This is a genomic window from Lacticaseibacillus boliensis (genome assembly GCF_054784775.1).
The window spans coordinates 1-56,658 of sequence record NZ_BAAIHN010000018.1 but is presented as its reverse complement, the minus strand read 5'-3'; the positions used below and the strand labels follow the sequence as shown (position 1 = coordinate 56,658).

The 56,658-nt window shown below is 55.8% G+C and carries 57 protein-coding genes (1 of these 57 only partly in view); 33 read left to right on the top strand and 24 right to left on the bottom strand.

Features of this window, described 5'->3' with window-relative positions; genetic code table 11:
- Window positions 1–652, top strand: the 3' portion of a protein-coding gene (locus ACYVRB_RS08750; protein ID WP_461214825.1) for a DUF6287 domain-containing protein. Its footprint begins 110 nt before the window's first position; only the last 652 of its 762 coding nucleotides appear in the window; its start codon lies beyond the left edge, outside the window; the stop codon is at window positions 650–652.
- Between the two features lies 1 nt (window position 653).
- Here the strand turns inward: ACYVRB_RS08750 and ACYVRB_RS08745 are convergent, their stop codons facing one another.
- The 3 genes from ACYVRB_RS08745 to ACYVRB_RS08735 all read right to left on the bottom strand — a co-directional run bounded on the left by ACYVRB_RS08745 (window position 654) and on the right by ACYVRB_RS08735 (window position 3,240).
- Window positions 654–1,136, bottom strand: a complete 483-nt coding sequence (locus ACYVRB_RS08745; RefSeq protein ID WP_461214823.1) for a peptide-methionine (S)-S-oxide reductase — start codon at window positions 1,134–1,136, stop codon at window positions 654–656.
- A 14-nt stretch (window positions 1,137–1,150) separates the two neighbouring features.
- Window positions 1,151–1,699 carry a biotin transporter BioY gene (locus ACYVRB_RS08740; protein WP_461214822.1) on the bottom strand — a complete coding sequence of 183 codons (549 nt, stop codon included), beginning with the start codon at window positions 1,697–1,699 and terminating at the stop codon, window positions 1,151–1,153.
- Window positions 1,700–1,845: 146 nt separating this feature from the next.
- A complete protein-coding gene (locus ACYVRB_RS08735; protein WP_461214820.1) occupies window positions 1,846–3,240 on the bottom strand; it encodes an FAD-binding oxidoreductase in 1,395 nt (464 codons plus the stop codon).
- Between the two features lie 151 nt (window positions 3,241–3,391).
- On the opposite strand from ACYVRB_RS08735, the gene ACYVRB_RS08730 reads away from it, so the two are divergent.
- Complete coding sequence (locus tag ACYVRB_RS08730; protein ID WP_461214818.1) at window positions 3,392–5,563, top strand: Tex family protein; 2,172 nt, start codon at window positions 3,392–3,394, stop codon at window positions 5,561–5,563.
- A 127-nt stretch (window positions 5,564–5,690) separates the two neighbouring features.
- Here ACYVRB_RS08730 and ACYVRB_RS08725 read toward each other — a convergent pair whose 3' ends face one another.
- The 4 genes from ACYVRB_RS08725 to ACYVRB_RS08710 are packed head-to-tail and all read right to left on the bottom strand — an operon-like array spanning window position 5,691 to window position 8,653.
- Window positions 5,691–6,260 (bottom strand): hypothetical protein, encoded by a 570-nt coding sequence (locus ACYVRB_RS08725; RefSeq protein WP_461214817.1) that lies wholly within the window; start codon window positions 6,258–6,260, stop codon window positions 5,691–5,693.
- Complete coding sequence (locus tag ACYVRB_RS08720; protein WP_461214815.1) at window positions 6,247–7,005, bottom strand: hypothetical protein; 759 nt, start codon at window positions 7,003–7,005, stop codon at window positions 6,247–6,249. The genes ACYVRB_RS08725 and ACYVRB_RS08720 overlap by 14 nt, the downstream gene beginning before the upstream one ends.
- A 3-nt stretch (window positions 7,006–7,008) precedes the next feature.
- A complete protein-coding gene (locus tag ACYVRB_RS08715) occupies window positions 7,009–7,767 on the bottom strand; it encodes a hypothetical protein (protein ID WP_461214814.1) in 759 nt (252 codons plus the stop codon).
- Between the two features lie 13 nt (window positions 7,768–7,780).
- A complete protein-coding gene (locus ACYVRB_RS08710; RefSeq protein ID WP_461214812.1) occupies window positions 7,781–8,653 on the bottom strand; it encodes a hypothetical protein in 873 nt (290 codons plus the stop codon).
- 1,090 nt (window positions 8,654–9,743) lie between these two features.
- Between ACYVRB_RS08710 and ACYVRB_RS08705 the strand changes: the two genes are divergently transcribed.
- From ACYVRB_RS08705 to ACYVRB_RS08680, 6 genes are all read left to right on the top strand, one after another.
- Entirely contained in the window at window positions 9,744–10,955 is a 1,212-nt protein-coding gene (locus ACYVRB_RS08705; protein ID WP_461214811.1) for an RNA-guided endonuclease InsQ/TnpB family protein, read from the top strand.
- 257 nt (window positions 10,956–11,212) lie between these two features.
- Window positions 11,213–12,184, top strand: coding sequence for an amidohydrolase family protein (locus ACYVRB_RS08700; protein WP_461214810.1), 972 nt, complete (start codon window positions 11,213–11,215; stop codon window positions 12,182–12,184).
- 13 nt (window positions 12,185–12,197) lie between these two features.
- Window positions 12,198–12,848, top strand: coding sequence for an NAD(P)-dependent oxidoreductase (locus ACYVRB_RS08695; RefSeq protein ID WP_461214809.1), 651 nt, complete (start codon window positions 12,198–12,200; stop codon window positions 12,846–12,848).
- Complete coding sequence (locus ACYVRB_RS08690) at window positions 12,845–13,276, top strand: MarR family winged helix-turn-helix transcriptional regulator (protein WP_461214807.1); 432 nt, start codon at window positions 12,845–12,847, stop codon at window positions 13,274–13,276. The genes ACYVRB_RS08695 and ACYVRB_RS08690 overlap by 4 nt, the downstream gene beginning before the upstream one ends.
- Window positions 13,277–13,290: 14 nt before the next feature.
- Complete coding sequence (locus tag ACYVRB_RS08685; RefSeq protein ID WP_461214806.1) at window positions 13,291–13,887, top strand: hypothetical protein; 597 nt, start codon at window positions 13,291–13,293, stop codon at window positions 13,885–13,887.
- Between the two features lie 13 nt (window positions 13,888–13,900).
- Window positions 13,901–14,302, top strand: coding sequence for a hypothetical protein (locus tag ACYVRB_RS08680; protein ID WP_461214804.1), 402 nt, complete (start codon window positions 13,901–13,903; stop codon window positions 14,300–14,302).
- A 213-nt stretch (window positions 14,303–14,515) separates the two neighbouring features.
- Here the strand turns inward: ACYVRB_RS08680 and ACYVRB_RS08675 are convergent, their stop codons facing one another.
- The 3 genes from ACYVRB_RS08675 to ACYVRB_RS08665 form a co-directional block, all read right to left on the bottom strand.
- Window positions 14,516–15,394, bottom strand: coding sequence for a hypothetical protein (locus ACYVRB_RS08675; protein ID WP_461214803.1), 879 nt, complete (start codon window positions 15,392–15,394; stop codon window positions 14,516–14,518).
- 348 nt (window positions 15,395–15,742) lie between these two features.
- Window positions 15,743–16,843 carry a DUF6287 domain-containing protein gene (locus ACYVRB_RS08670; RefSeq protein ID WP_461214801.1) on the bottom strand — a complete coding sequence of 367 codons (1,101 nt, stop codon included), beginning with the start codon at window positions 16,841–16,843 and terminating at the stop codon, window positions 15,743–15,745.
- Between the two features lie 134 nt (window positions 16,844–16,977).
- Entirely contained in the window at window positions 16,978–17,178 is a 201-nt protein-coding gene (locus ACYVRB_RS08665; protein ID WP_461214800.1) for a hypothetical protein, read from the bottom strand.
- A gap of 164 nt (window positions 17,179–17,342) precedes the next feature.
- On the opposite strand from ACYVRB_RS08665, the gene ACYVRB_RS08660 reads away from it, so the two are divergent.
- The 3 genes from ACYVRB_RS08660 (at window position 17,343) to ACYVRB_RS08650 (ending at window position 18,490) form a co-directional block, all read left to right on the top strand.
- Entirely contained in the window at window positions 17,343–17,720 is a 378-nt protein-coding gene (locus tag ACYVRB_RS08660) for a hypothetical protein (protein ID WP_461214798.1), read from the top strand.
- A 342-nt stretch (window positions 17,721–18,062) separates the two neighbouring features.
- Window positions 18,063–18,191, top strand: coding sequence for a putative holin-like toxin (locus ACYVRB_RS08655; protein WP_461214796.1), 129 nt, complete (start codon window positions 18,063–18,065; stop codon window positions 18,189–18,191).
- Between the two features lie 134 nt (window positions 18,192–18,325).
- Window positions 18,326–18,490, top strand: coding sequence for a putative holin-like toxin (locus ACYVRB_RS08650; RefSeq protein ID WP_461214794.1), 165 nt, complete (start codon window positions 18,326–18,328; stop codon window positions 18,488–18,490).
- Between the two features lie 364 nt (window positions 18,491–18,854).
- Here ACYVRB_RS08650 and aldA read toward each other — a convergent pair whose 3' ends face one another.
- Window positions 18,855–20,324, bottom strand: a complete 1,470-nt coding sequence (aldA, locus tag ACYVRB_RS08645; protein ID WP_461214793.1) for an aldehyde dehydrogenase — start codon at window positions 20,322–20,324, stop codon at window positions 18,855–18,857.
- Between the two features lie 313 nt (window positions 20,325–20,637).
- Between aldA and ACYVRB_RS08640 the strand changes: the two genes are divergently transcribed.
- Window positions 20,638–21,798, top strand: coding sequence for a MalY/PatB family protein (locus ACYVRB_RS08640; protein ID WP_461214791.1), 1,161 nt, complete (start codon window positions 20,638–20,640; stop codon window positions 21,796–21,798).
- A gap of 141 nt (window positions 21,799–21,939) precedes the next feature.
- Here ACYVRB_RS08640 and ACYVRB_RS08635 read toward each other — a convergent pair whose 3' ends face one another.
- The 4 genes from ACYVRB_RS08635 to ACYVRB_RS08620 all read right to left on the bottom strand — a co-directional run bounded on the left by ACYVRB_RS08635 (window position 21,940) and on the right by ACYVRB_RS08620 (window position 25,832).
- Window positions 21,940–22,275: a DUF1648 domain-containing protein gene (locus ACYVRB_RS08635; protein ID WP_461214789.1), complete on the bottom strand. Its 336-nt coding sequence runs from the start codon at window positions 22,273–22,275 to the stop codon at window positions 21,940–21,942.
- 134 nt (window positions 22,276–22,409) lie between these two features.
- Window positions 22,410–24,167 carry an LPXTG cell wall anchor domain-containing protein gene (locus tag ACYVRB_RS08630; RefSeq protein ID WP_461214787.1) on the bottom strand — a complete coding sequence of 586 codons (1,758 nt, stop codon included), beginning with the start codon at window positions 24,165–24,167 and terminating at the stop codon, window positions 22,410–22,412.
- Entirely contained in the window at window positions 24,164–25,123 is a 960-nt protein-coding gene (locus ACYVRB_RS08625) for a WxL protein host-binding domain-containing protein (protein ID WP_461214785.1), read from the bottom strand. Before ACYVRB_RS08625 ends, ACYVRB_RS08630 begins: the two co-directional genes overlap by 4 nt.
- A 94-nt stretch (window positions 25,124–25,217) precedes the next feature.
- On the bottom strand, window positions 25,218–25,832 hold the full coding sequence (locus ACYVRB_RS08620) for a WxL domain-containing protein (RefSeq protein WP_461214783.1): 615 nt from the start codon (window positions 25,830–25,832) through the stop codon (window positions 25,218–25,220).
- Between the two features lie 247 nt (window positions 25,833–26,079).
- On the opposite strand from ACYVRB_RS08620, the gene ACYVRB_RS08615 reads away from it, so the two are divergent.
- Together ACYVRB_RS08615 and ACYVRB_RS08610 are read left to right on the top strand one after the other, a co-directional pair.
- Entirely contained in the window at window positions 26,080–27,012 is a 933-nt protein-coding gene (locus ACYVRB_RS08615) for an NAD(P)-dependent oxidoreductase (RefSeq protein ID WP_461214782.1), read from the top strand.
- 62 nt (window positions 27,013–27,074) lie between these two features.
- Window positions 27,075–27,302: a hypothetical protein gene (locus ACYVRB_RS08610; RefSeq protein ID WP_461214780.1), complete on the top strand. Its 228-nt coding sequence runs from the start codon at window positions 27,075–27,077 to the stop codon at window positions 27,300–27,302.
- Between the two features lie 73 nt (window positions 27,303–27,375).
- Here the strand turns inward: ACYVRB_RS08610 and ACYVRB_RS08605 are convergent, their stop codons facing one another.
- Together ACYVRB_RS08605 and ACYVRB_RS08600 are read right to left on the bottom strand one after the other, a co-directional pair.
- Entirely contained in the window at window positions 27,376–28,101 is a 726-nt protein-coding gene (locus tag ACYVRB_RS08605) for a hypothetical protein (protein ID WP_461214779.1), read from the bottom strand.
- Between the two features lie 178 nt (window positions 28,102–28,279).
- Window positions 28,280–29,293, bottom strand: a complete 1,014-nt coding sequence (locus ACYVRB_RS08600) for a lipoate--protein ligase (protein WP_461214777.1) — start codon at window positions 29,291–29,293, stop codon at window positions 28,280–28,282.
- Between the two features lie 158 nt (window positions 29,294–29,451).
- Between ACYVRB_RS08600 and ACYVRB_RS08595 the strand changes: the two genes are divergently transcribed.
- The gene (locus tag ACYVRB_RS08595) at window positions 29,452–31,344 is read left to right on the top strand and encodes a M13 family metallopeptidase (protein WP_461214775.1); all 1,893 of its coding nucleotides are present in this window, start codon (window positions 29,452–29,454) and stop codon (window positions 31,342–31,344) included.
- A gap of 1,186 nt (window positions 31,345–32,530) precedes the next feature.
- Here the strand turns inward: ACYVRB_RS08595 and nrdH are convergent.
- On the bottom strand, window positions 32,531–32,764 hold the full coding sequence (nrdH, locus tag ACYVRB_RS08590; RefSeq protein ID WP_461214774.1) for a glutaredoxin-like protein NrdH: 234 nt from the start codon (window positions 32,762–32,764) through the stop codon (window positions 32,531–32,533).
- A 155-nt stretch (window positions 32,765–32,919) separates the two neighbouring features.
- Window positions 32,920–34,371 carry a cardiolipin synthase gene (cls, locus tag ACYVRB_RS08585; protein WP_461214772.1) on the bottom strand — a complete coding sequence of 484 codons (1,452 nt, stop codon included), beginning with the start codon at window positions 34,369–34,371 and terminating at the stop codon, window positions 32,920–32,922.
- A 110-nt stretch (window positions 34,372–34,481) separates the two neighbouring features.
- Here cls and ACYVRB_RS08580 point away from each other — a divergent pair, with 110 nt between their 5' ends.
- On the top strand, window positions 34,482–35,084 hold the full coding sequence (locus ACYVRB_RS08580; protein ID WP_461214771.1) for a nitroreductase family protein: 603 nt from the start codon (window positions 34,482–34,484) through the stop codon (window positions 35,082–35,084).
- A 610-nt stretch (window positions 35,085–35,694) separates the two neighbouring features.
- On the opposite strand, the gene ACYVRB_RS08575 is transcribed toward ACYVRB_RS08580, so the two are convergent.
- On the bottom strand, window positions 35,695–36,096 hold the full coding sequence (locus tag ACYVRB_RS08575) for a ribonuclease HI family protein (RefSeq protein WP_461214769.1): 402 nt from the start codon (window positions 36,094–36,096) through the stop codon (window positions 35,695–35,697).
- 31 nt (window positions 36,097–36,127) lie between these two features.
- On the opposite strand from ACYVRB_RS08575, the gene ACYVRB_RS08570 reads away from it, so the two are divergent.
- The 14 genes from ACYVRB_RS08570 to ACYVRB_RS08505 all read left to right on the top strand — a co-directional run bounded on the left by ACYVRB_RS08570 (window position 36,128) and on the right by ACYVRB_RS08505 (window position 51,259).
- The gene (locus ACYVRB_RS08570; RefSeq protein WP_461214768.1) at window positions 36,128–36,547 is read left to right on the top strand and encodes a hypothetical protein; all 420 of its coding nucleotides are present in this window, start codon (window positions 36,128–36,130) and stop codon (window positions 36,545–36,547) included.
- 42 nt (window positions 36,548–36,589) lie between these two features.
- Window positions 36,590–38,263 carry a formate--tetrahydrofolate ligase gene (locus ACYVRB_RS08565; protein ID WP_461214766.1) on the top strand — a complete coding sequence of 558 codons (1,674 nt, stop codon included), beginning with the start codon at window positions 36,590–36,592 and terminating at the stop codon, window positions 38,261–38,263.
- Complete coding sequence (locus ACYVRB_RS08560) at window positions 38,263–38,874, top strand: uracil-DNA glycosylase (RefSeq protein ID WP_461214765.1); 612 nt, start codon at window positions 38,263–38,265, stop codon at window positions 38,872–38,874. The genes ACYVRB_RS08565 and ACYVRB_RS08560 overlap by 1 nt, the downstream gene beginning before the upstream one ends.
- Window positions 38,875–38,876: 2 nt before the next feature.
- The gene (lspA, locus tag ACYVRB_RS08555) at window positions 38,877–39,332 is read left to right on the top strand and encodes a signal peptidase II (protein ID WP_461214764.1); all 456 of its coding nucleotides are present in this window, start codon (window positions 38,877–38,879) and stop codon (window positions 39,330–39,332) included.
- A complete protein-coding gene (locus tag ACYVRB_RS08550; RefSeq protein WP_461214762.1) occupies window positions 39,329–40,246 on the top strand; it encodes an RluA family pseudouridine synthase in 918 nt (305 codons plus the stop codon). Before lspA ends, ACYVRB_RS08550 begins: the two co-directional genes overlap by 4 nt.
- A gap of 177 nt (window positions 40,247–40,423) precedes the next feature.
- The gene (gene pyrR / locus ACYVRB_RS08545) at window positions 40,424–40,966 is read left to right on the top strand and encodes a bifunctional pyr operon transcriptional regulator/uracil phosphoribosyltransferase PyrR (RefSeq protein ID WP_461214760.1); all 543 of its coding nucleotides are present in this window, start codon (window positions 40,424–40,426) and stop codon (window positions 40,964–40,966) included.
- Between the two features lies 1 nt (window position 40,967).
- Window positions 40,968–42,254, top strand: a complete 1,287-nt coding sequence (locus tag ACYVRB_RS08540) for a solute carrier family 23 protein (RefSeq protein ID WP_461214758.1) — start codon at window positions 40,968–40,970, stop codon at window positions 42,252–42,254.
- A gap of 2 nt (window positions 42,255–42,256) precedes the next feature.
- Window positions 42,257–43,195 (top strand): aspartate carbamoyltransferase catalytic subunit, encoded by a 939-nt coding sequence (locus ACYVRB_RS08535; RefSeq protein WP_461214756.1) that lies wholly within the window; start codon window positions 42,257–42,259, stop codon window positions 43,193–43,195.
- Window positions 43,185–44,447 carry a dihydroorotase gene (locus ACYVRB_RS08530; protein ID WP_461214830.1) on the top strand — a complete coding sequence of 421 codons (1,263 nt, stop codon included), beginning with the start codon at window positions 43,185–43,187 and terminating at the stop codon, window positions 44,445–44,447. The genes ACYVRB_RS08535 and ACYVRB_RS08530 overlap by 11 nt, the downstream gene beginning before the upstream one ends.
- A 22-nt stretch (window positions 44,448–44,469) precedes the next feature.
- Complete coding sequence (locus tag ACYVRB_RS08525; RefSeq protein ID WP_461214754.1) at window positions 44,470–45,564, top strand: carbamoyl phosphate synthase small subunit; 1,095 nt, start codon at window positions 44,470–44,472, stop codon at window positions 45,562–45,564.
- Window positions 45,557–48,736: a carbamoyl-phosphate synthase large subunit gene (carB, locus tag ACYVRB_RS08520; RefSeq protein ID WP_461214753.1), complete on the top strand. Its 3,180-nt coding sequence runs from the start codon at window positions 45,557–45,559 to the stop codon at window positions 48,734–48,736. The genes ACYVRB_RS08525 and carB overlap by 8 nt, the downstream gene beginning before the upstream one ends.
- A gap of 430 nt (window positions 48,737–49,166) precedes the next feature.
- Window positions 49,167–49,886 carry an orotidine-5'-phosphate decarboxylase gene (gene pyrF / locus ACYVRB_RS08515; protein ID WP_461214751.1) on the top strand — a complete coding sequence of 240 codons (720 nt, stop codon included), beginning with the start codon at window positions 49,167–49,169 and terminating at the stop codon, window positions 49,884–49,886.
- Window positions 49,879–50,511 carry an orotate phosphoribosyltransferase gene (gene pyrE / locus ACYVRB_RS08510; protein ID WP_461214749.1) on the top strand — a complete coding sequence of 211 codons (633 nt, stop codon included), beginning with the start codon at window positions 49,879–49,881 and terminating at the stop codon, window positions 50,509–50,511. The genes pyrF and pyrE overlap by 8 nt, the downstream gene beginning before the upstream one ends.
- 94 nt (window positions 50,512–50,605) lie before the next feature.
- Window positions 50,606–51,259, top strand: a complete 654-nt coding sequence (locus tag ACYVRB_RS08505) for a B3/B4 domain-containing protein (RefSeq protein WP_461214747.1) — start codon at window positions 50,606–50,608, stop codon at window positions 51,257–51,259.
- Between the two features lie 16 nt (window positions 51,260–51,275).
- Here ACYVRB_RS08505 and ACYVRB_RS08500 read toward each other — a convergent pair whose 3' ends face one another.
- Window positions 51,276–52,334 (bottom strand): amidohydrolase family protein, encoded by a 1,059-nt coding sequence (locus ACYVRB_RS08500; protein WP_461214746.1) that lies wholly within the window; start codon window positions 52,332–52,334, stop codon window positions 51,276–51,278.
- A 158-nt stretch (window positions 52,335–52,492) separates the two neighbouring features.
- Here ACYVRB_RS08500 and ACYVRB_RS08495 point away from each other — a divergent pair, with 158 nt between their 5' ends.
- Window positions 52,493–53,071 (top strand): TetR/AcrR family transcriptional regulator C-terminal domain-containing protein, encoded by a 579-nt coding sequence (locus ACYVRB_RS08495; protein WP_461214745.1) that lies wholly within the window; start codon window positions 52,493–52,495, stop codon window positions 53,069–53,071.
- Window positions 53,072–53,158: 87 nt separating this feature from the next.
- On the top strand, window positions 53,159–53,482 hold the full coding sequence (locus ACYVRB_RS08490) for a Rossmann-fold NAD(P)-binding domain-containing protein (RefSeq protein ID WP_461214743.1): 324 nt from the start codon (window positions 53,159–53,161) through the stop codon (window positions 53,480–53,482).
- 218 nt (window positions 53,483–53,700) lie between these two features.
- On the opposite strand, the gene ACYVRB_RS08485 is transcribed toward ACYVRB_RS08490, so the two are convergent.
- The 3 genes from ACYVRB_RS08485 to ACYVRB_RS08475 form a co-directional block, all read right to left on the bottom strand.
- The gene (locus ACYVRB_RS08485) at window positions 53,701–54,396 is read right to left on the bottom strand and encodes an NmrA family NAD(P)-binding protein (RefSeq protein ID WP_461214742.1); all 696 of its coding nucleotides are present in this window, start codon (window positions 54,394–54,396) and stop codon (window positions 53,701–53,703) included.
- Window positions 54,397–54,582: 186 nt separating this feature from the next.
- The gene (locus tag ACYVRB_RS08480; RefSeq protein ID WP_461214741.1) at window positions 54,583–55,332 is read right to left on the bottom strand and encodes an SDR family NAD(P)-dependent oxidoreductase; all 750 of its coding nucleotides are present in this window, start codon (window positions 55,330–55,332) and stop codon (window positions 54,583–54,585) included.
- 58 nt (window positions 55,333–55,390) lie between these two features.
- Window positions 55,391–56,212, bottom strand: a complete 822-nt coding sequence (locus ACYVRB_RS08475; protein WP_461214740.1) for an SDR family oxidoreductase — start codon at window positions 56,210–56,212, stop codon at window positions 55,391–55,393.
- Between the two features lie 106 nt (window positions 56,213–56,318).
- Here ACYVRB_RS08475 and ACYVRB_RS08470 point away from each other — a divergent pair.
- A partial coding sequence (locus tag ACYVRB_RS08470; RefSeq protein WP_461214738.1) for a helix-turn-helix domain-containing protein occupies window positions 56,319–56,658 on the top strand: 340 nt, incomplete at its 3' end.

The window sequence follows — 56,658 nt, the reverse complement described above, 5'->3', positions numbered from 1 at the left end:
GTCATCGCATTCGTCGCACAAAACCAAGCCGTTGTTGCCGGTCGATAAGTCATCGAAGCGCGAATCTTCATCAGCGAAATCGAACCAATCGTCGAGTCGCGCATCTGCTTCGCAAGCGTCGTCGACCCAATCGTCGCAACCGGCAACGCGTGCCGCGACGGTTAAGCAAACGACTAACACGAGTACGAGTCGTTCAGCAGCATCCAGCTCAGCGCCTGCCCAATCGGCGACCATGCAGTTCAGCGCGATCCAAGCCGGCGATTACAGCAGCTTGGTCGGAAACTGGCGAGAAGTTGCGGAAGCCGCCAACTACCAAGATGGCAACGGCGTTCGCTATGGCGATATCAAAACCCCGGGGCCGCTGACCGTCACTGCAAATTCGATCAGTACTGTTGACATGACGATGAAAGCAGGCATCATCACCTCGAACGGCCAAACTGGGAAGATGACATTTCAGCAACGAAGCGGCGGCTTAACCGCGGATGGAAATGTCGGGGCGATCGCGTGGACGATCTGGTTTTATCCGAAAGGGACGTCTGTGGCAACCATTGTGGATGATCCTAAGTACGCGGCTAATCTTGATGCCAGCCGCGAGCATGTGGTTGCGCGTGAGAGCAACAATGACTTTGTCCAGGTGTTTGAGCGACAATAAATTACCGCCGATACTTATGTAGCTGTGCCTGCGGAATATGGCAGTAATCATCTGGAAACCGATCCAGGTGATCCTGATGTTCCGGGGCACTTTTGACATAGTTGGCCAGCGGTAGCACCTCGACCACGACTCGGTCGCGGTCGCTTCTCGCGTCGATGAAGGCTTGCGCGGCTTGTAGGTGCGTGGCGGCGAGACTGTAGACGCCTGTGCGATATTTCCGGCCCACATCGATGCCTTGTTGGTTGACGCTATAAGGGTCGATGGCTTCAAAAAAATATTCCATCAGCCGGGCGACCGAGACGTCAGCGGGGTCGAATGTGGTTTTGACACATTCCGCGTAGCCGTCGTAGGCACCAGCGAGTGTGTTCGTGGCGCCGTTTGCGCGGCCGGCTTCGGTGGCGACAACGCCGGGCAGCGTCTTGATGTAGGCTTGCACACCCCACAAGCACCCGCCGGCAAAGTAGATCGTTTCTAGTTCACGCATAATAGATGCCTCGCTCATTCAAACAACGGCGCTAGTTGCCGGTGGCTTTCCAACTGCCGCGCCAAGACCACGGCCAACACCGCCTTGATCATGTCTCCAGGCAAGAAGGCGATCTGTGCCGCCAGCGCCGCGCCGACAGAGAGGTGGCTTTGCACGACCAAGCCCATGGCGCCGCAGAAGTCGATTAGGCAGACACCGGCGATCAAGGCCACCAGTAGCTCCTGCCACCAGTGAGCACGCGCATGGCAGAGCCGCAACGAAAGCGCCATCGCCGCCGGGGCCAGGACGTACCCGGCCAGATACCCGCAGGTGGGCCCGACGAATACCGAGAGCCCGCCGCGGCCGCCTGCCAAGAACGGTAGCCCTAACGCCACCAAGGCCAGAAAGATCAAGACGGCCAACGTGCCGCGCTTGGCGCCGAACAAGAGGCCGGCCAAGAAGATCCCTAACGCCTGAAGCGTCAAGGGGACCGGAATGAAGCCTAGCGGAATCGCCGGGAAGAAGCCTAAGACGATCATGATCGCCACCATCAAGGCGACCTGGGTCAAGTGTTTTGTGTGCATGAGTCTGCCTCCATCTGAGTGAATTGATAAGGCGAGTATAGAGCTGGTAACCCGTGATGTCAATCATGGGTTACAAACAGCTTCGCGCAAAAAAATAGGCCCGTTGGTGGGAGATAACCTCACCAGCGGGCCTAGTTTTGTCATGTTTAGTTGATCTTGCGCTTCGGGTTCAATAGGTTCATCGGGTCAAACAGCGCCTTGATCTGGTGTTGAAGGACGTCGACGTCTTCGCCGAGCTCGGCGTTGTTCCACTGGTTCTTCAGCATCCCCACGGCGTGTTCGCCGGAGATGGTGCCGCCAAGTTCCAGCGTCTTTTTGAACATCAACGACAGCGCCTGGCTGACCTTGGCCGGGACGCCTTCTTCGTCAAGCGGCCAGACGATGGACGGGTGGACGTTGCCGTCGCCGGCGTGGCCGGCGGTGTAGATCTTCAAGTCGAGGTCTTGGCCGACTTGTTTGATGTAGTCCATCATCGGCGCCAGCTGTGACAGCGGCATCGCCATGTCTTCCATGATGTGATTCTGGCCGGTGAAGATCGCCGGTAACATGTCGCGGCGGAGTTTTTCCAGCTTGGCTTGTTCCTCGGGCTTTTCGGTGACGGTGATGTCTGAGGCACCGTGTTTGGTCAACAAGTCGTTGAGCACGTCCATGGCTTGTTTGGTGCCGTTGTCGATCTTGAAGATCAACATCGCGCCGGATTCCTTGCTGTAGTCGGTGCCGTCGTACTTATCGATGGCTTCGATGGTCGGATGGTCCAGCGCTTCCAGCATTGTTGGGTAGACGCCGGAAATCCGGATCTCGGCGACAGCTTGCGCTAAGGCGGTCATGTTATCGAAAAAGGCCATGCCCATGACTGGCGTGCCCAGCGGGATCGGCATCAGCTTGACGGTGACTTCGGTGATGATGCCAAGCGTCCCTTCTGACCCGACAAACAGTTGGGTGAGGTCATACCCGAAGGCCTGCTTGAGCGTGCGGCCGCCGACTTTGATTTCGCGGCCGTCTGCTAAGACCACCTTGAGCCCGAGCACGTTGTCTTTGGTCGCGCCGTATTTGACGGTACTCATCCCGCCGGCGTTGGTCGCGACGTTGCCGCCGATGCCGGAAATCGGCTTGGAGCCAGGATCTGGGGCGTAGAACATGCCTTGTTTCCGCGCTTCCTTGTCGAGGTCGCCGTTGATGACGCCGGGTTCGACCACGGCCAGCGAGTCGGCCTTGCTGATCTCTTTGATCTGGTTCATGCCGGCGGTGGATAGAATGAAGCTGCCGGCGATGCCATCGGCGCCGATCACGGTGCTGGTGAACCGATTCTGGCTGACGACGGGGATGTGATACTTGCGGGCGATCTTGAGGACGCCTTGAATGTCGGCGGTGCTGTGGGCGTCAATGAACGCCAGCGCCAGGCCAGAATCGTCATCGGTCAAGCGCGGCGAGAAGGATTGCTTTTTCAGGGTCTCCGGGTCGGTCAAAACGCGACCATCTGGCACGTTGGCTTTGAGGTCGGCAAAAATCTCGTCATTGGAAAATGCAGAAAAAACTGTCATGGGAAGACTTCCTTTCGGTAACTGTTTACAGAATTACCCTACCACTATCAAGACGCCAGGGGTTAGCGTTTTTGTCGGTCCCTTTATTAGGCCGAACCGCCAACTCGTGGTAAGGTTAACTTAACTATCATAGAATTGCGAGGATTGACCATTGATCGAAGCACATACTGTTCAACTCATGCAACGCGACTTAAGCGCGATCTCCAACCACCAGATCACTACCGTCTTAAACCTGATGGACGACGGCAACACGGTGCCGTTCATCGCCCGCTACCGTAAGGAAATGACCGGCAGCCTGGATGAGGTGCAGATTCAAGACATCGAGCAGGCCTACAAGCGCGTCACCGCCTTGCAAGACCGCCAAGACGCGGTGATCAAAAGCATCGACGAACTGGGCAAGCTGACGCCAAAGCTCCGCCAACATATCAAAGCCGCCACTAAGTTACAAGACGTCGAAGACCTGTATCTGCCATATAAGCAGAAGCGCCAAACCAAGGCCCAAGTGGCGCGTAGCCGAGGGTTAGAGCCGCTGGCCAAGTGGCTGTTGACCTTCCCGAGCGGCAGCCTGCAGGCGATGGCCAAAAAGTACGTGAATCCGGCCAAGGAATTGCGGACCACGCAAGACGTGCTGGACGGGGCCCACGAGATCCTCGCGGAGACTTTCAGTGAAGTTGCGACCATTCGCAACTGGGTGCGCGGCTATACCCAGCGCACCGGCAAGATCGTCGCAACGGTGAAGCCCAAAGGCAAGGAAATGGATGAAAAGGGCGTCTACCAGCAGTATTACGACTTCCAAGAGGCCATCAATAAGCTGACAGCCACGCGGACGCTGGCACTCAACCGCGGGGAAAAAGAAAAAATCTTGACGGTGAAGGTCAAAGTCGATCTGGATCCTGTGATGACCTTCCTCCACTTCCGCCTGATCGGCAAACACCCAGAGACCGCGGCCACGGCGTTCATCGAAGACGCCTATCAAGACGCGTACAAGCGCTTCGTTGGCCCGGCCATCGAACGCGAGGTCCGCAACGCTTTGACGGAAGACGCGGCGGCCAAGTCGATCAAGGTCTTCGGGCAAAACCTCTACAACTTGTTGATGCAGGCGCCGATCAAAGGCAAGGTGGTCTTGGGCTTTGACCCGGCCTACCGCACTGGCTGCAAGCTGGCAGTGGTGGATGCCAACGGCAAGTTCCTGGACAAAGCCGTGATCTACCCGCACAAACCGGCGTCAGAAGCCAAGCGCAATGCGGCGGCCGGTGAGCTGACGGCGATCCTGGAGAAATACCACGTCGAAATGATCGCGATCGGCAACGGCACAGCGAGTCGTGAATCGGAACAGTTCGTGGCGGAGACCTTGCGTCAGCTGGACCGGGATGTTTTTTACGTCATCGTCAACGAAGCCGGCGCTTCTGTGTATTCTGCCAGCCAGGCCGCGCGCGATGAGTTCCCGGACCTGCACGTCGAACAGCGCAGCGCCATCAGCATCGCCCGGCGCCTGCAAGATCCCTTGGCCGAGCTGGTCAAGATCGATCCTGAGGCAGTCGGCGTTGGTCAGTACCAACACGACCTGCCGGCCAAAGACCTCGCCGGCGAAGTCGACGCGGTGGTCGAACGCGCCGTCAACCGCGTGGGCGTCAACCTCAACACCGCCAGCGTGCCGCTGTTGACGCGGATCTCTGGCTTGTCTAAGACGATCGCCACCAACATCGTGGCTTACCGCGACGAACACGGCGCCTACCATAGCCGCGCGGAATTGAAAAAAGTCCCACGCCTCGGCCCCAAGGCGTTCGAGCAGTCTGTCGGCTTCTTGCGCATCCCAGACGGCAAGAACGCGCTGGACAACACCGATATCCATCCGGAAAGCTATCCGGTCGCCAGAAAAGTGCTCGCCGCCGCTCACGTGTCCCAAGCGGCGATCGGCACCGACGCCGCCAAAGATAAGCTGTTGCGCGTCGACTTGCGGCCGCTGCTCGACACCGGCGTCGGTGAACAGACGTTGCAAGACATCGTCGCCAGCCTGCAAAATCCAGGCCGCGATCTGCGCGACAACATGCAAGCGCCGCTGTTGCGCAAAGACGTGTTGACGATGGCAGACCTCGTGCCGGGGATGAAGCTTGAAGGCACCGTGCGCAACGTCGTGGACTTCGGGGCGTTTGTCGATATCGGCGTCAAACACGACGGGCTCGTGCATGTGTCGAAGATGGCCGCCAAATATGTCCGCGATCCCAAGAAAGTCGTGGCAGTCGGCGACATCGTGACGGTGTGGATCGATTCGGTGGACTTGAAGCGCGAACGGATCCAGCTGGCGATGGTGGCACCGAAGTGATGATTTAGACGGTTTGGGTCCGTTGATCTCAAAAGCTGAGACTGGCGGGCTTTTTGCGTTATTGTCCAAATGGGGTTGGCGAACTCTGCGGATCCAGTCGCTTGTAGCGACGAAAACAGCCAGATGCTCACGGCATCTGGCTGTTTTGATAGCTTTGCACATGTCTGGGGACGACGATCAGCGCCTTGGTTGCGACCTGCGCCAGCGCCGTGTCTAGCGTCCCCAACGTTGCTTGTAGCTGGGCTTGAAAGTGCGCAAAGGGTACAGACGGGGTGCGCTCGGCGAACAACAATGCCTGTTGGCTGGCCAGCCACGCGTCACCGGGCATCGCGCCCAACACGAAGCGGCGGGTCAAGTCGTTGAAGGTGGCTTGTTTGCTTGGCGGCAGGTGGTGCAGGCTCCAGGCGTTGGCAAGTGTCACGAGGGCAAACATGGTGGCGGCCTGTTGCCGGACGAAAACGTCGCGGGCTTGGGTTGAGGCGAGATACCCGGTTGTGGTCGTCCCGGTGACAGCGAAGTCGTCACCGATGTTGCCGCCGAGGCGGGCGAGGTCTGGCAAGGCCACGAAGGCGGGCAGCGGATTCTCTCGGACGTCAAACCAACCGCCGCCCACCGGTTGGGATGGTTTCCCGGTAGCTGTGAGTTGGACACAGGTCGTGACATCCAGCCAATGCAGGCGCAGATCAATCATCGGCATCACACTTTCTCGTGGCGCGGAACAGATCGCGATAGCGCCACCAGTCCGCCACAAACTGTTCGCGGGCCGGGGCGACTTTGCGCAGCGAGTGCCTGAACAGGTTCAGGAATCTCGCGGCGTTCACTTGGGCTTCGAGCGGCGCGTCCGCTTCTGTGGCGTGAATGGCGGTGGCCTTGGTGAAAACGACCGCGGGTTGTAAGGCCGCGTCGATGATCGCATCTAGGCGCGTGACATTTTCTTGCAACCTGGCTTGCATGATCGCAAGCTTGCGTCGCATCTGGACGTTGGTCGGTGCCAGGGCTTGCTGGTTTTGCATCCAGGTGTTTGCATTGATCTCGCCGCGCCTGAATGCCGCTGTCTGTTCCGCAAAGCGTTCTTGTTGCCAGCGCTTGTACTTACGCCGGCCCCAATTCTCGGCAATGCGGGTCATCGACTTGACCTCCCGGGCGATCAGTTTGCGCGTCTGGATCAAGCGGTAGTGCGGCATCAAGTGTAGTGGGGTGACGTTGCCAATGATGACGAGGAAGTCGTCTGGCTGCCAGTCGTAGTCGACCAGATCTTTGAAGTCGATGAACGCGTATTCGAAGGCGTCGACGATGAAGTCGCTGTGGTTGTCGGCGATGACGAAGCTGGTGAGCGCGACCAGGGCCCCGTCGCGTTGCGTCGCTGTGTCGACGCGGTCGCGCACCAAGACGTATGCGTCAACGTCGATGATTTTTCCGATCACTTGGGCTTTGATCACCATGGCTTAATCCTTCTGTTTTGCTTGTTGTTGATGGTAGGCTTTAGCTTCTTCGCGATACTTGTGCCATTCTTGCTTATAGTTTTCGCGCATGGGGACGCCTGCGATCAAGACTTCGCGATAGATCGGGACGTCATTGGGGTCGGTGATTTTGCTGGCAGGGGTCGTGGTCTGATAGGCGCTGCTGACGACCTTGCTGAAGATCAGCGTGTATTCTGCGGCCTGGGCGACACTAGAGACGAGGTCTTGTTCCAGCGGCTGGATCTTAGTCTGAAATTTGAGAAACTTCTGGGAAGGCTCGCGGTCGCCGAATAACAAAAGTTGCAGGCTAGCACGCCAACTGGACAGGTAAAGTTCACCTTTGACCAGCCTGTCGGTGAGCTCATCATAAGCGATCAATTGATTACCTTTGAGGTTGTGTTTGCCCCAGGTGTTGATGACACTTGCCAGTTTCAAGGTGGCGTTTTTGATCAGTTTGCGATGTTGGTCGAGATTATCGCGGCTGGTGACGTAATCGCCTTCGATGGTGCCGGTAAACGTGATCTCGTCGCCGAGCTTGAGGCCTTGGTTCACCAGTTCGCCGAAATCGACGATGGCATGCTGAAAATCGATGTTTTCCAGGTAACTGAGTTCTCCTATGGGGAAAAAGTCGATGACTTCAAAAAGTCCGGCGTCGATGCTTGAGGTCACCTTGCCGGTATTGCCGACGGTGACGTACGTGTCGACGTCGATCCAACGGCCGGTCATTCTTGCTTGAATTTCCATGTTCTCAATCCTTTCATGTCGGCAAGACGCCGAGCGGGTCATAGGTGTGCAGATCTTCAGGCCGCCAGTAAGGTTTGTTCAGACGCTCAAATTCTGCCTGCAAAGACGCTTCGTATAACGGCAGGTGCGCATCGGTGAGCACACGCTGGGTCGTCAAAAATTGTTGATACAACTGGTATTGATAAGCTGGATCGCCTGCTTTTTTAGGATCGTTGTCCGGCAGGTTGAGGGGTTTGAGCACTTTATATTTTTCTAGAATGTACATACTATTGCCCACTCTGCGAGCGTGGGTGATCATAAAGGCTTGTTGGGTAAGCTTGGCGAGTTGGCGCTCACTGTCACGGGCGATCTGCCAGCATTGGGCGATGATCTTAGCAAAAGCGGCCTGTTGTGATTCACCACTGTTGGAGAGAAGTGGGGATAAACGACGAATCAACCGGTCAACTGTGATGTCGTTACGACGATAGCTTAATAATAGGCGGCGGATCTTGCTCGCGCTGGCTTTCCAAATGGTAGGGACTAATCGGGCGAAGCCTTTGGTGATCAGGAAGCTGATCCGGTCGTGCGTATCGCGTTGTAGTTGACGAACACGGCGATCGTCTGTACTGTGGCGCAGAAGGTGCACTGAGATGACCTCAGCATCCAACCCAATACGATCAGCATAGCCAGTAAAGTTCACCGAATGTTTGATGAAGTCTTCATCAAATTCAGCGAAAATTGTCATCGGTTGCCAAGGTAATTGCACGCGGTGTTTCACTTTCCCTGCTGTAAAATAATCTGAGACGCCAATCAGAATCGTGCGGTGACTTTCCAACTCGTCATTGGGCATGATGAAGATCGTTCTCATTGCGCCGACAGTGATTCCGTTAAAGTGAACTGCTACCATTGGCTTCACCTCCTTATTTCATAGTATGGAAGCGGTTGTGAAAATTCGCAACTTTTACGCTTTTCATTTTGGAAGGCAAAATATTTGCCACCGCTTACAACCCATGAGATAATGGCATCAGGAGTTGGGAAAAGGCATGTGTTAGCCGGCTCCCCGCATGTCTTTTGTTTCCCCAGCACACCAGTGAGACCGTCCACAGTTTCCTGATCCTAGGAGGCTGGATCTCCAATATCAGATGATACCGGTATACTTGACGGCTGGATACAAGGCTACAGCCAATTTCGGTATGAATGGATGCACAACCACTTGGTGACAAGTGAAGCTGTCTAAGCGTCGTAATCCGAAACGCGTTGCAAAGCAAATGTAGGATTTAGAGGGGTCAAAGGTCAAGACCGGCGGCGTCGCGGCGCATTCAGGTACACAGAGCTTTCCAGCGTGCACTTTGCGCGTAGCGTAACGCGTACTTTTGTTGTGGTGGCAATGCCACCGCGACAAAAGTGCCGTTAGGCCTAGCGCATTGCGCTGGAAAGCTCGACTAGGAAACAGAGCGAAGGGACGCGCATTTAGCGGGTCGGGTAGCCTAGCCATCACCATTGGGGCGGGTTTTGCCCCGAGGGTGATGGCGTAGCTAGCCGCACCCGCGTTGCGTCCCGTAGCTCGACTATCTCAGAGCAAAGGAGGCTCGCCCACTGACAGTTGCAGACAGCCACGGTCGATTTTGACAGGACACCTGTCAAAATTGACTACACCAGGATGCTTCTTTAAGTGCGCGTTTCCTCCGAAACTCACCTAGGCAAAAATTTGAACTCAAAACAGCTTATTTGAGTTACCCATAAAAACCAGCCACGATACGGATCCCGTACCGTGGCTTTGGTGCGTCTAAAAACATTTTTGGTTAACAACGTCGCCAACTTGGCGTATCATAAAAGCCCATCTGCTTGAGATCAAGGCATTCATTGATAGTGTTTTAGCAGAAAACCCCTGATTTTAATTAGGGGAGGAATGCCGTCCTGTACCTGTTTCTCCCTTGTTAGTTTGGTGTCTTTACACAGGAACGTATGTTTGATATAATTTCTGTGGAGGGATAGCCATGAAACAAGCCGCCACCCTAAAGTTGCGCATGACACTCACTGCAGAGGATGCGCTGTTGTTACAAGAAACGATGAACCAGTTTGCGTTGGGCTGCCAACTAGTGTCGCAGTACGTCTTCGACCACGAATTTGTCCTTGATCAATATGCCCTGCATGAGGCACTGTATCGTCAATTGCGCGCAAAGCTTGGGTTAAAAGCTCAGATGGCACAGTCTGCTATCCGGCACGTTGTTGGCAACTACAAGACAGTACAAACCCAGATGAAAGATGAACCGTATGCTTTCCGGGATCGTTATACAGGCCAGTGGACGCGATGCCCACGAGACCTTACTTGGTTGCGACAGCCGTTACAGTATCGTAAACCACAATTAAAGTTAGTGCGCAACCGAGACTGGTCGTGGTTGAAAGACGGTCGCTTGTCGCTCAATACCTTAACCAAACGCGTGCGTGTCACTCCGCATGTGCAAGGATTTGAACAATATTTAACCGCTGACTGGCAACTTGGTGCAGCGACTGTGGTTCGCACTGGCGGCCATTATTTCTTGCATATTTCGGCCATCAAGGAACTCCCTGATATTGACCGCCAGCAGTTTCAAGACATAGTTGGCATCGATCGTGGCTTACGCTTTGTGCTGGTCACCCATGATTCTGCTGGGAAAAGCAACTTTGTTTCTGGCAAGGCAATTGCGAACAAGCGGGCCAAGTACGACCGCCTTCGCCAACAACTGCAACGCAAGCACACAAAATCTGCTAAACGGCGCCTAGGCCGACTTTCGGGACGAGAGAACCGCTGGATGAGCGATGTCAATCATTGCTTGTCAAAGACACTCGTCTCAAAGGCATCACCTAAGACGTTATTTGTTGTCGAAGACCTTACAGGCGTCCGTCAACAATCCAGACGCCAAGCACAAGCGCGACGAGAACTCCATTCTTGGGCCTTCTTCGAACTGGAACAAGATATTCACTACAAGGCGGTCTTAGCAGGCCACGAAGTTATTACGGTTTCGGCTCGATATACCAGTCAGCGGTGCGCAAAGTGTGGACGAATTGATAAGACCCAGCGTGATCGCCAGCACCATGAATATCGCTGTGCCGCGTGTGGCTACCATAGTAACGACGACCGGATTGCGGCAATGAACTTAGTGACTCTGGGTCAGCAGTACGTGGCTGGTAACAACCATCCACGCTTTACAAAAGAAGTTGTCAGGTAAACCTGATAATTGACGGGCATTGTCAACTGCCCGACGATGCGGTCGCAATAAAGTGGGAGCCTGGAAGGTGTTAGACCACTGTGTCAATGACACGCGAGCTGCAAGCCACTGAATTTATTCGGTGGTAGTTGACCGCTTTCAAGCAAAATCTGAACGTGCGCTTCGACGCGTAAAAAAGAAATTTCAACATAACTATGCACTCGCATAGTTATTTGTGCTATACTCATTTTTGCAATCAAGCACACGGAGGAAAACACATGAAATTAATTACCGTCGAAGAACATTACGACACAGATGCTAACATCAGCCAATTCAACCAATATTCAAAAGTGAAGAACAACAACCCGCGCCAAGACCAGCTGCGCCCGGATCTCGTCGACTTCAGCCGCAAGGTCGCCTACATGGACGCCAACGGCATCGACATGCAGGTGATCTCAGACGCCGGCAACTCCGCGCAGGTCTTGCCAGACCAATACGCCGTTGACGGCGCGCGTGCACAAAACGAGACCCTGGCCGAAAACATCAGCCAGTATCCCGACCGCTTCGCCGGCTTGGCAACCTTGCCGGCCAACGTGCCGGACAAGGCCGCCGAAGAACTCGACAGAGCGGTCACCAAGCTCGGCATGAAAGGCGCCATCATCAGCGGCACCGTCGACGGGCAGTTCCTCGATGACCCGAAGTTTGAGGCGATTTTTGCCCAAGCCGACAAGCTGCACACGACCCTGTATCTGCACCCGGGCATCATCTCTGATGAACAAAAGCAGATGCTTTACGCCAGCAAGGCCTATTCCGATTTCACCGCGACCATGATGGCCGGGGCGATGTGGGGCTGGCACATGGAAGCCGGCATCCAGGTGATGCGTCTGATCACCGCCGGCTTGTTGGAAAAATATCCGCATGTCAAGCTGGCGACCGGCCATTGGGGCGAGTTCGTGCCGATGTTTTTGGAACGGCTCGACGGCTTCGGCCCGTTTGTTTCGAAGCTGCCGCTGAAGTTTTCGGATTACTACAAGCGCCAGGTCTACCTGTCACCATCTGGCATGTTCACTGCGCCGCAGATGCAGCTGGCGTTGACCGAAGTGGGGGCCGATCACATCATGTGGTCTGAAGACTTCCCTTATGTGCAAGCCGGCAAAACGACTCGGCAGTTCCTCGAACAAGCCGACCTGACAGCCACGCAACGCGAAGCGATCGCCCACAAGACGGCCGAAACTGTCTTTGGGCTATAAAAAGGAGAATACAATGCAAATTGGAATCATCGGCGCCACCGGCCATATCGGCCAAGGCATCACCAAAGCGGCTTTGGCAGAAGGGCATGACGTCACGGCGTTTGTCCGCAACGCCTTGAAGGCCAGAGATCTGTTCGGGCCGGCTGTGGCCATCGTCGAAAAAGACGCGCTGGCTTTGACCCGAGCCGATCTGGCAGGCCTCGACGTCGTGATCGATGCGTTTGCGTCGATCGCCACCCCGACCGCGCACCTGGATCTGGCCACCAAGCTGATCGGCTTTTTCCGCGGCGACACGCGCACCCGCTTGATCTTCATCATCGGGGCCTCGAGCTTGCACACCCCAGACGGCAACACCTTGTTGGCGGACTTGCAGAAGCAATACGCCGATCAGCCGTGGCTGGCAGGGATGGTGCAACAAAATCACGAGCTCGCGTTCCTGCAATGGGTCGACGACGTGCAATGGACAGCGGTCACGCCGTCTTCAGAATTCACCGACGGTCCCAAGACCGCCTATAAGCTGGGCGGCAGTGAGTTGATGACCGGCGCAAACGGCAAGTCAGAGGTGTCGGTGGCGAATTTTGCCGCGGCCATCATGGCAGAGATCAAGGATCCGCAACACATCCGCCAGCAGTTTGCCGTCGTCGACGCCGAGGTGGCGCGATGATCGCAGACAAGCACGACAACACGATCACCAAGCAACTCCACACCGCCGCCAACATCACCATGCGCGCCTTGGAACAACGGCTGAAGCCACTGGGCGTCAACGGCAGCCAGTTCTTCTTCATCTTGAAGCTGCACGACGATCCTGGCATCACCCAAGACCAGCTCGTGCGCATGGACAGCCTCCATCAAAGCAACGTCAACCGCGAAATCGCGCAGCTGGCCAAGTTGGGGCTGGTCGACAAGCAAAAGTCACCCACCGACGGGCGCAAGTATATCTTGCGGCTGACGGCCGCCGGCGAGACGCTGTATCCGCAGGTCAAAGCCGCGCTGGATGCCCAAGAAGCCGCGCTGCATCAGGCGCTGGCCGGGCGGGTGCCGGAAGCCGATTTTTTGGCGGCGCTACGGGCGATCTCGCAACTCGAACAATAGAAAGCAGGGCGAACATGCCAGCATTGTCCATTAACGACAAAACGTATCCAGACTTGGTGATCCCGGAAGGTTATCAAGTCGTCTATGACCGGTTGGTGCCGCGCGAAAACAAGCAGGTGCACCTGCGCCGCTATCAGCCGGCCAGCCTGCCGGAAGAAGCGTTGAACCGCGAACACGTGACGGTGCTTTACGACGACAACGGCTTCTTGTATTCGTACAACGCGTTGACGCAATCGCTGAGCGGTGCGCTGCCGACGGAAAAACAAGCCTTTGCCATCGCGGAAAAACTGTGGCAGGCCATCGCGCCAGATTACCGCACCCAGCTCACGCAGCTGCGGTTGTTGGCCGGCCAACAGCGACACTATGTTGACGACGCAGGCCGCACCGTCACCATCCCCATCGTCTGGGCGAAGTATGCCAACGTCGTCCACGAAGGCAGTTACGAGTGGATCGGCTTGGGGCCGCAGGGGCGACTGGTCGAATTCGAATGTGACAACTATTGGGATTACGACGCAGGTCGGCAAAAAACCGAGATGTGGTACGGCGACGACTGGATCCGCGCCCGGCGCGGTTTAGCTCCGCAGTTGCCATCCCCGTGGCCGCTGGCGTAACAGGAGGCGCAACATGTTTGATTACAAGGTGTACACGCAGATCCCAGGTGCGTTGAGCTTGGCGGAAGCCGAGGCCATTTATCAGCGCCTGGCGCCAGAAACCCACCGAGACGACGAAGACTTTATGCTGTTGTGGTCAGACCTGTTGGCCGCCGCCAGCAACTATGTCGCCACCCGCAACCGCTGGGTGGTGATGACGGCGGCAGAACGCCAAGCCGCAGACGCCAGCCGCTCCAAGCAACACAACAATTTCATGGCGTGCCTGCAACCGCTCGGGCGCCTGGTCGCACCGGCCGACGATCAGGATTGGCTGATCGCAGCGCTGGGCGATCGCCAACAAGACCCGACCAAGCGCAAGCGCTGGGGCGATTTTGCCGGGTACTTGTTGCTGTTTGGCACGTTGGCAGGGCGCTGAACTAAGTGAAATAAAGAGATGAAGCGCACATCCGCAAAACGATGGGCGCTTTTTTGCCCAAACGAGGATGAATCACACTGACGCGTTTCCAAGTATAAAATCAAAACACACAAGCGCCTATGCATCCCGATTTCTTGAACCGGTTGCATAGGCGCTTGTTTGTCTGGACTAGAATCATCTTAAGTTCAGATCCTGTCCATATGTATGATTGATTTAGTCATCATCTGAGTCAGTGATGTTTTTTCCGTTGGGCTTGTCTAGCGTGAAGTTAACACCGTGTTTATATTCACCGTTCTTGTCTTTTGCTGTCCATTTATTAAGTTGTTTTGTGTTGATACCCGTCACAAGATAATTGACACTTGAACCCTTACCGTGAGAATAGGGAGTTTGCGAAAATAACCCAATGTAACTCTTATTGTAGATCACGTTGTCCAAGCCTGCGGTACCGGTGAAAACCCCCTCAAACGCAAATCCCGTTTGAAGTAACGAAGAGTCGTGCATCTGTTTCTTCATTGAAGCAGTGGCACTGTCGAGATATGATATCTGATTAAAGGTGATGTCTTCTTTACTAACCTTATTCCCAGTTTTATCCATAGTTACGATTGCCTTGATTTTTCGCGGCTTTGGCGCGTGATATGTTGCTGAAGCCCAGGCTTGCTTTTGAATCTTCTCATCGGTATCGTTCTCATCAATGGAGGCTCCCGTTACTTCCTTTTTAAACTTATTGAAGCTTTTACGTTCGTCAGTCTTGGCTTCTTTGATAATCTGTTTGTCACTCATTTTACTGAGTTCACCAAAGTCTTTTGACACAGCATCATATGTAGTCGCTTTACCGTTTTCCGTTACGATGATGTCATCCGGAACGTCAGTGCGGCTTAGGCTTGCCAAGCCCTCGTCCAAATCTTTATGCAGTACAAACCAAACTTTGGGCTTGCCCTGAGTTGCATCTTTGATGAATGCAATATGTTTTGCTTCATACCAATTACTTGATTGTGCGCCGGTAGATGTGCTTGAAGATCCGCCACATGCGGCGAGAAACAGCATCACGAACGAAACGGAACCAAGTGCAATGAGCCCCTTAAATCTTTTCATAAAAACCCCTCCAAAATGAATTCTGTACACAAAAGCGGGTACTGGATAATTATTAATAAAAATATAAAATATCCATTAATGAGTGTACTGCGCAATAATTGATGAATCAATAAGAAAATGTTCTGGAGAAAATACAGGCTTAGTTAGCGATGGACAGTGTCTGATGCCGGTATTTTTTCGTGTAGACATCAATCGATACTAGTCGCAGTGTAAATTATTCCAAATTACGCCATCGTGCAAAAGATAAAAAGATTGCGATAGTTTGAAGGATCCTGGCGGGAAACAAAACATTACATCGCCCAAAAAGGTTCACCTAGACTTTTGCCTAGATGAACCTTCTTTGTTTGCTCAGTTTTCGCGATAGTAAGCCTCAGACGCGTAGCCTGATTGGCCGGCACTGGTGATCAAGCGGTCCTTGTTGCTGTCAGAATCATCGGCTTCAGACGCTTTGACGCCTTTAGGCAAGATCGCTAGCGGCGCCATTGGCGAACCTGGACCGGAGATGAAGTAGCCATAACCGCCCACTGGGGTCCCGGATTGGGTCAGGTGCGAACCGGCCGTGATGACCATCGGCTGGCCGTTGCTGTCATGGCCGCTGACCACGACGCCGACATTGGGATCAAAATTGCTGCCGGCTGGGGCCGTTACTTTCTGTCCAGTGACGACCCAGGTATCGCCGGTGGTCGGATTTTTCCAGGTGCCGACCAGGCTGGCAAAATTATTGGCTGTCAGTTGACTGATATTCAGAGAGGACGCGGTCGTGGCCGGCTTCTGAGGTGCAGAAGCACTGCTACTCGAGGCGACACGGCTACTGGAAGCCTGGCTGCTGGAAACCGCGCTGCTGCTTGCGGCCGTGTGACTGTTGTTGGTCGTGGCGGTTTTGGCGACGGGCATGTTTTGGCCGTAGACGATGGTGACGTTGTTGTTGCTGGTCCACAATGCCACCATGTTATGTTGATTCTTCCCAGACTCACCGGTAATCGCCTGGAATTCGTCTGTCGTGTTCTTGGGATAAAACGTCACCGCCCAGTTGATTGCCACTTGGTCCGCGTCTGCCAGCGTCGCAACCAACGTGCCTTGCGTCTGTTTGAAGGCCAGTGGGTGCTGGTGGCCGTCTGTGGTCAGCTTGTTTCCCGCCAACTGCACCTCACCGATGGTCAGCGCCTGTTTGGTCGCGGTCATCTGCGATTGCACTTCAGGAGAGAACCCGGAATTCTTGCTCTTGCTACCGACCGCCGCCCACTTGCCGGCGATGCTGGTATAATCCCCGTGCCCGATGGCGGCAAAATCCATTGTTGTTGTTGGCTTCTTGGCTTTCTTCGGTTTCGCCGACGTGGCTTGGCTCGACTTGACCGAAGATGACGACTTGGCCGGTGCCTGTTGTTGGCCACACGCGGCTAACAACCCGATTGTCAATGCGATTGTTGCGATACCCATAATTTTTTTCATATCCTACCTCCCTCAACTCGTTAAATTGGTACCGCTTAACCATAGCCAAAGCCGCACCTGATTGTCAACGGTGCATGACTTGATCGTTAAAAAAATAGACGTCTCTTGCTGGGAGGCGTCCGTTTTCGTGTGCGTCACGACTCGGCTGGCTTGCGCTTGGTCGCCAGCTCGATCAAGGCAAAGCCGATGACCAAAGCCGCCACCGGGAAGATCAGGTTGGTCCCGTGTTTGAAGGCGGAGACGATGGTCGCGCCGCCGACGGTACAAAACACCACGCCGATCAGCGCGGTGACGATGCTGACAAGTTTCAATTTTTGCTGATGGGGTTCGTTCATGGTGAGCGCCTCCTTCGTGGTGAAAACGATTCGACAGCTATACCCTAACACATCAATAGAAAAAGCGCTTGCAGAGATCGCGACTTCCGGTTAAAGTAATACTAAAGTGGGGACGTGGCGAGGGGATCGCCAGAGTGGTCAGCAGGATCTTGGAGGAGGCTAAGATGAAAAAACCATTGATCGCCATCTTCGGCGTCAGCGGGGTCGTGATTTGTGTCTTGGCGGTGAGCGACTTTGTCACCAGTCCAGATAACTGGGCCAAGCGAGTCGCGATGCTCGCAGGCTTATTGATTTTCGGACTCTTGTACACCGGCCTTGCCATTGCGATGTCCCGCGGTAAAATGCAACGCCGGATCAATGCTGGCACCAAGCTTGGGTTCGGTTTGGCAACGGCGGCGCTGATCGTGGGCGTCGCGATGATTGGTTGGGTGATGGCGATGCAAGCGATCACGTTGCATGGTATCGCGATCGCATGGACGGTGCTGGCGTATTTGCTTTGTAGCTGGCTTGATGCGCTCGACAATTATCGCCTGGCAGCGTGAGTCAAACTGAATCGACAAAAAACGGCGACCGCTTTGGCCGCCGTTGGTCGTATCTGGCAAACGTGCTGACAAGTTTATTAATAACAGCGCGTTGATCTATCTTGCTGACGAATTGGCTTGAGATCCGTCTGGCAAACGTAATGCAGTGGTTCTTTATTTGCGACGTGTCAGGGAATCCCACCCACGCCAACATTTCAGCCAAATGTTGTTGACTAATGACACTGGTGCCAACTTGTATGGTAAAATAACGAAGCAGAAAGTTGATGACGGTTGGCAAATCCAATCACATTGTGAGGTGGTCGCCTATGGGTGATTCACAAACTCTAAGTGAAAGGGGGTGCCTTGTTGATTCCCGTTGCGGATGCAATCATGATGATGATCGCGTTTGGTAGCTTAATTGTTGCCTTGCTCGAACTAGTGGTTGTTATCGTGAAAGCAATGATTGAAGACGACAAAAAGAACCGTCGATAACTTCTTGGCTGAAGCGACGGTTCTCTGGTCCAATAAATGCCAGCCGTCTTAAACGGTCTGCATCGGGCGTGGTGGTCACACACCGCGCCTTTTCTGTATCTATTATATCATGATGATCAGTTACGTTCAAAGTCATGTTGATTCCCGGTGCTTCCGTTCGACTGCGTCTCGCTCCGAAGAAAAAACATGCTGATGCAATCATGTTAGTGATTGCGTTTGGTAGCTTAATTGTTACCATACTCGGACTAGTGATCGAGATCATCATGCTAACAGAAGACAGCAAAAAAGATCGTCGATAAACTCTTGGCGAGGGTTTCCGAGACGACCTTTAGTTGAAGAAATAATCTGCCAGCCGCCTTAAACGGCCTGCAGGAGCGGTGTGTTAGCGCACACCGCTCTTTATGTGCTCATTATATCATGGTTGCCAATAGCGTTCAAAGGGGATAACTGTCTGGACTGGACGGTAATATTTCTTCCTATTATATGGGAGCCTGATTGTTATCTTACTTGGACGAGTGGTCGAGATCATCATGCTAACAGAAAACAACAGAAAAGATCGTCGGTAACCTTCTTGGCGGAGTGACATCAATGATACCATCCCCACCAATCCCGCGCCAACTAAAACCCCCTGGATCGCCGAATCCAGGGGGTTCACGTACTAATTTAGTCTAACGTTTCCGGATGCCGTTGCAGATAAACCGCGTGGGTGTTGAGGAATTCTTCGATGCCGTGGCGGCCGTCTGCGCCGCCGACGCCGGATTCCTTCCAGCCGGCATGGAAGCCTTGGATCGCTTCGAAGTTGAAGCGATTGATATAGGTCTCACCGGCTTCGATGGTGTTGGCGGCATAGGCCGCGGCTTCCAGGTCGCGGGTGTAGATCGAGCTGGTCAAGCCATAGCGGGTGTCGTTGGCCATCGCCACCGCTTCTTTGAGCGTCTTGTAAGTGACGATCGGCAACACCGGGCCGAAGATCTCGTTTTGGACGATCTCCCAGTCTTGTTGGACGTGGGTGATGACCGTCGGCTGATAGAAAAAGCCGTGCGGGGTGTCGACCGGATGGCCGCCGGTGGTGACAACGCCGCCTTGGGCCACGGCGCGCTGCACCATGCCGTCGACTTTTTCCAGTGCCGCACGATTGATCAGCGGCCCCATCTCAGCACTCGGGTCGCTCGGATCTCCCACTTTGACCGCGGCGAGTTTCTCGGTCAGCTTCGCCACGAATTCATCGGCGACGTCTTCTTGGACGTAGACGCGCTCGGCGTTGTTGCAGACCTGGCCGTTGTTGTCGATCCGCGAATCGACAATGGCCTGCACCGCCATGTCGAGGTCTGCGTCTTTGGCGACGATTGCCGGCGCCTTGCCGCCGAGTTCCAGGGAGACCTTGGCCACGTGGTTGGCGGCGGTGGCCATGACCTTCTTGCCGGAGTTCACCGAGCCGGTGAGGCTGATGATGCCCACAGCCGGGTTGGCGGACAAGGCGGAGCCGATCGAGCTGCCACTGCCAGGGATCACGCTGACGACGCCGGCGGGGATGCCGACTGCATCGACCAGCTTCGCGAATTCCAAGGCGATCATCGGCGTCTCAGAGCTTGGCTTCAACACGATGGCGTTGCCGGTGACCAAAGCCGGCGCGAGCTTGCGCACGATCAAAAACAGCGGGAAGTTCCACGCGAGGATGCCGACCGCAACGCCGATCGGCTGCTTGGCGATCATGATATTTTCCGCAGGGTTGTCGGATTGGACGACTTCGCCTTCATACATGCGCCCGGCTGCGGCCATGTAATCGAGGTAATCCGCGGAAAAAGTGACTTCGGTTTCTGCCAGGCCGTGGATCTTGCCTTGCTCGCGGATCAGCAGGTCGATGAAGGTGTCGGCGTGGGCGCGCAGCTCGCGGGCCAGTTCCGCGAGGTATTTGCCGCGCGTCGGGGCCGGCAGTTCGCGCCAGGATTTCTGGGCTTCAACTGCCGCTTCAACCGCTGCGTCGGCTTCGGCGACAGTCGCCAGCGGGAAGGTGCCCAGCGGTTCTTCCGTCGCCGGGTTGATCACGGTTTCGGTGTCACCGGAAGCGGAATCGACGAACTTGCCGGCGAGATACATCTGATAATGTTTGAGTGCGGTCGTTGTGTCTGCCATCGGAAAAGTTACCTCCTTAAAATTCACATGCACCAAAAGAAAACGCTTACTCATTGATTTCACTCAGTATACAGCGGTTACTTTTTGTTTGCAAACGTTAGGCTTGTGCGTATTCTTTTCACAAGACAGACGCGCCGAGGATTTCTTGCGGCGGTGACGACGTGGAGGGATTCCACATTTTGTGATGCAGAAATGTTTTGAAAAAGTTTTTCGCCAAGTGATAGCGCTCACAGAACAGTTGAACCGGGTAAAATCTGTGATGAAGTTACGGTATAATGGTCGTGGCAAGCTAGGTAATTAAGGAGGTTTATTCATGATAGATTTTGATCGAGCGAAGAACCGTATCGGCACATACGCGGTGAAGTGGGACCAGCGCCAAGAAGTGTTTGGCGATCCCGACGTGTTGCCGATGTGGGTGGCTGATACGGATTTCGACGCGCCAGAGCCGGTGCAAGACGCGTTGATCGCGCGGGTGAAGCAGGCGCCGTTGGGCTACACGTTCATTCCCGATGAATTCAACACGGCGATCAGCAACTGGTACAAGACGCGCCATGGCGTGACGATCGCGGCAGACAACATCACGCCGGCGGCTTCGGTGATGACCAGCGTCGACCTGTTGATCCAGGCGCTGACGGCCAAAAACGATTCGGTGTTGATGTTTGATCCGGTGTACTTCCCGTTCTTCAACACCGTCAGCCAGCTTCAGCGCAAGCCGTTGATGTTCCCGTTGGCCAAGGACCATGCTGGGTTGCACATCGACTTCGACCACCTCGAAGCGTTCGTGAAAACTAACCGCCCGAAGCTGATGTTGCTGTGTAACCCGCACAACCCAGGCGGGCGCGTGTGGGATCACGACACGCTCGTCCACATCGGCGCCTTGATGGCCAAATACAATGTCCCGATCATCAGCGATGAGATCCATGGCGATATCATTTTTCCAGGCCAGCACTTCACCGCCATGCTCGCCGCGTGCCCGGAGTACCGGCGCCACATCTACACGTTGGCGGCGCCGACCAAGACGTTCAACATCGCCGGGCTCAAGTGCAGCTATCTGATCAGCTGCAACCCGAAGACGACCGCCGCCTTCAAGCAGCTGGAACAGCGCGGCAACTACGCGGAGATCAACACCTTGGCGATCACCGCTTTGATTGCGGCCTATTCGCAATGCGGCGATTACGTCGACGCGCTGAACGCCTACTTATACAAAAACTATCAGGCCTTGTGCGCGGGTCTGGATCCGGCCTATGACGTGATGGCCTCAGAAGGGACATACCTGGCCTTCATCAAGATCCCAGACGGCTTCAGCGAAGACGCGTTCTTCCAGGCCGCTGTTGCTAACGGCATCGGCATCCAGAAGGGCTCGCAGTTCGGCGAAAACGGCCGCGGCTACTTCCGGCTGAACTTCGGGACGCAACGCAAGAATATCGACTTGGCGATCGAACGGTTGAATCGGATCGTGGGCGCTAACGCCTGAGGGGAGAATGCCATAAAAGCATTACGCTACAGTCAGTGGCCGCCGCTAATCGCTGAGCTGGTATTGATGGGACTTCTCGGGTTCGAACAATTTGTATAACAAAAACGGGCGTGTGACAGTTGCCACATGCCCTTGTTTTTGTCACAGCCAGCCGATCTGAGACAACTGTAATAGGAAGAACACGATCGCGCTGATGCCGGCGAGCCCGAGGTTCCACCATTCGTCGACGGTGATAACAGGGATGGCCGTGATGCCTTGGCGATTGCGGAGGCGCTTGGCGCGGCGGTCGAGCACCGCGGCGATCAGTGCCAGCAGGAGCGGTTGCAACAGCAACCCGAAGCGCCCGCCCCAGCTATCCACGTGGCCGCCGCTACCAAAATGCATCGCCACTTGGCTTGGCGCCAACACGATCAAGCCGATCGTCACCACCACAAAAACACAGACGATACCCCACAACCAGATGCGATATTTTTTCATGCTCGCCACCTCCATCACGATGACTTTGTGTGATTGAAATCTCGACCAAATCATAGGCGCGTGGTGCGCAGAATGCAACTGAATTTTTCAGTATGACAAAACCCGCAAACATCAGGTGTCTGCGGGTTTTTGCGTCATAATCCTTTAGCCGCTACGGTCGACGCCAGAGTCCAATTGATCGTTGCCTGATAGTTTTGCTGATCGGCGTCTCCGGTCGGCGTCAACGTGAACTGCGGCGTCTGGCTGTATGCCGCAGTTGCGCCTGAGGCAATCGTCGCCGTGGGTTGCGTCGTCGATAGTACCGGTCCGCGTTGGCCGATCTGCAGCGAGAACGGAAACGCCTTTGAGTCCAGGGTGGCCGATAGCGCCCAGCCCGGCTCAGTTCGGGTGTCGCTGACTTTTAGTGGTGTCGACGTTAATGGCTTGGCCACCCGGTCATACACGTCCAGAGGCTTCAGTTGCCAGTTCAAGTTTGCCGGTACACTGGTCAAACTGAGTTCGCCATGAGGCTTGGAAACAGAGAAGCCGGCGAGATTAGACACAAGGGTGACCGGTTTGCCGTTGGGCGCTCCGGAAACGGTGAGCTGCAACAGCCGAGGGCGTTTGGCGGCGGTATTTTGGCTCAGCTGTTGAAACAGACTACTGTTACGTGGCGCCTGGAAGGCGACGGCTTCGTCTGCCAAGTTGTCAGTGTCACCGGTGGCGCCTTTGACATCACCAAATGCGTCGAGGGCTTGAATATCGTCATAGTTAGGGACTAACTGGCCTTGACTGTTGGCCTTGGTGCTGATCAGTGTCCACCGGTAATGCCAGTGTGTCGCCGGCAATTGCTTGCTGAGTTCCGTCAGACCATGGGCGGTGTAACACAGGCCGGTTTGGCTGACGACGTCGCCGTTGACATCGATGGCCGCCAGACCACCGACAGTAAGCGATTGTGTTGCGTGGGCTTGGCCTGCGGTGGCCGCCAAGGTCGCCGGCAGGCCGTCGCGGTTAGGATCCCAGTTGATCGCATCGCTGGCTTTGGCAGTGAAGGTCAACGGGTTGCCGCTGAGCTGTGGGGCCGTGAGATTATCGCTAGGTTGCCAGGCAATCAAATCGGTAGCGTCTGTCGGTGTGGTGGTCGCTGACGCCGTGAACGGTAGGCTACCTTCCTTGGTGCCAAACACCACGTTAGGCGCGGTGATGGTCAGGCCGGTGGCAGCTTGTTCTGCGCGGATCCATGCCAGTTTGGAGGCAGTAGGGGCGTTCGTGTTGCCAGTCGTGGTGTATTGAATGGCGTGCACTGCCGGTTTTTGTGGCGTGTAAGCAAAAGGCAACAAGGCGTCGTATTCGAACGGCCCCATGGTTTTGGCTTGGGTCTGCTGAGCGACTTTGGTGGCCTGAAAGCGTCCTTGTGCCGTTGGCGTCAGGCGCCAGATCCGCAGCCAAAACGTCAGCGGCTTTCCTAGGTCTGTCAAAATGCTGCGGTGATAGTGGGCATCCAACGTGATAGGTTGGCCGACGCTGGCCGTCACTGTCTTGTCTTGCAGGGTCTGGTCGCTAAAGCCGCTTTGGGTCAAGGATGCGGCCGGCGTCGGCGTGGCAGGGGGTTCATTCCAGTCGATCTTGGCAGGGTCTGGCGTTGGTGGCAAAACCGCGGCGTGCGCGGCCGTTGCTGTCAGTTCCCACATGCCGCCAATTATCAGTAAGACGGCCAGCCAGCGTCGCAACCGGCGTTTGGCCAACACGAACACCGCCAGCAATACCAGCACCCCTAAGATGCCGAGCCAAAGATCCAGGTGATCAGCGGTTTGCGGCAGTTGTGCTTGGGTGGTCGGAAGCAGGTTGCCCGGGGCGACCGGACCGACGCTGCCGACCACTTGCAAAGTTGCGTGCGAAACATTACCGGTCATGATTGCTTCCTCCTTTTGAACAATAAGACGATTACGGCGGCCGCCAAGGCGATCACCGCAGCGATCAAGGCATATACCCACCACGGCAAGACCGCTTGCACCGTCGGCCTGGTGCCTGGGACGGCGCGGGCTTGCGTGCCGGTGATAGTTAGTGGCTGGTGCAAGTCATAATGTTGCGTGCCAGAGTTCAGGCGCACACGCAAAGTATAGGTCCCAGGATGAAGCTTGTGCGTGCCCACAGGCAGGCGTAGCGGCATGATCGCCCCCGGTGCCATCTGCGCGTCTTGTAATTTGGCGGCCAAGACAGTCTTTCCGGCGGCGTTTTCCAGCGTCGTGTGCATGCTGATCTTCCCAAAAAGCCGGGCGGTGTGGCTGGCGAGGTTAGCGGAGATAGTTGCTTTGGCTGCTTCTAGCTTGGCGTGATCAAGTGTCAGATAAGGACGCGTCGCTAATGCTTTGGTGACGGTGAGATGTACCGGAGTGGCCAAGGTGAAGCGGTTTTGGATGCTACTTTGGCGCTTGGCCGCAAACTCAGGCTGATCGGTGACGTTAATGGCCCCCAGCTTTTCACCAGATTTCGCGGCAGGTGGCACCGCCAACGTCAGTGCCACTTGTTTGGTGCCATGCGCTGCCACGGTGACGTGCATGGACTTGCTCGTCCAGGCAGTGAGCGTCGGTTTGCCGGCCTTGGTCAAGTTAGCTTTGGCGGTGTACAATAGCTGACCGTTGCTGTCTGTGCTCGCCGGCACCATTTGCACCGTGAAGTTGCGAGCTTTGGCGGCGGTGTTGTTAATGGTGATGGGTAAGGCTTTGGTTGCACCTGGGGCGAGGGTGAATTGAAAATAGCCGCTCGGCTGATTGGCCGCCACCGAAAATTCGGCACCGGCGGCGTTGACCGGGGTCGCTGGCAGTAAGAAGCCGGCGACCAAGCCGAGCAACAACAAGAATCGTGACAAAGTGCGCCTCCTTTACAAGCAAGTGTGCCATAACCTAAAATCGGTGCAGCTGACCCTGAAACTGGGTCGCACTGCACCGACGCGTTGGGTGACATTAAAGGGCTTTGGTTTGAATCCCAGGCGTTAACGTCCAGAACAGGTCTGCTGTGTATGCGGCATTTTTGACGACCGCGGCGTTGGGAGTGGCAGATTGTTGGAGTTTTGCGGTGATCGCGGTTGCCGGCAGCTCCAGCGTCCCACGGCCGGTGTCATGCGACATCACGGTCGTGTCCTTGCCGGTTTCGAGCTGGCCGTTCAAGATCATGCCAGCCGGTGCATCGGTGGTGGAACCCAAGGTCAGCGTGGCAGCGTTGAGTTGATCTTTGTCATTGCTGCTGAAGGCGCTAAGTTTCGTGCTGAGGTGCCAGCCTTCTTTGATGTCTTGGCTACGTCCATCGACAACCTTCAGCGAGTCGGTGATTGTGGCCGAGTCTTTATGAAAGCCATTGTAAATTTCAAGCGCCTTCACTTTCCCAAAATTAAAATTCGGTGCAGAACGGATGGTCAGTTCACCAGCGCTGTCGTCGTCGACAATCTGAACCTGGGCTTGAGTTTTTGAAGCTGTGTTCGTTTGGTCCGGAGTCACCTGGTCTGTGGTTGCAGCGGCGACTGGGGTAGTTGCAATGGCAAGGCCTGCGAGGACCCCGCTGAAGAGAATGAGTTGTTTCATAGTTGATAGCCTCCTATAAGTATGTATTAATATATCTTAATACTGCCAAAGCTTATCAAATACCTTTTGTATATTCAATATAAAACGCAAAAAACAATATATAAGCACGATTATCTAATAATAGATAATAAATTGAGTTATAAAAGCAGTTGCTGTCATTAGGTTCCTTGCTTGCCGTCTTGCTGGCGTTTGCCGCGTAAAATCAGTATGATAGAGGCAAAATTTATTGATGATTTAGGAGGCAAAAATGCGTATTTTAACGTTATACGCCTTACCCAAGGCACAGCGCCGCCAGCTGTTGGCGGCCGATCCCAGTTTTGAATTTGTTTCACGCGATGACTACCGTCCGGAGATGGCGCCGACGATCGATGTCATCCTGGGCTGGAACCGCGACGCAGCGGCGATCATTGCCCGTCCAAACAAGGTAGGCTTCGTGCAGGCGATGTCGGCCGGTGTCGATTATCTGCCGCTGCAAGCATTCGTCGACCAAGGCATCGAGTTGGCGAACACCTCTGGGATCCACGCCGAGCCGATCGCGGAATATGTTATCGGCGGGGTCTTGAGTTTTTATCGCGGCTTGTTTCCGGTTGCCACGACCTGGGACACCCGCGAACGGTTCCACCAGATGGGCACGCTAAGAGATCGCCACGCCGTGATCTTTGGCACCGGCCACATCGGTTCGCGCATTGCCACGCACCTGCGGCAGTTTGGCGTCAACGTGTTGGGCATCAGCCGCCATGGCAACCCCGATCCCGCGTTTGATCAGGTGGCGACGGCCGCCGCAGGTCAAGCCGCGATCGCCGGCGCCGATATCATCGTCAACGCGATGCCGCTGACGGCTGCTACCCAGGCGTATTTCGACGCGGACTTTTTTGCGAAGCTGACCGCCAAGCCCTTGTTCATCAACATCGGCCGCGGGGCGACGGTCGATCAAGACGCGCTGATTACGGCGCTGACGACCACGTTGCGTGGGGCGGTGCTCGACGTGTTTGCCCAAGAGCCGCTACCAGAAAACAGTCCGCTGTGGCAATTGCCCAACGCCTTGATCACGCCACATGTGGCCGGACAAACCGAGCACTTGCGCGAGCAGGTCGGGGAGATTTTTGCCCAGAACCTGCAGGCCTATGCCGCGACAGGCAAGCCGGCAATTCATCGCGTGGATTTGGCCGCCGGGTACTGACAGCGGCCAAATCATGGTATACTATTCATGTAATCGGTTGCATCAAAAAGGGAGGAAATGCCATGAGTCAACGCACCACGGAGATCATCAGCCTGCTAGAAGATGCCTTATTAACCAAGCGTCCCGTTAAAGTGAAGACGTTCGATCACCAAAGACTGCACGGGGTCATCGACGCCATCACGCCGGGCCAGGTTAAACCATACCAAGAACGGAGCACCGTCACGATTACCACCACCAAAGGCGCCAAGCGCGTGCCAGAATACGCCATCGTCCAGATCGCTTGGGCGTAACTTAACGCAAACCAGATAACAAAAGGCCGTGAGCCCCGGAATTTCCGGAAGTTCACGACCTTTTTTGGCGCGGTTAGCGCGTGTAGGTGAATGTCTTGCGTTCCCATTGCGATGTTGGCTGGTAGCTGCCGCCGGTTACGGACTGCACGCGGACTTGATTATTTGGCAATGGGGTGAGGGTCAGATTGAGGCGGGCGCCGCCTGACGTTGCGAAAAGGTCGATCTCAAGATTATTGCCTTTTTGGACGGGACCACCGTACAGATCGACTGGACGCTCGCCGTTGCCGTCAAGCGGGCCAGGCATATAAATGACCACAGAGTTGGCGTCACCATCGGCTTCTTGTTGCTCCTTGGCGTTTGCGTGATCCATTTGCCCGCCTCTGAAGTCGTTGGCATGGGCGTTGTAGATGGCAATGGCATCCGTAGTCGTCACCGGCTTGACCGCCGCCGCGCGACTCGATGCCGCGGCACTGGCGGCCGTAGCACTGGCGCTTGCCGCGGTCTTGGCACTGGCCATTGCGGCGCTGGAACTGGCTGCAGCTTTTGAGTTGGCTAGCGCCTTGGCGCTAGCTGCGGCTTGAGAACTGGCCGCGGCTTTGGAACTTGCGATCGCCTTAGCGCTGGCGACTGATTTGGAATTTGCTTTGCGCTTGGCGGTGTCCTTTTTCGACGTCTGCTTGGCGCTGGTCGTCGCCTTGCTACTGCTGTCTTTGGCGCTGCTGGCGTTGTTCCCGCACGCGGCCAGGGTGATGGCGGCGACTGCCACCGTCAGCCAGGTAAGGCCTTTTTTGATCATCATGTTTCTCCTCCAAAAGAAATATGTTTATCCAAAATAATGATTACTCTAGATGATCATAAGTATAGTTGTGGAAGGGTGTGGAAACAAGTTGTGCGCGTGCCAATTTTGGCCACAAAAAAACGGCTGAGCACTGCCCAGTCGTTGCGTTTGTCCCTATTATAGTTTCAGCAAATTCGAATCAGCTGACCAACAAGTCGATGATGTCTTCTTGCGGAATGCCGGTGAAGTATTGATTGAGATCGAAGTCTGCCAAGGCCGCTTCGATGTGTTGCCGATCGAACACGATCCCGGTCAAGGCCGCCGCGATATCCTGGACGTCTTTTGGCCCGAAGAAGTCGCCGTAGAACTTCACGCTGGTGAGCTTGCCGGCGTCGGTGGTCAGCCGCGCGTCGATGGTGCCCATGTCAAAATGCTTGCGGCGCTTGGTTGTGTAGGCCGGGGACTTGCCAAAGTTCCAGTCCCAGTTGGAGAAGACGTCGGCGTTGATCTTGTCGATGGCGACCTGGTCTTCTGAGGTGATATGGTATTCGCGGTCTTTGATGGTGTCAACGGTATCGACCCCGAACAGCCGCATCAACAAGATGTCGCGGAATTCCGGCACCGTCAGCGACTGGAACTTAGGATCCAGATATGGGCGCAGGTTGGTGACCCGGCTGCGGACGCTTTGGATGCCTTTGGAGGCGATCTTGTCGGCCGGTACGTTCAAAACCTTAGGCACTTCAGACATGTCGACATCGAGCATCAGCGTGCCGTGGCAGAAAGTCTTGCCGTTACGGGAATACATGGCAGAGCCCGAGAACTTGCGGCCGTCGACCAGAATGTCGTTGCGGCCGGAGACCTCTGCAGTAGTGGCGCCCATGCTGTGCAAGGCGTCGACAATCGGTTGGGTGAAGGACTTGAAGTCCCCGAATTCTTCGGAATCAGAATCCACCACAAACGAGAAGCACAGGTTGCCCAGGTCGTGGTACACCGCGCCGCCGCCGGAAGTCCGACGGGTGACGGTGACGTCGTGTTGCTGGATGTAATCGAGGTTGAGTTCTTCTTGGGCGTTTTGATTGCGGCCGATGATCACGCTGGGCTTTTCATAATAGAAAAGCAGCAGGGGTTCATCGAACTGCTTGTTGTTCATCAAATATTGCTCCGTGGCAAGGTTTTCACGGATATCGTGTTTAGGCATGATAACGTAATACATTGATTGTTCACTCCTATCTTTGACTTTACTGTCTTATTGTAAGCGTTGTGCCCGCTTTTGAAAACCCTTGCGTACAAAGTAATGTTTTCACAAGTGCAAAGACCAAGTCACTGCGCTATAATTGCTGTCATATACAAGCCGAAAGGGGCAATGGTGCAATGACAAGATACCAAGATGATCTGTACGAAGCCGTGAATGGTGAGTGGGCGAAGACGGCCGTCATTCCAGACGACAAGCCAACCACAGGAGGGTTTGCGGACCTGGCAGACGACGTCGAAAAAAAGCTGATGGCAGACTTTGACGCGGTCGCCAGCGGCACCAAAAAGGCACCGGACAGCTATTTCCAAGAAGCAGTCCGGCTGTATCAGCTCGCCGGCGACTTCAACGCCCGCGACGCAGCCGGCATCACCCCGGTGCTCGACCGTTTGCAGGAATTGCAGGCCGTCAGCGACCTCGCCGACTTCAACAAGCAGTCCGCAACGCTTGACGGGGACCTTTTCCCGCTGCCATTCAGCGCCAGTGTCGAGCCCGACATGAAAGACACGGCGCACAACGCCTTCACGATCTCAGGCCCGGGCACGATCTTGCCGGACACCACGTATTATGGCGACGACAACGCCCAAGGTAAGCAGCTGATCGCGTTGTGGGAAGACATGGCCAAGAAGGTCTTGGCCCAAACTGACCTGACGCCGGCCCAACAAGCCGACTTTTTGGCCGACACCATCGCCTTTGACGCGGATATCGCCACGCGCGTCAAGAGTTCAGAAGAATGGGCGGACTATCCTAAAGCCTATAACCCGAAGCCGTTTGCAGAAGTCGCCAAAAAGTTTGGTGCCTTCAACTTCACCCAATACGCCGACGCGGTGTTGCCAGTCCATCCCGATCAGGTCATCGTCGCCGATCCGCGGTTCTTAGATGAGTTCACGGACCTGTTCAACGCCGACAGCTTCACCAAGTACCTGCACTGGGCGTACGTCACGGAGCTGTTGTCCAACACCAGCTACCTGTCCGACGACCTGCGCGTGCTCGGCGGCACCTTCAACCGCGCGCTGTCCGGCTTGCCGGCCGCACCTAGCCACGCCAAGCACGCCTATCGCCTGGCCAACCAGATGTTCTCCGAGCCGATCGGGATCTACTACGGACGCACGTATTTTGGCGAAGCGGCCAAGGCCGACGTCACCAACCTGGTCGAAAAAATGATTACAACGTACAAAAAGCGCCTGGCCAACTCCAGCTGGCTGTCGCAGCCGACCAAAGACAAGGCGATCGTCAAGCTCAACACCATGGTGCTCAAGATGGGCTACCCGGACCGCGCCAATAAGGTGTACGACCTGTTGCACGTGCCCGCAGACGCTGACCTGTTGACGGCTGTGCTCGCCATTGCCAAGACCCGCCACGCCTATCGCCTGGCGCAGTTGAGCGAACCCGTCGATCGCACCGAATGGGCGATGCCGGGTCACTTGGTCAACGCGTGCTACGACCCGTCGCGCAACGATATCACGTTCCCGGCCGCCATTTTGCAGGCCCCGTTTTACGCGTTGTCACAAAGCGACAGCGAAAACCTCGGCGGCATCGGCGCCGTGATCGCCCACGAAGTCTCGCACGGCTTCGACAACAACGGCGCGCAGTTCGATGAATTCGGGAACCTGGCCGACTGGTGGCAAAAGGCCGACTACGACCACTTCAAGACCTTGACGCAGGCAATGATCGACCAGTTCGACGGCTTAGAGACCGAAGCCGGCAAGGTCAACGGCAAGCTGGTCGTGTCCGAAAACATCGCCGACGCCGGCGGCCTGGCCGCGGCGCTGGCCACGGCCAAAGGCCTTGACGATTGCGATCTGCACGCCTTCTTCATCAACTGGGCCCAGATCTGGCGGATGAAGGCACGCAAGGAATACATGCAGCTATTGCTGTCCATCGATGTCCACGCGCCAGCCAAGCTCCGCGCCAACGTCCAGGTTCAAAACCTCGATGAGTGGTACACCACGTTCGACGTTCAACCCGGCGACGCGATGTATCTCGCTCCAGACAAACGCATCACGATCTGGTAATTTAACCGCAACACAAAAAGAGGACAAACCCGCGTGGTTTGTCCTTTTTGGCGTGGTCGTGATTATGGGGTGGGGTTCTGGTTCGGGGTCGGGTGCGGGCGAAAGTGACTCCAGCAGGTTCAATCTGTCGTGGAGAGGGTGCTCGGCGGAGCTAACTTCGTCTGCGACGAAGTGGATCTCCACCTGCGCTTGGCTGTAGGCGACAAGTCGCCAACAGCCATCTCACCACGTCAGATTGACCTGCTTCCGTCACTTTCGCCCGCACCCTGGGTCCTGCGTATCTGGATAGTTTGGTGTAATCATAGATAAAGTTTCTCAGCAATCGGAATTCTGGGGTTCGGATTTCATGTGGCAATACACAGTAATTATTGTGAGCCTGTTATTTTAAACATGCAGTATCGTAGGTTGTACATTGATGGAATGTTATCTGATGTTGTCTCAATTGAGGATGGGGAAGCAGAACTACTTCGCATACTTCCAATCAGATGAATCCACATCGATAGCGTTTCAAGGACAAGTTTATTTGCCGATATGTCTGTTCCGTTAACTCAAAAATTGCCGCTTTAGTTGTGTAGACCGCAAATATGAGGACGGGGTGTGCGGAGACGGGCGATGGCTCAGGACAAGGACAAAACCGTGTGGTCTATCCTTGTTTGGCGTGGTTATGATTATAGGGGCTGTCCTCCGGGAGGAAGTAGGCTAGCTTTGCTACGCCGGCAATGCAACTCTGCAAAAATTGTGGCAATTCGTTGTCACAGATAAGAGTGTTGAGTCATGAACTCGGATTCTACTTCGACAACAGGATTGCTTGGTGGTGGTCGTTTTGCTATGTCTCGGAAATACGCTTTGGGTGATTAGGATGCAAACTCGAGGAAGGGGTAAGGCTTTGATTTAGCAGAAGCGGTGGTTTTCAAGTGACGAAAATATGGTCGGTCTAAACTATCCGAATATGTAGAATCTAGGGTGTGGGGGAAAGTGACGGAAGCCGGCAATCTGATGACGTGGTGAGATGGCTGTTGGCGACTTGTCGCCTACAGCCAGGCGCAGGGGGAGATCCACTTCGTCGAAGACGAAGTTAGCTTCACCGAGCACCCTCTCCACGACAGATTGATCCGGCTGGAGTCGTTTTCCCCCACACCCGGCCGTTCCAATACCCCCAATTTTGGATGAAAAAAAGCCGACCAGATTAGCTGGCCAGCTGCTTGAGTGCGTCTGGGCGGAAGCCGGAGAAGGCTTCGATGCCATCGGCTTCGAGGACGGGAACGGCTTGGAAGCCTTTGTCCTTGAGGTAGTCGATATATTCAGGTTCGCTGTTGATGTTGTGTTCGGTAAACGTGATGCCGTGTGTCTGCAGGTAATGCTTGGTCATGCGGCACTGTGGGCAGCCGTTCTTTGTAAATAATGTGACGTCGGTGTTCATATTAATCGCCTCTCTGTTAACTGATAAATATAGTATACCCGATATGGTGGGTGCCGTCAAACAAAAACACCATATCTAGCGACGACCGATTTTGGCCGCTAGATATGGTGCACTCATCATTATACACACACAAGGCTGCAATGCAACTTACTTTTTTACAGGATCGGGGACAACAGGCGCGAAAAGCGCTGCTTGAAATGCAACCAGTGGCTTTGTTCTGCGATCAACTCCGGCGTCAAAAGGTAGCAGTCGTCCAAGTCGCGCTGGAAGGCGGCCGCGAGTCTGGCGGCGACGGCCTGGTCGTAGATGAATGCGTTGACCTCGAAGTTCAGCTTGAAACTGCGGATATCCATGTTGGCGCTGCCGACGCTGGCGACGTTGCCGTCGATCACCATGGTCTTGGCGTGCAGGAAGCCTTTTTGATAATGGTAGACCTTTACCCCGACGCGCGTCAGCGCCGCAGCGTAATATTGCGACGCTCGGAAAATGAACGGGTGGTCGGGCATGTTCGGGATCATGACGCGCACGTCGATGCCGGCCAAGGCGGCGGCGACCAGCGCGTCATACACGGTGTCGTCTGGGATCAGATAAGGCGTCTGCAGCCACACAGAGCGGGTGGCGCCGGTGATCATCCGCACATAGCCGGCCTTGATCTGCTGGCCGATGCTGTCGGGACCGGAGGCGACGATTTGGATGGCGTTGCCAGGTTGGCCTTGCATCGCCGTCAGCGGGGCGTTGGGGTAAGGCAGCTGGCGGCCACGCCGCACGGTCGCGTTCCAGTCCATCGTGAACTGGATCTTCAAGGCCATGACAGTGTCACCGACGACGCGCAGGTGGGTGTCGCGCCAAAAGCCGAACTTTTTGCTTCGCGAGACATATTGGTCGCCGACGTTGAAGCCGCCGATGTAGCCGATGGTGTCGTCGATGATGACGATCTTGCGGTGGAGCCGGTAGTTCATGCGAAAATCCGCGATCAGATGCTTGGAACTGAAATAAGTTTCCGCACTGCCGCCGGCTTGAACCAGCGGGTGCCACCAGCGCGTGGTGGCGCCCATCGAGCCCCAAGAATCATAGACGACGCGCACCTCGAGGCCTTGTTTGGCCTTGGCGATCAACAAGTCGCGTAGCTGGTTGCCCAAGGCGTCGTTATAAATCGTGTAGTATTCGACATAAATATAGTGCTTGGCCGCTTCGATGTCTGCAAACAGCGCCGCGAACTTGTCTTTGCCGTCAAAATACAGCTGCACAGATTCGTTGGTCAGCACAGGCGCCCGCGCGGTGTTCAAAAACAGGTTGATCAGCTCTTGGCCGGTCGGGGTCAACGACGCTTGCGGCAGGAGGTTGCCGCGGACGTTGGCGCGTTTTTGCAGCTGGACGAACGCCGCGATCCCGTGCGCATATTCGGCGTGGATCAGTTGCATTTTTTTGGCCGATAGCCGCCGGCCGACGAACAGGTAGATAACAAACCCGAGCACCGGCAGGAAGATCAGCACCAACAGCCACGCCCAGGTGGTGGCGATGTCGCGCACGGAGCGCAACACGGTGAAGATCGCGCCAAGCGTGTTGATGAATAACAAGCCGATGATCAGCCAGCCGAATAGCGACATAAGGTCCTCCTACACAAACAAATAAAAAAATTTTGAATTATTCTCTTTACTTACATTTTGTCAGTTGATACAATAGCTCCATACTCAAAAACATAAAGGTGGTAACTGATTTGAACACAGATGTATTGAACGCATTGAAGAAACGCCGCTCCATTTACGCTTTGGGCAAGAACGTCCAGGCTTCCCAAGACGAGATCGTTAAGCTCGTCGAAGACGTCATCCAAGAAACCCCGACGGCCTTCAACTCCCAGACGACCCGCGCCGTTTTCCTCTTTGGCGACAAGCACGACCAGCTTTGGGACATCGTGGTCAAGCGCCTCGAAACCGAAGTGCCAACCGCAGAAGCCTACGAGAAGACCAAGGCGAAGATCGCCAGCTTCAAGGCCGCTTACGGGACCATCTTATTCTTCACCGACACCGCAGTGGTGCACCAGCTTGAAAAAGACTTCACCTTGTACGCAGACAACTTCGCGACCTGGGCAGAGCAGGGCCAAGGTTCCGCTCAGCTCAACACGTGGACATCTTTGGCCAACAACAACATCGGCGCTTCTATCCAGCACTACAACCCGCTGATCGATTCCCTGGTCGCTGACGCCTTTGATATCCCAGCTAACTGGAACCTGCGTGCGCAGATGCCATTCGGCTCGATCGAAGCCCCAGCCGGCGCCAAGGACTACATGAACCGCGACGATCAGTTCAAGGTCTTAGGTTAATTCTAACAAACTAAATCAGTGGCAGAAAATCTTTTTGCCGCCTGTCGCCTCCGACCATGATCGTGGTTGGAGGCGATTTTTGGTTATGTCTTGGGCAAATGATCTGTGCGCTTCGTTTACAACAGAGAAAACTTGAACCCTGGGATGGCGATTTCTGAATTTAGCTGCACTGACGGTAAACTGAAACTATCTATCGAAGGCTTCTGAGCGGGCGGGACTGGCAACGTGTAGGGGAAAAGGGCATGGCAGTGACAAGAATCGTGTCTATGAGACGGCTTGCCGACAAGATTTTCTCTACGTTGAAGATTCCGATATAGCCGACGTCGATTCGGTTTTGTATCGGTGATATGATCAGGAAAACTGAGATCTAAGGGGCATCGGTGCAGTTTAGTAGCGACGCGAAGGCGGCAATGACGAGACGCCGTGACAACCAGAACGCCTGTGAGACAGCTTTGCTGGCTTACCGGTGTTCTGGTCGGCAGAATCAGAGACGCGAAGCGGCTTTGATTCTAGGCGGAAGCTCCTTGCGAAGCAAGAGCTGAAGCCGGCCGCATAGCGTCTCGCCATTGCCGCCGCAGCCCAGCGGCATCTACCATCCACCTCGAACCGCTCAGAAGCCGGCATCAGCTTCCGCCTGGTGCAGACCTTGTTGCGCCAACGCATGAGCGCCGTGGTTTTGGCGCTCGGGGATCCACTGGCAGATGACGGGATCGAAACGGTCGACCACCGTCATCAGCGCGGCCAGCTCGGCGGCGTAGTGCTTCGCGTAGCCTTTGTTCAGCGCGTCGATCACCAGCCGCGAATCGCTGCTGTAGCTCACCATGCCGTGCAAGTCCAATGCCACCAGCCGCTCGAAGCCGGCCTTGGCCGCCGCGAACTCGGCTTCGTGGTTGGACATGGCCGGTAAGGGGGCGTGGGTCTGGTCATGGACGCCAGGGGCGACGATCAAGATCCCGACACCGCCAATTCCATGGTTGCCTTTTGTTGCTGCATCTGTGTATAGTCGTATCATGAAACTATCTCCTAAAGGAAGTGACTCGTCGTTGCAACGCTTCTATTATCAGCCAGCATGGCTTGATTTTAGCATTTTTTGGGGTGGGATAGTGGCCGGATTGGGCTTGTGTATCATCATCCAGATGGAATTTGGCGCCTATGACAACCTGTATTGGCCGGCTGTCGGGCTAGGGGTGGCTTTGGTGCTCGTGGTCCTCAGGCAGATCACGAGCTTCAAGCTGAGCCTGAGCGCCACCCGGTTGACTTTGGGCCGATTTTTCGCCAGCAATCGCCTGTCGATGCCGCTTGCGGCCGTTACCGAAGCCAGTGCAACCGCACATTCTATTACCTTAACCACGAAATCGTATGGTAAAATTACTATTGTTCGCCTCGCACGCATGGCGCAATTGTTAACGGCGCTGAAACAAGCGAACATTCATGTCGCCACCACGCAGTCGTTACGTTCCTGAGTGAAGCGTTCACTCACGGGGTTTGAGGAAAGGAGCACTATATTGTCTGATATTGAAATTGCCCAAGCTAATGAAGCTTCCGAAATGAAGCCGATCACCGAAGTCGCTGCCACCGTGGGGTTGACCCCAGATGACCTCGAATTATACGGAAAGGCCAAAGCGAAGCTGAGTTATCCGACGCTACGCCGGCTTGCCGACAAGCCGCTTGGCAAGCTCGTGTTGGTCACATCGATCAACCCGACGCCGGCCGGAGAAGGCAAGTCGACGGTAACCATCGGCTTAGGCGACGCGTTGAACCTGCAACACCACAACGCCGTGATCGCGCTGCGGGAGCCGTCTTTGGGCCCGGTCATGGGCATGAAAGGCGGCGCCACAGGCGGCGGCTATTCTCAAGTCGTGCCGATGGAAGACATCAACTTACACTTCACCGGCGACATGCACGCGCTGACGACGGCCGTCGACACCTTGGCCGCCTTGATCGACAACCATTTGCAACAAGGTAACCAGCTCAACCTCGATCCCCGCCGGATCACCTGGAACCGGGTGCTGGATATCAACGACCGCGCCTTGCGTCACACGGTGATCGGCATCGGCGGCGCCACCAGCGGCGTCCCGCGGGAAAACTCGTTTGACATCACCGTGGCATCCGAATTGATGGCGGTGTTGTGTCTGGCCGAGAACATGCACGACCTCAAGGCCCGCATCGCCAACATCGTGATCGGGTATACTTACGATAAAAAGCCGGTGACCGTGGGCGACTTGGGCGTCACCGGGGCCATCGCGATGTTGCTCAAAGACGCCTTGAAGCCTAATTTGGTGCAGACGCTCGCCCACACGCCAACGCTGATCCACGGCGGCCCGTTTGCCAACATCGCGCATGGGTGCAATTCCGTTTTGGCGACCAAAACGGCGCTGCAGTTAGGCGACATCGCGCTGACCGAGGCCGGCTTCGGGGCCGATCTCGGTGGCGAGAAGTTCATGGATATCAAGTCTCCGGTTTTGGGCAAGACGCCTGATGCCGTTGTGATCGTGGCGACCGTGCGCGCGCTGAAGTATAACGGCGGTCAATCGCTCAAAGAATTGACGACCGAAGACCTCACCGCACTGAAGGCGGGCTTGCCTAACTTGCTGCGGCACATCCACAACATGCAAGAATACGGCCGGCCGGTGATCGTGGCGATCAACCGCTTCACCAGCGACACCGACGCGGAGATCCAGATGCTGATCGATGCCTGTGCCAAAGTCGACGTGCCTGCCGTGGCGGCCGATGTCTGGGGCCAAGGCGGCAAAGGGGCACTAGAACTGGCAGACGCGCTGGTTCAAGCCTTGCAGGCGCCAAGCACGTTCACGCCGTTGTACGACGTCAACGCAGACGTCAAGGCCAAGATCCAAACCATCGTCCAAAACATTTACGGTGGCGCCGACGTGGCTTACGACCACAAGGCAGAGCTGGCGTTGAAGACCATCGCCGCCAACGGCTGGGAACACCTGCCGATCTGCATGGCCAAGACCCAATACTCGCTGTCTGACGACCCCAAGGCACTGGGGGCGCCGACTGGCTTTACCATGCACGTGCGCGATATCATCCCAAAGCTCGGCGCCGGCTTCTTAGTCGTGATGACCGGCTCCGTCTTGACGATGCCCGGTTTGCCAAAGCGTCCGGCGGCCATGAACATGGATGTGTCTGACGACGGCGTGATTTCCGGGCTGTTCTAATGTCCGCTTGGCCCCACAACCCGCTGAGCGCCGCGCAACTGGCACAAGCAGAGGCGATGACGTTTGCCAATACGCAAGGGTTCATCCCAGGATTTGGCAACTTGAACCCGCGGCTGATCTTGGTGGGTGAGGCCCCGGGCGAAACCGAGGTCGCTGCCAAGCGGCCGTTCACCGGCAGGGCAGGCGCGAAGCTGGACTTGATGCTAGCCGCCTTGGGGCTGACGCGCGCAGACGTGTTTATCACCATGAGCTTCCACCGCCGGCCGATCCGGACAAAAAACGGCAAGCTCGCCAACCGCCCGCCGACGCAAGCGGAGCTGTTGGCAGAAGGCTGGCTACTCGACGCGGAACTCAACGCCTTGCCGCCGGTGCCGATCTTGGCGATGGGCAACACCGCCTTGGCGCGGCTAGATCACGGGCGGGTCAAAGACTTCCACGGCCAAACCCGCCAGATCCGCCGCCTGCAGGTGCAAGCCGGCGTTTTGGTGCCTGGGCCCAGCTGTTCATTGGCGGTGTGCGCACATCCGGCGGCGTTGTTGTATCGCCAGGCGACCCAAACGCAGACTCTTGATGATCTGCACCATATCAAACTCTTTTTGGAGGCTTCCTAATATTGTTGATTTATTTAATCTTTGCCGTTGCGCTGATCGCCTGCGACCAGCTGATCAAAGCCTGGGTGGTCGCGCATTTGGCGCTCGGGCAGACGATCAGTTTCATCCCCGGCGTGTTGAGCTTAACGCACATCAAAAACACCGGGGCGGCTTTTTCGATGCTGGAAGGCAAGCAGTGGTTCTTCTACATCATCACCGTGGTCGCCGTCGGGGTCGTGTTGTGGCTGTGGCGTGATTCCAAAGGCTACCGGGTTTACCGGCTGGGGCTGGTGTTTATCCTCGCCGGGGCGTTAGGCAATTTCATCGACCGCCTGCGCCAAGGCTTCGTCACCGACATGTTCCAGGTGGACTTCATGAATTTTGCCATCTTCAACTTCGCCGACGCGTGTTTGACCGTCGGGGTGGTGTTGGTGTTGATCCACCTGCTGTTTTTTGACGGCAAGAAGGCACGCCGATGAGCACATTCACGATCACGACCCAATCCGGGCGGCTGGATAAAGTCATTGCCGCCACGCTGCCAGACACCACGCGCTCCCAAGCGCAAAAATGGCTGGAACACGGCCATGTCACCGTCAACGGTGACCTCGCCCAGGCCAAATACAAGGTCCGCGCAGGCGACGTGGTGGCCGTCACCAAGCCCGAACCGATCCCGTTGGAAGCCAAGCCCGAAGCCATTCCGCTAGATATCGTCTATGAAGATGACGACGTGATCGTCGTCAACAAGCCTCAAGGCATGGTCGTCCATCCGGCGCCAGGGCATCCCGACCACACCTTGGTCAACGCGATCTTGGGGCACACAACGCTCACCGGCATCAACGATGTGTTGCGCCCGGGCATCGTCCACCGCATCGACAAAGACACCAGCGGCTTGTTGATGGTCGCCAAGACCCAGGCCGCCCAAGTCAGCCTGGCCGCGCAGCTGAAGGCCAAGACCTCCAGCCGCCAGTATCTGGCGATCGTCCACGGCAACTTCAAAGAAGACAGCGGCACGATCACGGCGCCGCTGGGTCGCGATCCCAAAAACCGCAAGAAACAAGCCGTCGTCGCCGGCGGCCGCAACGCGGTCACGCACTTCACGGTGGTGGAACGCTTCGGCAATTACACCTTGGTGCGCTGCGTCTTAGAAACCGGCCGCACCCACCAGATCCGGGTGCACATGGCGTATATCCACCATCCCGTCGCCGGCGACCCGCTTTACGCGCCTAAGCGCACGCTGCCGGGCAACGGCCAGTTTTTGCACGCGGAAACGCTCGGGTTCACCCATCCGGTGTCTGGCCAGTGGTGTGAGTTCCAGATCGACCCGCCAACAATTTTTCAAAAAACTTTGACCGATCTGCGTGCAGGCATTGACAAAACCCGCGTGATTCGATAAGCTTGTCACAACTTAACAAGCACCTTTAACCAAGTCCAGAGAGGCTTAGAAGGTATCGTTCCTGTTGCGACAGGAGAATGCTACGACTAAACACGGTCGCCTTCTAACCAAAACTGGCTGGAAGGCGATTTTTTTGTGCCTGGGTTGAAGGCTGACAACCAAAAGGAGAAGAGAATAATGGCAAAACAAGTCGTCGATGGGGTCACCATGCAGCGCGCAATCACCCGGATCACTTATGAGATCATCGAACAAAACAAGGATCTGAACGAATTGGTCATCGTGGGCATCAAAACCCGCGGGATCTATCTGGCCAACCGGATCGCCAAGCGCTTAAAGCAGCTGGAAGGTTTAGACGTGCCGGTCGGGGAATTGGACATTCGCATGTATCGCGACGATGTGCACAAGCTCGACCACAGCCTGACGCCAGACGTCGAAGGGGCTGACCTGCCGGTATCGATCACCGACAAGCACGTGATTTTGGTCGACGATGTGATCTTCACCGGCCGCACGATCCGCGCGGCGCTGGACGCCTTGATGGATCAAGGACGGCCAAACAAGATCAGCCTGGCGGTGTTAGTTGACCGCGGGCACCGCGAACTGCCGATCCGCCCAGACTTTGTCGGCAAGAACATTCCAACGGCGCTGTCTGAAGAGATCAACGTTGAAGTCTCCGAGCTCGACGGCGAAGACGGCATCAGTATTGCCAAGTTGGAGGCTTAAGATGGCCTACCACAATGATGACGCGATCTTAGACATTCACGACCGACCGGCGCTTTCCCACTGGTTTGGCCTGTCGATCCAGCATTTGTTCGCGATGTTTGGCTCCACCGTGTTGGTCCCGATCTTAGTCGGCCTCGATCCCAGCATCGCGCTGTTTTCAAGCGGCGTCGGGACGCTGATGTACATCTTGATCACCCGCGGCAAAATTCCGGCTTACATGGGCTCGAGTTTTTCCTTTATCACCGTCATGCAGGCCTTGATGAAAGGCGCCGGCTATCCGGCCATCGCCCAAGGCACCATCGCGGTAGGTTGCGTGTATCTGATTGTCGCTTTGATCGTCAACTTCGCCGGTTCCGCCTGGATCGATAAGGCCTTGCCGCCGATCGTCGTCGGCCCGATCGTCATGGTCATTGGATTGAGCCTAGCCGGTACTGCTGCGACCGACGCCACGATGCGCACGCTTGCCAACGGCACCAGCGTCTACGACCTCAAGTACTTCGCCGTCGCCATGGTGACGTTAGCGGCAACCATCATCTATAACATGTACCTGCGCAAATTCATTTCCTTACTGCCGATCTTGTTGGGGCTGGTCACCGGCTATCTGCTGGCGGTCATCGTCGGCATCGTCGACTTCGCCCCGGTGCAACAAGCCGCCTGGTTCTCGCTACCAAAATTCCAGATCCCAGGACTCACGTATCGTCCGAAATTATATCTTGATGCCATTTTATCCATGGCGCCGATCGCGTTTGTCACGATGACCGAACACATGGGGCACATCATGGTGCTGAACGAAATGACGCACCGCGACTTCTTCAAAGATCCTGGTTTGAACCACACCCTGGCAGGGGACGGCACGGCTTCGATCATCGCCGGTTTCGTCGGAGGCCCGCCAGTCACGTCTTACGGGGAAAACATCGGCGTCATGGCCATGACCAAGGTGCACAGCGTCTGGGTCATCGGCGGCGCCGCCGGCTTTGCGGTATTGTTCGCCTTCATCGGCAAGCTTTCCGCCTTGATTCGCACAATCCCAAGTCCGGTTATCGGCGGCATCAGCTTCTTGCTGTTCGGGGTCATTGCGTCTAACGGGCTGAAGGTCTTGATCGACAACAGGGTCGACTTCGGCAAAAAGCGTAACTTGATGATCGGCTCGACCATCTTGGTTATCGGCATCGGCAACGCGATGCTCAAACTCGGCAACTTCCAGTTTTCCGGGTTGGCACTTGCCACCGTCATCGGGATCTTCTTGAACTTTGTTTTACCGAAACATGCAGCCAACGAGGAGGCATAACCATGGCATTCACAGATTTCGTTTCAGCTAATCAAGTCACCCCGACACTCGCCAGTCAATTGATCGCGCGTGCTGAGGCTTTCAAGGCGGGGGCCGTTAGCGACTTGCCCATGCCGATCTATGCGGCGAATCTGTTTTTTGAACCTTCCACGCGTACCCACACCAGCTTCGAGATGGCAGAGCGGCGGCTGGGGATGACGGTGATGCCGTTTGATCCGCGCCAAAGCTCAGTCACCAAAGGCGAAACGCTCGCTGATACTTTGCGGACGCTGGCGGCGATCGGGGTTCAAGTGGCGGTCATTCGCCATCCGGTCAAATCCTATTACCAATCACTGTTGGCAGAACACCTGCCGCTACGCATCATCAATGCCGGCGACGGCGCGGGCCAGCATCCCAGCCAGATGATGCTGGATCTGATGACGATCCACGAAGAATTCGGCGGCTTCAAGGGCCTGAATATCGCAATCGTCGGGGACCTGACGCACTCACGGGTGGCGCGATCTGACATGCAGCTGCTGCACGAGTTGGGTGCCAACCTCACGTTTTCCGGGCCGAAAGCCTGGTACACCAAGGAATTTCAGAAGTACGGCCCGTACAAGCCACTGGCCGAGATCGTGCCGGAAGTCGACGTCTTGATGCTTTTGCGGGTGCAGTTTGAACGCCTGAGCGACGCGGAAAAAGCAGAGTTTTCCGAAGCCACCTACCACGAGCGCTTCGGCATGACCGACAAGCTGTATCCGAAGCTCAAAAAATCCGCCATCATCATGCACCCGGCGCCGGTCAACCGCGGCATCGAGCTGGCTGATGACCTGGTGGAATGCCCGCAGTCGCGAATCTTCACCCAGATGCACAACGGCGTCTTCATGCGCATGGCGATGCTCGAACTCGTCTGCGCCCAACCGATCCAAGAAGGGAGCTACCACCATGCACTTGCTCGTTAAGAACGCCCGTGTCGTCGGCCCGGAACCTTTTGTGGGGGATCTGTTGACGACCGATGACCGAATCGTCGCTGTCGGCAAAGACCTCAGCGCCCCGGCCAAAACCACGGTGATCGATGCCAAAGGCAAGACCTTGATCCCCGGGTTGGTCGATGTGCACGTGCACTTTCGCGAACCCGGCTTCACCGCCAAAGAAACCATCAAAACCGGCGCCCAGGCGGCAGCTCACGGCGGCTTCACCACCGTCGTCGCGATGCCGAACCTCGACCCAGTGCCGGATAACGTCGAAGATCTCACCGCGCTGATCGCCAAAAACCACCGCGATGCCCGGATCCATGTTCAGCAATTCGCCGCGATCACCAAAGGCCTGCATTCGCAGGATCGCCCGGATTATGCTGGCTTGAAACACGCAGGCGCGCTGGGCTTTTCCAACGACGGGGTCGGGGTCCAAGACGCGGCGACGATGTTTGCCGCCATGCAAGGCGCCGCGGCTGTGAATGCCCCGATCGTCGCGCATATCGAAGACGAAGGCTTCAAAAAAATGGGCGTCATGAACGCCGGCCCGTACGCGGATAAGCTGGGGCTGCCGGGCATGAGCAACCTCACCGAAACCGCGCAGCTGGCCCGGGACCTGGTGCTGGCAGAAGCGGCAGGCGTGCATTACCACGCTTGCCATGTCTCCACCGCCTTGTCTGTGCAGCTGATCCGCGAGGCCAAAGCCCGCGGCGTCAACGTCACCGCCGAAGTCAGCCCGCACCATTTGTTGCTGGCGGACAAAGACATTCCCGGCGATAACGCGATGTTCAAGATGAACCCGCCACTGCGCAGTGAAGCTGATCGCCAAGCGCTGATTGCCGGACTAGTCGACGGGACGCTGGATATGATCGCCACCGATCACGCCCCGCACACGGCCGCTGAAAAAACCGGCTCGATGAAAAAGGCGGCGTTTGGCATCGTCGGTAGCGAAACGGCGTTTGCCTTGTTGTACACGGCGTTTGTCGCCACCGGGAAGTGGACGCTGGACCAGCTGATCGCTTGGATGAGCACCAAGCCGGCCGAGGCCTTTAACTTGCCGGCAGGACATCTGCGTATCGGCGACGTCGCCGACTTCACGTTGGTCGACTTGAACCGCGACTATGTCATCGACCCGACCACTTGGTTTTCCAAAGGCCACAATAGTCCGTTCATCGGCCGCAAGGTCCAAGGGGCTGTGGTGACGACGGTCGCCGGCGGTCGCGTCGCCTACAAGGCATGAGCAAACAAGGAGGGGCAGTTAATTGAAACGCTATTTGATTCTTGAAGACGGCAGTGTTTTTGCAGGCGAAGGTTTTGGCGCCGAGTCCGTCACCACTGGCGAAATCGTGTTCAACACCGGCATGAGCGGCTACCAAGAGACGATCACTGACCAGAGCTATAACGGCCAGATCATCACCTTCACCTATCCTTTGATCGGCAACGTCGGCATTAACCGCGACGACTACGAAAGCATCAACCCGACGGCCAAAGGGGTCGTCGTGCGCGACCTGGCTCGAGTCACCGGCAACTGGCGCGCGCAGATGAGTCTCGATGAATTCTTGACTCGCAAGCACATTCCCGGCATCACCGGCATCGACACGCGGGCGCTGACCCGCGTCTTGCGCGAAGCCGGCACCATGAAGGCCAGCATCGTCGACGCCGCCGATGAGCACGCGTTCGACCAGCTGCGCGCCTTGGTCCTGCCGAAAAATCAGGTGCAGCAAGTCGCCACGCCACACGCTTATCCAGCGCCGGGCACCGGCCGCAACGTGGCGGTCGTCGACTTCGGGCTCAAGCACAGCATCTTGCGCGAGCTGGCCAAGCGCCAGTGCAACCTGACGATCTTGCCGCCAACCGTCACCGCCGCCGAGATCCTCGATCTGGATCCAGACGGCGTGATGCTGACCAACGGCCCTGGCGATCCCAAAGACGTGCCAGAAGCGCTGGACATGATCCGTGGCATCGAAGGTAAGATCCCGCTGTTTGGGATCTGCTTAGGCCACCAGCTGTTTGCGCTGGCCAACGGCGCCGACACCTTCAAGATGAAGTACGGCCACCGCGGCTTCAACCATCCGGTTCGCGAGATCGCCACCGGCCGCATCGACTTCACCAGCCAAAATCACGGCTATGCCGTCGATCCCGACAGCATCAACCCGGATCAATTGCTGGTCACCCATGAAGAAATCAACGACTACACCGTCGAAGGCCTCCGTCACCGCTTGTATCCGGCCTTTTCCGTCCAGTTTCACCCAGACGCCGCGCCGGGTCCGCACGATGCCGCGCACTTGTTCGACGAATTCATGGAAATGATGGATGCTTTCAACAATCGTCAAGGAAAGGAACTCACGCATGCCTAAACGCCAAGACATTCATAAAATCTTAGTCATCGGCTCCGGCCCGATCATCATTGGCCAAGCCGCAGAATTCGATTATTCAGGGACCCAAGCCTGTCTGGCGCTGAAAGAAGAAGGCTACGAAGTCGTCTTGGTGAACTCCAACCCCGCGACTATCATGACGGATAAGGAAATCGCCGACCAGGTTTACATCGAACCGCTGACCAAGGAATTCCTTAGCCAGATCCTGCGCAAGGAACTGCCTGACGCGATTCTGCCGACGATTGGCGGCCAGATCGGCCTGAACCTCGCCATGGAACTGGCCAACTCAGGGATCCTCGACGAGCTGCACATCGAACTGCTGGGCACCAAGTTGTCTGCGATCGACCAGGCCGAAGACCGCGAGCTCTTCAAGAACCTGATGCAGTCGCTCAACGAGCCGATCCCAGAATCGACGATCGCCCACAACTACGAAGAAGCGGAAGCCTTCGCCAACGAGATCGGCTTCCCCGTAATCGTGCGCCCGGCCTTCACCATGGGCGGCACCGGCGGCGGGATCGCCCGCAACAAAGCGGAGCTGGCGACGATCGTCGAGAACGGCTTGAACCTCAGCCCGGTCACCCAGTGCTTGATCGAACGCTCGATCGCCGGCTTCAAGGAAATCGAGTTTGAAGTCATGCGCGACGCCGCGGACAACGCGATGGTCGTCTGCAACATGGAAAACTTCGATCCCGTGGGCGTCCACACCGGCGACTCGGTGGTTTTCGCCCCGGTTCAGACCCTGACGGACAAAGAAGTTCAGATGTTGCGGGACGCCAGCCTGCGGATCATCCGCGCGCTGAAGATCGAAGGCGGCTGCAACGTGCAGCTGGCACTGGATCCCAATTCCTTCAAATATTATGTCATCGAAGTCAACCCGCGGGTCAGCCGCAGTTCCGCGCTGGCGTCTAAGGCCACAGGCTATCCGATCGCCAAGATGGCGGCCAAGATCGCCGTCGGCCTGACGCTTGACGAGATCAAAAACCCGATCACCGACGCGACTTACGCGGAATTCGAGCCGATGCTCGACTACGTAGTCGCCAAGATCCCGCGCTTTCCGTTTGATAAGTTTGAAAACGGGGACCGCACGCTGGGCACCCAGATGAAGGCCACCGGCGAAGTCATGGCGATCGGCCGTACGGCTGAAGAAGCCTTGCTCAAAGCCGTCCGCGGCCTGGAAGTCGGGGCCGTGCACCTGTGGCGCCAAGAAGATCAAGATTTCACCGACACCGAGCTGTCTGACAAGATCATCACGCCTAACGACATGCGCTTGTTTGCCATCGCTGAAGCGTTCCGCCGCGGTTACACGATCGAAGAGATCAGCGAGCTGTCCGGCATCAACGCCTTTTTCCTCGACAAGATCTTACACATCATCGAATTAGAAGGGGAACTGCGCGCCAACCGCGACGATGTCGACATGCTGCGCATCGCCAAGCGCAACGGCTTTGCCGATGAAACCATCGCCAAGCTCTGGCACGAATCCGCAGACGACATCCGCACTCTGCGCAAAGCCCAGGGCATCGTACCGGTATACAAGATGGTCGACACCTGCGCCGGGGAGTTCGAATCCACGACGCCGTATTTCTACAGCACCTACGAAACCGAGACGGAATCGCACCGCTCTGCGCGTGAAAGTGTGCTGGTCCTGGGGTCTGGCCCGATCCGTATCGGCCAAGGGGTCGAATTCGACTACGCGACGGTGCATTCCGTCAAGGCGATTCAAAAAGCCGGCTACGAAGCCATCATCATGAATTCCAATCCTGAAACCGTGTCGACAGACTTCTCGATTTCCGACAAGCTGTACTTCGAGCCGCTGACGACCGAAGATGTGCTGAACGTCATCGACCTGGAACAACCCAAAGGCGTCATCGTTCAGTTCGGCGGCCAAACCGCCATCAACCTGGCGGCGCCGCTGGCCGCTCACGGTGTGAAGATCTTGGGTACCAGCCTTGACGACCTCGATGCCGCCGAAGACCGCGACCGCTTCGATGAAATCATTAACGATCTGAAGATCCCACAACCCGTCGGCGGCACCGCCACCGACAAGGCCGGCGCCTTGAAGATCGGCAACCAGATCGGCTACCCGGTCTTGGTCCGCCCAAGCTACGTGCTCGGCGGCCGAGCGATGGAAATCGTCCATTCCGAAGACGAACTGGCCAACTACATCGACCGGGCCGTGTCGGTTTCCAACGACCATCCCGTCTTGGTCGACCAGTACTTGGTGGGCACCGAGTGTGAAGTCGATGCGATCACCGACGGCACCACCGTTGTGATCCCAGGCATCATGGAACACATCGAGCGTGCCGGCGTCCACTCAGGGGATTCGATGGCGGTATATCCACCGCAAGATTTCTCTGATGACGTCAAGCATCAGATCGAACAATACACCGTTGCACTGGCGCACGCCTTGCACTGCATCGGGATCATGAACATCCAGTTCATCGTCCACGAGCAGCAGGTTTACGTCATCGAGGTCAACCCGCGTGCCAGCCGGACCGTGCCGTTTTTGAGCAAAGTCACCGGCGTGTCGATGGCACAAGTCGCCACCCAAGCGATCTTAGGCATGGATCTGGCCAAGCTGGGCTACACCACCGGCATCTTGCCGGTCCGCCCAGGCGTGCACGTCAAGGCACCGGTCTTCTCCTTCTCCAAGCTCAACGCCGTGGATTCCTTGCTCGGCCCTGAGATGAAGTCCACCGGGGAAGTCATGGGCAGCGATGCGACATTGGAAAAGGCGCTGTATAAGGCCTTCGAAGCCAGTCACACGCACCTGCCAAGCTACGGCACCGCGCTGTTCACCGTCGCCGACAGCGACAAGCAAGAAGCGGTGGCCTTGGCCAAGCGCTTCCGCGAAGTCGGCTACCAGATCGTCGCGACCGCCGGAACTGCGAAGGCACTCGAAGCGGCCGGCATCACGGTCACCACGATCTCCAAGCTCGGCGAAAGCGGCAAAACTGCGATCTTAGACGCGATTGCGGATCAGAAGTTGCAACTGGTCATCAACACGACCAGTGCAGATCGGGCGACGACCAGCGACGGCTACCGCATCCGCCAAGCCGCGATCATGCATGGCGTGCCGCTGATGACCAGCCTCGATACCGCTAACGCGATCGTGTCTGTGCTCGAATCCCGCGCCTTCACGACCACCGCTTTGTAGTCCTCAAAACGTCAGACGCTGTCTGGCGTTTTTGTCAGGCACCGGGTGGGCGGCCGGGTGTGGGCGAAAGCGACTCCAGCAGGATCGTTCTGTCGTGGAGAGGGTGCTCGATGGAGCTAACTTCGTCTTCGACGAAGTGGATCTCCACCTGCGCCTGGCTGTAGGCGACAAGTCGCCAGCAGCCATCTCACCACGTCAGATCGACCTGCTTCCGGCGCTTTCGCCCACACCCTGGATGGCTGCGTAGCTGGACAGGTTGAGAGCAGTGTAAAACGAGCTGTTGGTAGACGATAATGCTATCGTATTGAATCTGTAGGTTAAACCGCCATTGGGTGACGTATTTCATCATCTAGATGGATGAGATTCAACCCGAGATGCAATCCTCCAGACCACGATCGTTGAGAGAACCTATTTTCAAGAAGGAGTCAACATGCAACCAATTATCGCTTTAGATTTTCCCACTGGGCAAGATGCCGCCGATTTCGTTGCCGGTTTTGACGCCAGCGAGCCGCTGTTTGTCAAAGTGGGCATGGAGCTGTTTTACGCGGAAGGGCCGCGCATTTTGCAGCGGCTGCAGGCGCAACGGCAACTGAACATTTTCTTGGACTTGAAGCTTCACGACATCCCCCACACCGTTGAAAAAGCGGCGTATCAGCTGGGCCGACTTGGGGTGACGCTGACCACCGCGCATGCCGCTGGCGGTAGCGAGATGCTGGCGGCCGCCAAGCGCGGGTTGCTGGCTGGGGCCAAAGACGCCGGGGTGTTGCCGCCGCGGTTGTTGGCGATCACGCAGCTGACATCGACTGACACGCAAATGTTGCATTCGGAGTTGCAGATCCCCGGTGCCGTGCAAGATTCCGTCCAACACCTAGCGACGCTCGCGCAGGCCGCCGGCGCCGACGGGGTCGTGGCCAGCGCCCAAGAAGCACAAGCCATTCGCCAAGTCGTCCGGCCCGATTTTCTCATCATCACCCCGGGCATCCGCCCACAAGGCAGTGCCGTTGGCGATCAAAAGCGCGTCGTGACGCCGGGCCAGGCACGACAGCTCGGGAGTTCTGGGATCGTTGTCGGGCGTCCGATCACCCAAGCGCAAGACCCAATCGTCGCTTATCATCAAATTCTGACTGAATGGAGTAATTCCAATGACTGAATTAGAAACCCAAATCGCGCAAGACCTGTTAACCATCGGTGCTGTGACCTTACGTCCAAACGATCCGTTCACTTGGGCGTCGGGGATCCATTCGCCGATCTACACCGACAACCGGATCACCATCAGCTACCCAGAGGTGCGCGATCGTATCGCTGACGGGCTGGCCAAGGTGATTAAAACGCGCTTCCCAGATGTCGAAGCGATTGGTGGGGTCGCCACCGCCGGCATTCCGCACGCGGCGCTGGTCGCAGATCGGCTGCACCTGCCGATGGCGTATGTCCGCAGTAAGCCCAAAGATCACGGCCAAGGCCGCCAAGTCGAAGGGCGGCTGGTCGAAGGCGCCAAGCTGGTGCTGATCGATGATCTGCTGAGTACCGGCGGCTCGGTGTTGCAAGCCGCCGAAGCCGCCAAGCGTGAAGACATCGATGTCATCGGTGTCGCCGCAATCTTCAGCTACCAGCTGCCTGCCGCAGACACCAACTTCGCCGCTGCGAAAATGCCGTTTGCCACGCTGACCAACTACACGGCGCTGATCGAAGCCGCCAAAGCCAAGGGTCAGATCGATGCCGCTGAGCTGGCGTTATTGCACGCCTGGCGCAAGGATCCTGAACACTGGCAAGCATAAGCAAATACCGGTTCTCCGAATTGGTTGTCATCGGGGGTCTGTTTTTGATTTAGGCGTGCAGTATACTGGAAGCATCAGAACGGAGGCCGAGAGAATGGCATGGACGATCGATAAAACGATCGAAGGTGAATTGCTCACCACTGAGATCAGGTTCAAGAATACCAAACATAGCGACAAACTCTGGCAAGAGCGGCTAGACCCGCTGCTTACCCGCATTGCGGCAGAAGACACGCTGGCGATTTTGCGCGCAGATCCGGCGATCCAAGCGACCAAGGCCGGCTACAAGCATGTCGGCAAGGATCCCAGTCGCTACCGGCCATCGAGTGACAGCCTCTGGCGGCGGGCGATCAAAGGCAAGGGGCTTTATCAGGTCAACACGCTGGTCGACCTCAACAACGACTTATCGCTGCGCTTTCACCTGCCGTTGGGGAGCTATGACCTCGAGCAGCTGCAGCCGCCGCTGGCCTATACGGTGGCGCCTGCTGGGGCGACTTATCCCGGTATCGGCAAGGCCGCGATCGATTTAGGCAATGGGTTGGCGTTGCAAGACCAGCAAGGCTTTTTCGGCAGTCCGACCGCAGACTCGACGCGGGCAATGATCACAGAAGCCACGACGCACGCCTTAGTTGTTGTCTACGCATTCGGGAATGTCGATGAAGCGGCGATCCAGGCGACCGTCGCAACTTCCTGCCAGGAATATCTCGACGACTGCACCGTCGTTGCTCAAGAAATCGTGAAACCCGGCTGAGGCCAGAAAGTGACCGTCAGCGTTCCAGTAGCGTCTTGGCATTGGTTGTCAGGATCGCGTGCTTCAGCTCTGGCGTCAAGATCTCTGCGCCGCTCATCATCTGCACGACCATATCCAGCAATGTCGGGATCTGGGCGAATTTTTTGTGTTTTTCGTAGAAGTGGTCGAAGTGTTGGGCGGTCTTCACCAGCTTGATTTTTTGGGTGGCCTTTTTGTCATCTGCATTCACGATGATGCTGAGTAGCTGGCTAGACAGCCGACTGTTGGTGTAGGGGATGTCGCTGCCGTAGAGAAGGTGGTGTTCATCTGCGAGCGTCATCAGCATCGGTAGCTGACGCGGAAAAACCGCACCGGCCGTATCAAAGTAAACGTGTTTCATCGCCGCAAACATATCCGCGTGGTATTGGGCCTTCACAAAGGTCTCGTCACGATCGGCAAGGATCCCAAGAAAAGCCCCTGCGTGTGGCACGATCAACTTGATGTCCGGGAAGCGATCAAAGAAATGATACTGCAACAGGTTCATAAAGGTCATGGTCGTGTCGATGAAAAAGCCCATCAGCGGTGTCGGCATATCAATGTTGACGTTTTGCGGCAAAGCCGCTGGTTGATTGGGATGCATCGCCACGATGGCCTTGGCCGCATTCAGCTGGGAATAGACTTCATCAAAAATCGGCGAGCCAAAATAGATCCCGCGGGTGTTGGTTGGGACCGTGAAGCCGCGAGCCTGATGCGCCAGCGCCCAGTTGATTTCAGCCACCGCGTCGTTGACATAAGGCAGCGGTAGCGAGGCGAGGTAGCCGAGTTGCGTCGGGTGCTCGCGTGCAAGTTGTTCGCCGGCTTCGTTTGATTTGCGGGCGATCTCCAAGGTCTCTTGCTTGTCGCCAAAGTTGAAGTGTGGTGAAGACAACGAAAGTAGCGAGTAACTGATGTTATTTTTGACCATGAACGCCAGCGTCGTCTCGGGCTGCCATTCGGGGGTCGGCCAGCCGTCGGGATTTCCCGGAATGTGGCGGGCCAGTGCGTCTGTGTAAACTTTGGGTAGATAGTGCGTGTGTACATCGATAATGCCGTCCATCAAAACGCCTCCTATAGGTAATCGACACCGTGTCGGTTGCACGTTTATCTTAGGCTGGTTTGTTGGTAGCGACAATCATCAAAATTTTGGAAAGTGTTGAGTTTACTGTCATGATCAATGCAGAAAAATAAGAGTCAAAGAAAATCATTGCGACAGAAGTGCGCATCAAAGCCAGTTTCATCGCGTTGTTACAGACCGAATCTTTTGAGAAGCTTTCGGTGAGCGCCATTGCCAAGACAGCAGGAATCAATCGCGGCACCTTCTATTTACACTACGTCGACAAATACGCCTTGCTCGAGCATTATGAAGACCGGCTGACCACTCAAGTTGAACAGCTTTTCCGAGACGAATTCGATGAAACCATGCACTATCAGGATGTGCAGACTGACGCCGTGGCGACCTATCCGGTGGTCCGCGACGTGGTAGATTTCGTTGCGTCAGAATTCGACCTCTTCAAGGTCCTATTTGGCCCGACTGGGGATCCAAGACTTGAGTCGAAGCTGAAGACGATCGTCCGCACCGCGATTGCCGAACGGCTTGAAGCGCTCAAAGGCGAGCTGACCATGACGCCAGCTATTCCATCAGATTACGCATGGGAATTAGTCATTTCCGGTTTGTTCAGCATCATCAAAACGTGGCTTGAGTCGTCGGCACCAATGAGGCCCGAGGAAGTGTGTGCAATCATCATGAAGACGCGTTTCTTAAGTCCGTATGATCTTTTGGGTCTCAGGGAATAATGGTGATTTTCCGCTAAAACCAAAGCTCAGCGATTTGACGGCTGGGCAGCTCTTAGGCCATAAAATTCGTGTCGTTAAAACATCAAAGTGATATTGATCGAACCCAGCGGCTCCCGGACGGATTGGGCGGGGCGCTCATCGGCCAAGAAGTTGCCGCAGATCCCGGACTACAAGCAGTTTGCCCCGGCTATCAAAGGCGGCGCACAAGGCGCGCACCACGAACCCGGCGATCCCGACAAGGCGGCAGAGATCATTTACGATCAAGTCACCAACCACGTTGACAACCTGCCACTGCGTCTGCCGCTGGGCAAGTCAGCCAGCAATATCGCCATCAAGAAGTATCGCGATAACTTGGCGGTGTTTGAGAAGCTGCATGATCTGTCTGTTTCTGCGGATCGGCCGGAAAAGTAAAATGAAGGGCGCTGGCGTGGATGCCGGCGCCTTTTTAAGCTTCGACAACGATAACGACGATCCGATCCTGGCAAGTTTTCCGGCAGGACCAGACCATCTCGATGAATATCGGCCAAAAATATGAGAAGCGGGGCCCACGGCATTTGCCAATGCCATCTTCACGCAAAAAAGCACGCCAGTCATCTTTTCAGACAACTTGCGTGCCAGGATCGAGGGACTTACTTCAGTTCGCGTTTGATATATTCTTCAATCGTCGTTGGCTTGCGGCCTAACAACATCTCTAAGACCAGCGGATTACCATCCAGTCCCCAGTTGGTGTAAGTATCCGCCAGGTGCTCGAAGCAGGCTCGGGTATACAGATCATTGATGTGATTCTGGTTCAGGAAGTCTTCGATATCGATATGCGTGGCCTTGGTGTGTTCACCGGTGAGCTGATTGTAGATGTTCACCAAATCCACCGGGGTGTAGGTCTTCTTGGTGCCGACCAACTCGAAGGTGCCTTTGTCGTACTTATCCGGATCTTTGGCCACTTTGGCCGCAACTTCGCCGACGTCTAAGGGATCAACGTAGCACAGCTTGCCGTCGTTGGTATAGAAGTTCTCGTACTTGCCGGTCTTGTGGACTTCTTTTGGCCGGAAGTTATGCATATAGTGCATCGGCTGCAAGATCGTGTAAGGTAGTTGCGTCTTCATGCCGGTGTAGACCAAGTGTTCTTCGATGTCGCGCTTAGCCTTATGCTGCAAGAGCGTGGTCAGAATCGAGTGGGTCACAGTGATCAAAATGAATTGCTTGACGCCGTTTTTGACACTCGAATCGATCAGCTGGTTGCCGATCATCGTCTCTTCCGCCTGGAACAATGGCGGAATGAAAACGACCTGGTCGCTGGCCTTGGTGATTTGATCGATCAAAGTCATGTCAGCGAGATCGCCGACAAACGACTGCTTGATGCCAGGCAGATCCTTGACTGCTGGGTTGATGTCGGCGGCGCCGAATTCAAACCCTCGCGGCCAACAAAGCTTTCACCACATAACTGCCTGCGTGTCCGGCAGCAGAAGTAACCGTAATCATATTTTAAGACGTTCCTTTCGTTTAGTGAAGCATTACCACGGCACGATGCCGTCATCTTCGGTGAAGGTACCGTTTAAGTTGTTGTCAGGAGACAAGGCCAGCTCGATGGTGCGTGCGGCACCTTGGTCGACGGATTTGGCACCATGCTTGGCGAATTCTTCCTTGTCGACCAAGTCGGTGGCGGTCATGCCAGGGTTGACCGAGTTGGCAGTGATATTCGTGCCTTTGAGCTCTTTGGCATAAGCGATGGTCATTGCGTTCAGCGCAGTCTTTGAAGCCTGATACGGGAAGGCTACGATCTTGGAGAACATCGACGTCGGATCCGTTGCCAGGCCCAGGGAACCCATGTCGCTGGTGATGGTGATGATCTTGCCGAACGGGGCTTTCTTCAACAACGGGATCGCGGCTTTGGTCATCGCGGCGGTACCGAAGAAGTTGGTTTCAAAAACCTTGCGCAGATCGTCTTCAGACGTTTCAGAAGGCATCACGCCTTGAGGACCGGAGATCCCGGCGTTGTTGATCAAAATATTGAGGTAGCCGTATTTATCATCGATCGCCTTGATGGTCTCATCGATCGAATCCCGGTCGGTGATGTCACAGTGCACCAAGGTGACGTCCAAGCCTTGGTCTTGCAGCTTCTTGGCAGATTCTTGGCCCAGCTTCATGTCATAAGCACCCATGAAGACATGCTGGCCATGTTCACTCAAAGTCTTTGCGTGGACAAACCCCATCCCACGTTCAGCACCAGTAATCAACGTTACAACTTCACTCTTATCACTCATATCGTGTGGTCTCCTTTAATGGTAATGCGATTAGGACATAACATTAAGAAACAGCAGATTATTTTTCCGTCTCTTCGACACTAATTGCCGGCTTGATGCCTGCAGCGACCAGTTGCCGCGCACACCAGTTGGCTACGCTGCGCGGCTTGTGGTCCAGTAGCGACAGCAATTGCTTGTTGTTGCCGGCCCAGCCCCACTTGTTGTAAGACTTGCGTAAGGCATAGAAGCATTCGGTGGCAAAACTGTCCTTGCCAGCGAAATAATCCGGCCAGTACTTGATCAGCTGATCTTCCGGCACGGAAATCGGCGTGATGGTCTTTCCTGAAACTTTGCTCATCACTGCAGCAACTTCGCGTGGCGTCATCGTCTCGTTGCTGCAGGTGTAGATGGCGTACTTATAGCCGTCTTCTGTCAGCATCTTGGCGGCACAATCGGCAACGTCTAATGGGTCGACCCATGAAACGACTTTGTCGATGTCGCACATGCTTGGATATTCACCCATGTCATAGAACATCTTCATGAAAATGTTTTGATGATAGGTAGATGGCCGCAGCACGGACCAGTCTAAGTCGGTTTCGGCACCGCGATAAAGCAAGTAGCGCTCGTCGGCCGCCTTCATCCGGTGTTGCAACAAGGTATCCATGTTCGGATACATGCAAGACAGATAGACGTATTTCTTGACCTTGGCGTCGATGGCGGCATCGATGGCGATGCGGCCCATCTTGGCTTCTTGATAGGTGAATTGCGGCGGAATGTAAAGCACCCGATCGCAACCCTTCATGGCCTGGGCCACAAACTTTGGATCACGGCTGTCACCGACCATGGTCTCTTTGACGCCTTGTTGTTCAAGATGATCGATGCAGGAATCTCCTGATTTCAATGAGGAGAGGAATGCAAGTCACTGCCAAGCAATTGAAGGAAAAGACTGTGTCTTGATATTAGAACGTATGTTTGGTATAATTGAAGCATCCATCGGAGGTGAGATTATGCCTAAACCCAACGCGTTATCCATGGCGGAACTCCCATATCACTTTGGGGTACGTGTCCGCGTTTATCCATCTACTGAACAAAAACGCCTCATCAAACGTAATAGTGATGCTAGTAGATTCATCTACAACGAGATGGTGGCGATGAATCGCGAGTTGTTTGCTTTACGTCAGGTGAAGTGTCCTATCAGTCTCATTACGCGGCGGATTGCTACACTACAAGAACGCCTAAAGCATCCAGCCAGTGGCATCAGTAACATTCACGGTTGGCTGAATCATCCTGATTTTGATGCTGACATGAAGGCCAATGCGGTCAAAAATTACCGAGTGGCTTGGAAGC

Bases quoted from the DNA above. Each gene is read 5' to 3' on its own strand.
- nrdH (WP_461214774.1), bottom strand. From the start codon at position 32,764: ATGAACACCGACGTCACATTATTTACAAAGAACGGCTGCCCACAGTGC.
- carB (WP_461214753.1), top strand. From the start codon at position 45,557: ATGCCTAAACGCCAAGACATTCATAAAATCTTAGTCATCGGCTCCGGC.
- ACYVRB_RS08710 (WP_461214812.1), bottom strand. From the start codon at position 8,653: ATGGTAGCAGTTCACTTTAACGGAATCACTGTCGGCGCAATGAGAACG.
- ACYVRB_RS08685 (WP_461214806.1), top strand. From the start codon at position 13,291: ATGCCAGCATTGTCCATTAACGACAAAACGTATCCAGACTTGGTGATC.
- ACYVRB_RS08700 (WP_461214810.1), top strand. From the start codon at position 11,213: ATGAAATTAATTACCGTCGAAGAACATTACGACACAGATGCTAACATC.
- ACYVRB_RS08640 (WP_461214791.1), top strand. From the start codon at position 20,638: ATGATAGATTTTGATCGAGCGAAGAACCGTATCGGCACATACGCGGTG.
- ACYVRB_RS08665 (WP_461214800.1), bottom strand. From the start codon at position 17,178: ATGAACGAACCCCATCAGCAAAAATTGAAACTTGTCAGCATCGTCACC.
- ACYVRB_RS08745 (WP_461214823.1), bottom strand. From the start codon at position 1,136: ATGCGTGAACTAGAAACGATCTACTTTGCCGGCGGGTGCTTGTGGGGT.
- ACYVRB_RS08505 (WP_461214747.1), top strand. From the start codon at position 50,606: ATGGCATGGACGATCGATAAAACGATCGAAGGTGAATTGCTCACCACT.
- ACYVRB_RS08690 (WP_461214807.1), top strand. From the start codon at position 12,845: ATGATCGCAGACAAGCACGACAACACGATCACCAAGCAACTCCACACC.
- ACYVRB_RS08630 (WP_461214787.1), bottom strand. From the start codon at position 24,167: ATGACCGGTAATGTTTCGCACGCAACTTTGCAAGTGGTCGGCAGCGTC.
- ACYVRB_RS08595 (WP_461214775.1), top strand. From the start codon at position 29,452: ATGACAAGATACCAAGATGATCTGTACGAAGCCGTGAATGGTGAGTGG.
- ACYVRB_RS08720 (WP_461214815.1), bottom strand. From the start codon at position 7,005: ATGGTGATCAAAGCCCAAGTGATCGGAAAAATCATCGACGTTGACGCA.
- ACYVRB_RS08620 (WP_461214783.1), bottom strand. From the start codon at position 25,832: ATGAAACAACTCATTCTCTTCAGCGGGGTCCTCGCAGGCCTTGCCATT.
- ACYVRB_RS08675 (WP_461214803.1), bottom strand. From the start codon at position 15,394: ATGAAAAGATTTAAGGGGCTCATTGCACTTGGTTCCGTTTCGTTCGTG.
- ACYVRB_RS08535 (WP_461214756.1), top strand. From the start codon at position 42,257: ATGGCATTCACAGATTTCGTTTCAGCTAATCAAGTCACCCCGACACTC.
- ACYVRB_RS08735 (WP_461214820.1), bottom strand. From the start codon at position 3,240: ATGACAGTTTTTTCTGCATTTTCCAATGACGAGATTTTTGCCGACCTC.
- cls (WP_461214772.1), bottom strand. From the start codon at position 34,371: ATGTCGCTATTCGGCTGGCTGATCATCGGCTTGTTATTCATCAACACG.
- ACYVRB_RS08485 (WP_461214742.1), bottom strand. From the start codon at position 54,396: ATGACTTTGATCGATCAAATCACCAAGGCCAGCGACCAGGTCGTTTTC.
- ACYVRB_RS08715 (WP_461214814.1), bottom strand. From the start codon at position 7,767: ATGGAAATTCAAGCAAGAATGACCGGCCGTTGGATCGACGTCGACACG.
- ACYVRB_RS08695 (WP_461214809.1), top strand. From the start codon at position 12,198: ATGCAAATTGGAATCATCGGCGCCACCGGCCATATCGGCCAAGGCATC.
- aldA (WP_461214793.1), bottom strand. From the start codon at position 20,324: ATGGCAGACACAACGACCGCACTCAAACATTATCAGATGTATCTCGCC.
- pyrF (WP_461214751.1), top strand. From the start codon at position 49,167: ATGCAACCAATTATCGCTTTAGATTTTCCCACTGGGCAAGATGCCGCC.
- ACYVRB_RS08540 (WP_461214758.1), top strand. From the start codon at position 40,968: ATGGCCTACCACAATGATGACGCGATCTTAGACATTCACGACCGACCG.
- ACYVRB_RS08705 (WP_461214811.1), top strand. From the start codon at position 9,744: ATGAAACAAGCCGCCACCCTAAAGTTGCGCATGACACTCACTGCAGAG.
- ACYVRB_RS08680 (WP_461214804.1), top strand. From the start codon at position 13,901: ATGTTTGATTACAAGGTGTACACGCAGATCCCAGGTGCGTTGAGCTTG.
- pyrR (WP_461214760.1), top strand. From the start codon at position 40,424: ATGGCAAAACAAGTCGTCGATGGGGTCACCATGCAGCGCGCAATCACC.
- ACYVRB_RS08650 (WP_461214794.1), top strand. From the start codon at position 18,326: ATGTTGATTCCCGGTGCTTCCGTTCGACTGCGTCTCGCTCCGAAGAAA.
- ACYVRB_RS08575 (WP_461214769.1), bottom strand. From the start codon at position 36,096: ATGATACGACTATACACAGATGCAGCAACAAAAGGCAACCATGGAATT.
- ACYVRB_RS08725 (WP_461214817.1), bottom strand. From the start codon at position 6,260: ATGCCGATGATTGATCTGCGCCTGCATTGGCTGGATGTCACGACCTGT.
- ACYVRB_RS08635 (WP_461214789.1), bottom strand. From the start codon at position 22,275: ATGAAAAAATATCGCATCTGGTTGTGGGGTATCGTCTGTGTTTTTGTG.
- pyrE (WP_461214749.1), top strand. From the start codon at position 49,879: ATGACTGAATTAGAAACCCAAATCGCGCAAGACCTGTTAACCATCGGT.
- ACYVRB_RS08670 (WP_461214801.1), bottom strand. From the start codon at position 16,843: ATGAAAAAAATTATGGGTATCGCAACAATCGCATTGACAATCGGGTTG.
- ACYVRB_RS08600 (WP_461214777.1), bottom strand. From the start codon at position 29,293: ATGTATTACGTTATCATGCCTAAACACGATATCCGTGAAAACCTTGCC.
- ACYVRB_RS08610 (WP_461214780.1), top strand. From the start codon at position 27,075: ATGAGTCAACGCACCACGGAGATCATCAGCCTGCTAGAAGATGCCTTA.
- ACYVRB_RS08660 (WP_461214798.1), top strand. From the start codon at position 17,343: ATGAAAAAACCATTGATCGCCATCTTCGGCGTCAGCGGGGTCGTGATT.
- ACYVRB_RS08605 (WP_461214779.1), bottom strand. From the start codon at position 28,101: ATGATGATCAAAAAAGGCCTTACCTGGCTGACGGTGGCAGTCGCCGCC.
- ACYVRB_RS08615 (WP_461214782.1), top strand. From the start codon at position 26,080: ATGCGTATTTTAACGTTATACGCCTTACCCAAGGCACAGCGCCGCCAG.
- ACYVRB_RS08740 (WP_461214822.1), bottom strand. From the start codon at position 1,699: ATGCACACAAAACACTTGACCCAGGTCGCCTTGATGGTGGCGATCATG.
- ACYVRB_RS08560 (WP_461214765.1), top strand. From the start codon at position 38,263: ATGTCCGCTTGGCCCCACAACCCGCTGAGCGCCGCGCAACTGGCACAA.
- ACYVRB_RS08480 (WP_461214741.1), bottom strand. From the start codon at position 55,332: ATGAGTGATAAGAGTGAAGTTGTAACGTTGATTACTGGTGCTGAACGT.
- ACYVRB_RS08550 (WP_461214762.1), top strand. From the start codon at position 39,329: ATGAGCACATTCACGATCACGACCCAATCCGGGCGGCTGGATAAAGTC.
- ACYVRB_RS08500 (WP_461214746.1), bottom strand. From the start codon at position 52,334: ATGGACGGCATTATCGATGTACACACGCACTATCTACCCAAAGTTTAC.